53 protein-coding genes and 1 pseudogene (1 of these 54 only partly in view) are annotated in these 57,362 nt (G+C 64.2%); 37 read left to right on the plus strand and 17 right to left on the minus strand.

The features are described from left to right. Positions 1–157: 157 nt before the first annotated feature. On the plus strand, positions 158–1,360 hold the full coding sequence (locus tag B7E02_RS06560) for a cobalamin-independent methionine synthase II family protein (protein WP_080794128.1): 1,203 nt from the start codon (positions 158–160) through the stop codon (positions 1,358–1,360). 41 nt (positions 1,361–1,401) lie between these two features. Here the strand turns inward: B7E02_RS06560 and B7E02_RS06565 are convergent, their stop codons facing one another. Further along, positions 1,402–1,791, minus strand: a complete 390-nt coding sequence (locus B7E02_RS06565) for a hypothetical protein (RefSeq protein WP_080794130.1) — start codon at positions 1,789–1,791, stop codon at positions 1,402–1,404. Positions 1,792–1,962: 171 nt separating this feature from the next. Here B7E02_RS06565 and ilvA point away from each other — a divergent pair, with 171 nt between their 5' ends. After that, a complete protein-coding gene (ilvA, locus tag B7E02_RS06570; protein WP_080794132.1) occupies positions 1,963–3,273 on the plus strand; it encodes a threonine ammonia-lyase IlvA in 1,311 nt (436 codons plus the stop codon). 16 nt (positions 3,274–3,289) lie between these two features. Here ilvA and treZ read toward each other — a convergent pair whose 3' ends face one another. After that, on the minus strand, positions 3,290–5,014 hold the full coding sequence (gene treZ, locus B7E02_RS06575; RefSeq protein WP_080794133.1) for a malto-oligosyltrehalose trehalohydrolase: 1,725 nt from the start codon (positions 5,012–5,014) through the stop codon (positions 3,290–3,292). Between the two features lie 45 nt (positions 5,015–5,059). Between treZ and B7E02_RS06580 the strand changes: the two genes are divergently transcribed. The 3 genes from B7E02_RS06580 to B7E02_RS06590 are packed head-to-tail and all read left to right on the plus strand — an operon-like array spanning position 5,060 to position 6,441. Then, a complete protein-coding gene (locus B7E02_RS06580; RefSeq protein ID WP_080794135.1) occupies positions 5,060–5,749 on the plus strand; it encodes an IMPACT family protein in 690 nt (229 codons plus the stop codon). A gap of 27 nt (positions 5,750–5,776) precedes the next feature. Continuing rightward, positions 5,777–6,007, plus strand: a complete 231-nt coding sequence (locus tag B7E02_RS06585; protein ID WP_080794137.1) for a hypothetical protein — start codon at positions 5,777–5,779, stop codon at positions 6,005–6,007. Between the two features lie 53 nt (positions 6,008–6,060). Next, positions 6,061–6,441 (plus strand): RNA-binding S4 domain-containing protein, encoded by a 381-nt coding sequence (locus B7E02_RS06590; RefSeq protein ID WP_080794139.1) that lies wholly within the window; start codon positions 6,061–6,063, stop codon positions 6,439–6,441. Here the strand turns inward: B7E02_RS06590 and B7E02_RS06595 are convergent. From B7E02_RS06595 to B7E02_RS06615, 6 genes are all read right to left on the minus strand, one after another. Further along, on the minus strand, positions 6,432–7,511 hold the full coding sequence (locus B7E02_RS06595) for an LLM class flavin-dependent oxidoreductase (RefSeq protein ID WP_080794141.1): 1,080 nt from the start codon (positions 7,509–7,511) through the stop codon (positions 6,432–6,434). The genes B7E02_RS06590 and B7E02_RS06595 overlap by 10 nt on opposite strands. Before the next feature lie 252 nt (positions 7,512–7,763). Next, a complete protein-coding gene (locus tag B7E02_RS14770; RefSeq protein ID WP_281248234.1) occupies positions 7,764–7,892 on the minus strand; it encodes a hypothetical protein in 129 nt (42 codons plus the stop codon). 76 nt (positions 7,893–7,968) lie between these two features. Beyond that, a complete protein-coding gene (locus tag B7E02_RS06600; RefSeq protein ID WP_080794487.1) occupies positions 7,969–9,060 on the minus strand; it encodes a GTP pyrophosphokinase in 1,092 nt (363 codons plus the stop codon). Between the two features lie 69 nt (positions 9,061–9,129). Continuing rightward, positions 9,130–11,571, minus strand: a complete 2,442-nt coding sequence (gene treY, locus B7E02_RS06605; protein ID WP_080794143.1) for a malto-oligosyltrehalose synthase — start codon at positions 11,569–11,571, stop codon at positions 9,130–9,132. Positions 11,572–11,677: 106 nt separating this feature from the next. Further along, complete coding sequence (locus tag B7E02_RS06610) at positions 11,678–12,301, minus strand: hypothetical protein (protein ID WP_080794144.1); 624 nt, start codon at positions 12,299–12,301, stop codon at positions 11,678–11,680. A gap of 84 nt (positions 12,302–12,385) precedes the next feature. Beyond that, positions 12,386–13,807, minus strand: a complete 1,422-nt coding sequence (locus B7E02_RS06615) for a 3'-5' exonuclease (RefSeq protein ID WP_080794146.1) — start codon at positions 13,805–13,807, stop codon at positions 12,386–12,388. A 223-nt stretch (positions 13,808–14,030) separates the two neighbouring features. Between B7E02_RS06615 and B7E02_RS06620 the strand changes: the two genes are divergently transcribed. The 4 genes from B7E02_RS06620 to B7E02_RS06635 all read left to right on the plus strand — a co-directional run bounded on the left by B7E02_RS06620 (position 14,031) and on the right by B7E02_RS06635 (position 17,400). Continuing rightward, entirely contained in the window at positions 14,031–14,429 is a 399-nt protein-coding gene (locus tag B7E02_RS06620) for a winged helix-turn-helix transcriptional regulator (protein ID WP_080794147.1), read from the plus strand. Positions 14,430–14,552: 123 nt separating this feature from the next. Beyond that, positions 14,553–15,521 (plus strand): ABC transporter substrate-binding protein, encoded by a 969-nt coding sequence (locus B7E02_RS06625; protein ID WP_080794148.1) that lies wholly within the window; start codon positions 14,553–14,555, stop codon positions 15,519–15,521. Positions 15,522–15,533: 12 nt separating this feature from the next. Next, positions 15,534–16,583 carry a FecCD family ABC transporter permease gene (locus tag B7E02_RS06630; protein ID WP_080794149.1) on the plus strand — a complete coding sequence of 350 codons (1,050 nt, stop codon included), beginning with the start codon at positions 15,534–15,536 and terminating at the stop codon, positions 16,581–16,583. Then, positions 16,576–17,400 (plus strand): ABC transporter ATP-binding protein, encoded by an 825-nt coding sequence (locus B7E02_RS06635; protein ID WP_245802179.1) that lies wholly within the window; start codon positions 16,576–16,578, stop codon positions 17,398–17,400. The genes B7E02_RS06630 and B7E02_RS06635 overlap by 8 nt, the downstream gene beginning before the upstream one ends. 75 nt (positions 17,401–17,475) lie before the next feature. Here the strand turns inward: B7E02_RS06635 and glgX are convergent, their stop codons facing one another. Then, positions 17,476–20,124: a glycogen debranching protein GlgX gene (glgX, locus tag B7E02_RS06640; RefSeq protein WP_080794150.1), complete on the minus strand. Its 2,649-nt coding sequence runs from the start codon at positions 20,122–20,124 to the stop codon at positions 17,476–17,478. Between the two features lie 6 nt (positions 20,125–20,130). Further along, positions 20,131–20,679, minus strand: coding sequence for a TetR family transcriptional regulator (locus tag B7E02_RS06645; protein WP_245802180.1), 549 nt, complete (start codon positions 20,677–20,679; stop codon positions 20,131–20,133). Positions 20,680–20,805: 126 nt separating this feature from the next. On the opposite strand from B7E02_RS06645, the gene B7E02_RS06650 reads away from it, so the two are divergent. Beyond that, on the plus strand, positions 20,806–21,462 hold the full coding sequence (locus tag B7E02_RS06650) for a hypothetical protein (RefSeq protein ID WP_245802181.1): 657 nt from the start codon (positions 20,806–20,808) through the stop codon (positions 21,460–21,462). 26 nt (positions 21,463–21,488) lie between these two features. Then, positions 21,489–22,112 (plus strand): hypothetical protein, encoded by a 624-nt coding sequence (locus B7E02_RS06655; RefSeq protein WP_080794156.1) that lies wholly within the window; start codon positions 21,489–21,491, stop codon positions 22,110–22,112. A gap of 50 nt (positions 22,113–22,162) precedes the next feature. Here B7E02_RS06655 and B7E02_RS06660 read toward each other — a convergent pair whose 3' ends face one another. Next, a complete protein-coding gene (locus B7E02_RS06660; protein ID WP_080794158.1) occupies positions 22,163–23,329 on the minus strand; it encodes a YbjN domain-containing protein in 1,167 nt (388 codons plus the stop codon). 209 nt (positions 23,330–23,538) lie between these two features. On the opposite strand from B7E02_RS06660, the gene hisD reads away from it, so the two are divergent. From hisD to B7E02_RS06745, 17 genes and pseudogenes are all read left to right on the plus strand, one after another. Then, positions 23,539–24,867: a histidinol dehydrogenase gene (gene hisD, locus B7E02_RS06665; protein ID WP_080794160.1), complete on the plus strand. Its 1,329-nt coding sequence runs from the start codon at positions 23,539–23,541 to the stop codon at positions 24,865–24,867. 5 nt (positions 24,868–24,872) lie between these two features. Beyond that, on the plus strand, positions 24,873–25,991 hold the full coding sequence (locus B7E02_RS06670; protein WP_080794493.1) for a histidinol-phosphate transaminase: 1,119 nt from the start codon (positions 24,873–24,875) through the stop codon (positions 25,989–25,991). A 17-nt stretch (positions 25,992–26,008) separates the two neighbouring features. Next, positions 26,009–26,614 (plus strand): imidazoleglycerol-phosphate dehydratase HisB, encoded by a 606-nt coding sequence (gene hisB, locus B7E02_RS06675; protein WP_080794162.1) that lies wholly within the window; start codon positions 26,009–26,011, stop codon positions 26,612–26,614. A 3-nt stretch (positions 26,615–26,617) separates the two neighbouring features. Next, complete coding sequence (locus tag B7E02_RS06680; protein WP_245802182.1) at positions 26,618–26,848, plus strand: hypothetical protein; 231 nt, start codon at positions 26,618–26,620, stop codon at positions 26,846–26,848. Between the two features lie 49 nt (positions 26,849–26,897). After that, on the plus strand, positions 26,898–28,160 hold the full coding sequence (locus B7E02_RS06685; RefSeq protein WP_080794164.1) for an MFS transporter: 1,263 nt from the start codon (positions 26,898–26,900) through the stop codon (positions 28,158–28,160). A 90-nt stretch (positions 28,161–28,250) separates the two neighbouring features. After that, a complete protein-coding gene (hisH, locus tag B7E02_RS06690) occupies positions 28,251–28,886 on the plus strand; it encodes an imidazole glycerol phosphate synthase subunit HisH (RefSeq protein ID WP_080794166.1) in 636 nt (211 codons plus the stop codon). A gap of 26 nt (positions 28,887–28,912) precedes the next feature. Next, complete coding sequence (gene priA / locus B7E02_RS06695; protein ID WP_080794170.1) at positions 28,913–29,653, plus strand: bifunctional 1-(5-phosphoribosyl)-5-((5-phosphoribosylamino)methylideneamino)imidazole-4-carboxamide isomerase/phosphoribosylanthranilate isomerase PriA; 741 nt, start codon at positions 28,913–28,915, stop codon at positions 29,651–29,653. Positions 29,654–29,665: 12 nt separating this feature from the next. Further along, on the plus strand, positions 29,666–30,454 hold the full coding sequence (locus tag B7E02_RS06700) for an inositol monophosphatase family protein (RefSeq protein WP_080794172.1): 789 nt from the start codon (positions 29,666–29,668) through the stop codon (positions 30,452–30,454). Positions 30,455–30,492: 38 nt separating this feature from the next. Next, the gene (hisF, locus tag B7E02_RS06705; protein ID WP_080794174.1) at positions 30,493–31,269 is read left to right on the plus strand and encodes an imidazole glycerol phosphate synthase subunit HisF; all 777 of its coding nucleotides are present in this window, start codon (positions 30,493–30,495) and stop codon (positions 31,267–31,269) included. After that, entirely contained in the window at positions 31,266–31,625 is a 360-nt protein-coding gene (gene hisI, locus B7E02_RS06710; RefSeq protein ID WP_080794176.1) for a phosphoribosyl-AMP cyclohydrolase, read from the plus strand. The genes hisF and hisI overlap by 4 nt, the downstream gene beginning before the upstream one ends. Positions 31,626–31,649: 24 nt before the next feature. Continuing rightward, complete coding sequence (locus B7E02_RS06715; RefSeq protein ID WP_080794178.1) at positions 31,650–32,300, plus strand: TIGR02234 family membrane protein; 651 nt, start codon at positions 31,650–31,652, stop codon at positions 32,298–32,300. A gap of 111 nt (positions 32,301–32,411) precedes the next feature. Beyond that, the gene (locus tag B7E02_RS06720) at positions 32,412–33,194 is read left to right on the plus strand and encodes a beta/alpha barrel domain-containing protein (RefSeq protein ID WP_245802183.1); all 783 of its coding nucleotides are present in this window, start codon (positions 32,412–32,414) and stop codon (positions 33,192–33,194) included. 99 nt (positions 33,195–33,293) lie between these two features. After that, the gene (lgt, locus tag B7E02_RS06725; protein ID WP_143336705.1) at positions 33,294–34,229 is read left to right on the plus strand and encodes a prolipoprotein diacylglyceryl transferase; all 936 of its coding nucleotides are present in this window, start codon (positions 33,294–33,296) and stop codon (positions 34,227–34,229) included. Positions 34,230–34,434: 205 nt separating this feature from the next. Beyond that, positions 34,435–35,859, plus strand: a complete 1,425-nt coding sequence (gene pyk, locus B7E02_RS06730) for a pyruvate kinase (protein ID WP_080794184.1) — start codon at positions 34,435–34,437, stop codon at positions 35,857–35,859. 181 nt (positions 35,860–36,040) lie between these two features. Next, entirely contained in the window at positions 36,041–36,943 is a 903-nt protein-coding gene (locus B7E02_RS06735) for a VOC family protein (RefSeq protein ID WP_080794497.1), read from the plus strand. Between the two features lie 70 nt (positions 36,944–37,013). Next, positions 37,014–39,587: an alpha-glucan family phosphorylase gene (glgP, locus tag B7E02_RS06740; RefSeq protein ID WP_080794186.1), complete on the plus strand. Its 2,574-nt coding sequence runs from the start codon at positions 37,014–37,016 to the stop codon at positions 39,585–39,587. Between the two features lie 102 nt (positions 39,588–39,689). Next, positions 39,690–40,665 (plus strand): annotated as a pseudogene (locus B7E02_RS06745) (IS481 family transposase). On the opposite strand, the gene B7E02_RS06750 reads toward B7E02_RS06745, so the two are convergent. Both B7E02_RS06750 and B7E02_RS06755 read right to left on the minus strand, forming a co-directional pair. After that, a complete protein-coding gene (locus tag B7E02_RS06750) occupies positions 40,662–41,924 on the minus strand; it encodes an amidohydrolase (protein WP_080794188.1) in 1,263 nt (420 codons plus the stop codon). The pseudogene B7E02_RS06745 and the gene B7E02_RS06750 overlap by 4 nt on opposite strands. Before the next feature lie 11 nt (positions 41,925–41,935). Continuing rightward, positions 41,936–43,273 carry a DUF4921 family protein gene (locus tag B7E02_RS06755; protein WP_080794189.1) on the minus strand — a complete coding sequence of 446 codons (1,338 nt, stop codon included), beginning with the start codon at positions 43,271–43,273 and terminating at the stop codon, positions 41,936–41,938. Positions 43,274–43,303: 30 nt separating this feature from the next. On the opposite strand from B7E02_RS06755, the gene B7E02_RS06760 reads away from it, so the two are divergent. After that, on the plus strand, positions 43,304–43,702 hold the full coding sequence (locus B7E02_RS06760) for a hypothetical protein (RefSeq protein ID WP_080794191.1): 399 nt from the start codon (positions 43,304–43,306) through the stop codon (positions 43,700–43,702). Here the strand turns inward: B7E02_RS06760 and B7E02_RS06765 are convergent. Then, positions 43,672–44,778, minus strand: coding sequence for a glycerate kinase (locus tag B7E02_RS06765; protein ID WP_080794192.1), 1,107 nt, complete (start codon positions 44,776–44,778; stop codon positions 43,672–43,674). The genes B7E02_RS06760 and B7E02_RS06765 overlap by 31 nt on opposite strands. A 399-nt stretch (positions 44,779–45,177) precedes the next feature. Here B7E02_RS06765 and gdhA point away from each other — a divergent pair, with 399 nt between their 5' ends. The 5 genes from gdhA (at position 45,178) to mutM (ending at position 50,317) form a co-directional block, all read left to right on the plus strand. Beyond that, positions 45,178–46,521 (plus strand): NADP-specific glutamate dehydrogenase, encoded by a 1,344-nt coding sequence (gdhA, locus tag B7E02_RS06770; RefSeq protein ID WP_080794193.1) that lies wholly within the window; start codon positions 45,178–45,180, stop codon positions 46,519–46,521. 839 nt (positions 46,522–47,360) lie between these two features. After that, the gene (locus B7E02_RS06775; RefSeq protein WP_080794195.1) at positions 47,361–48,107 is read left to right on the plus strand and encodes an ATP synthase subunit B family protein; all 747 of its coding nucleotides are present in this window, start codon (positions 47,361–47,363) and stop codon (positions 48,105–48,107) included. 65 nt (positions 48,108–48,172) lie between these two features. After that, the gene (locus B7E02_RS06780; protein ID WP_080794196.1) at positions 48,173–48,715 is read left to right on the plus strand and encodes a YceD family protein; all 543 of its coding nucleotides are present in this window, start codon (positions 48,173–48,175) and stop codon (positions 48,713–48,715) included. Further along, positions 48,712–49,455 carry a ribonuclease III gene (rnc, locus tag B7E02_RS06785; protein WP_080794198.1) on the plus strand — a complete coding sequence of 248 codons (744 nt, stop codon included), beginning with the start codon at positions 48,712–48,714 and terminating at the stop codon, positions 49,453–49,455. Before B7E02_RS06780 ends, rnc begins: the two co-directional genes overlap by 4 nt. Beyond that, positions 49,448–50,317 (plus strand): bifunctional DNA-formamidopyrimidine glycosylase/DNA-(apurinic or apyrimidinic site) lyase, encoded by an 870-nt coding sequence (gene mutM, locus B7E02_RS06790; RefSeq protein ID WP_080794200.1) that lies wholly within the window; start codon positions 49,448–49,450, stop codon positions 50,315–50,317. Before rnc ends, mutM begins: the two co-directional genes overlap by 8 nt. Positions 50,318–50,856: 539 nt before the next feature. Here the strand turns inward: mutM and B7E02_RS06795 are convergent. The 3 genes from B7E02_RS06795 to B7E02_RS06805 all read right to left on the minus strand — a co-directional run bounded on the left by B7E02_RS06795 (position 50,857) and on the right by B7E02_RS06805 (position 52,194). Beyond that, entirely contained in the window at positions 50,857–51,123 is a 267-nt protein-coding gene (locus B7E02_RS06795; protein WP_080794201.1) for a chorismate mutase, read from the minus strand. A 157-nt stretch (positions 51,124–51,280) separates the two neighbouring features. After that, the gene (locus tag B7E02_RS06800; RefSeq protein ID WP_179129672.1) at positions 51,281–51,814 is read right to left on the minus strand and encodes an HXXEE domain-containing protein; all 534 of its coding nucleotides are present in this window, start codon (positions 51,812–51,814) and stop codon (positions 51,281–51,283) included. A gap of 65 nt (positions 51,815–51,879) precedes the next feature. Beyond that, positions 51,880–52,194 (minus strand): hypothetical protein, encoded by a 315-nt coding sequence (locus B7E02_RS06805; protein ID WP_080794206.1) that lies wholly within the window; start codon positions 52,192–52,194, stop codon positions 51,880–51,882. Positions 52,195–52,371: 177 nt separating this feature from the next. Between B7E02_RS06805 and B7E02_RS06810 the strand changes: the two genes are divergently transcribed. The 3 genes from B7E02_RS06810 to B7E02_RS06820 all read left to right on the plus strand — a co-directional run. After that, positions 52,372–52,656, plus strand: a complete 285-nt coding sequence (locus B7E02_RS06810) for an acylphosphatase (RefSeq protein ID WP_080794499.1) — start codon at positions 52,372–52,374, stop codon at positions 52,654–52,656. 14 nt (positions 52,657–52,670) lie between these two features. Then, on the plus strand, positions 52,671–56,120 hold the full coding sequence (smc, locus tag B7E02_RS06815) for a chromosome segregation protein SMC (RefSeq protein WP_080794207.1): 3,450 nt from the start codon (positions 52,671–52,673) through the stop codon (positions 56,118–56,120). 85 nt (positions 56,121–56,205) lie between these two features. Beyond that, positions 56,206–57,362, plus strand: the 5' end (the start) of a protein-coding gene (locus B7E02_RS06820) for a hypothetical protein (RefSeq protein WP_080794209.1). 2,221 nt of this gene lie beyond the right edge of the window; 1,157 of the gene's 3,378 nt are visible here — the first part of the coding sequence; it begins with the start codon at positions 56,206–56,208; the stop codon falls past the right edge of the window.

Below are 57,362 nucleotides of genomic sequence, written 5' to 3' on the forward strand. Positions count from 1 at the left end.
TCGAAGCCGATTCACCCGGCGGGATTTCCCGGGGCTGGCATTCCCACGGCGCGGGGCTGCAATAGACAGCACAGTCTAGACCGTGACGTCCGGAGCCCCGGGAACGAGAACACTCAGGCTGAAGCACAACACCGACCCGGACAAGAAGGGGAGTACTTTGACTGATCACATTCGCACCACCCATGTGGGTTCGCTTCCGCGCACCCCCGAGCTTCTCGACGCCAACCTCCGGCGCAGCGCAGGGGAGATCGATGAGGAGACGTTCCATCAGATTCTGCAGTCATCGGTTGATGAGGTGGTCAGGCGCCAGGTCGATCTGGGCATTGACATCGTCAACGAGGGCGAGTATGGACACGTCACCTCCGGGTCCGTGGACTATGGGGCGTGGTGGAACTACATCTTCACCCGCCTCGGCGGACTGACCATCACCGACGAGGACCGGTGGGCGGCACGGGACGTGGTCCGTTCCACCCCGGGCCACATCGCGCTGACCAGCTTCTCCGATCGGCGGGACCGGCAGCGGTTCGCCGACGCCTACTCCGACCCGGAGTCGGGTATCTTCACCGGTCGCGCACGGGTGGGAAACCCCAAGTTCACCGGACCGGTCACCTACATCGGGCGCAGGGAGGTCGAAACCGACGTGAAACTGCTCACCCACGCCCTTGAGGCGAACAACGCAGGCAACGGTTTCATCGCGGCGATCTCACCCGGTGCGGCGGCCCGACTCAAGGACGAATACTACGGAGATGACACCGCCGTCGTTGCAGCCTGTGCCGCGGCCCTGCATGAGGGGTACAAGGCGATCACCGACGCCGGTCTCACGGTTCAGCTCGATGCCCCGGACCTCGCCGAGGCCTGGGACCAGATCAACCCAGAGCCGAGCATCGAGGATTACCGTGCCTGGATCCGGATCCGCATCGATGCCATTAATGACTCGCTGCGCGGGATTCCTAGGCATCAGACGCGCCTGCACATCTGCTGGGGATCCTGGCATGGTCCGCACACGACCGACGTTCCATTCGTCGACATCATCGGGGAGATCCTGCGTGCAGAGGTCGGCGGCTTCTCCTTCGAGGGCGGATCCCCGAGGCACGAACACGAGTGGAGGGTGTGGCGGGACCACCAGCTTCCCGCAGGAACCGTGATCTACCCGGGTGTGGTCTCCCACGCGATGAACGCGGTGGAGCACCCCCGTCTGGTGGCAGACCGTATTGTCAGGTTCGCGGAACTGGTCGGCCCCGAGAACGTCATCGCCTCCACCGACTGCGGACTCGGTGGACGGCTCCACCCCCAGATCGCCTGGGCGAAGCTCGAATCACTGGTGGAGGGGGCGCGTATCGCCTCCGGCGAACTGTTCTGACAGGCGCGGGAACCCAGTTGCTGGTTCCCGCCTCCGCGGACTCAGGCCCCGGTATTGATTCCGACGCTGCGCAGCCAATCCCGGAGGATCCGCTGTCCGTCGGGGTGTGCTGACAGCACGATGCGCGCGAGCGTGGCGGCACCACCGGTGACCGCCATGATCAGCTGCAGGATGGACAGTGGCAGCTCGATCCATATCGGAAGGCCATCCGAGCTTCCCGAGGCGGTGTCCGCGTCCTCCGTGGTGTCCTCGTTGGAATCCCCGGAAACCGTGCCGCTCTGCGTTGACGAGGAACTCAGGCTCGGGGTGCCGGTATCGCTTCCCTGTGACAGGACAGTGGGCGATTCCACGGCGCCCGCGGGGGAGGGCAGCAGGGACATGCCGAGGGCCGCTGTGGTCAGGATGGTCAGTGAAAGTCGACGCAGGGACACGGTTGGACTCCTAGATTCATAAGGGCTGCGCAACGGAATCTTCCCGGATGCACGGATGGGCTGTCTGGACCGAGTCCAAAGTCTAGTATGGACCCGCAGCTATTGACCAGAAAACTATTTGCGGTCGGTCGACGTCGGCATCCAGCGGCGGAGGGATTAGACTAAGGCACCATGACGGAAACACAGGTGTCTGAGAAGAATCCAGGAGTGGTCGGCGGCGGGACGGAGCCGATTCACGCCGCGGACATTCAGTTGGCGCAGACCCGAATTTCCTCCGCGATTGCCCCCACCCCGTTGCAGTACTGCCCCCGGCTCTCCGAGGAGACCGGCGCAGAGGTCTACCTCAAAAGGGAGGATCTGCAGGATGTGCGCTCCTACAAGATCCGCGGCGCCTTCAATGCGGGGACCCAGCTCACCCAGGAACAGCGCGACGCGGGTATTGTGGCAGCCTCAGCTGGAAATCACGCCCAGGGCGTGGCCTATGTCTGCCGGACCCTGGGAGTCGAGGGACGCATCTACGTCCCGGTCCAGACACCGAAGCAGAAGCGGGATCGGATCAAGGTTCACGGCGGATCGAATGTGACGCTGGTGGTGACCGGAAACAACTTCGATGAGGCCTCCGCGGCGGCACACGAGGATGCCAGCCGTACCGGTGCAACCCTCATCGAGCCTTTCGACGCCCGAAACACCATCATCGGGCAGGGAACCGTTGCGGCCGAGATCGTCTCCCAACTGGCGGCTCTCGGAAAAACGCCGGATACCGTCATGGTTCCCGTCGGTGGCGGCGGCCTGCTTGCGGGTGTGGTCAGTTACATGGCGGACATGGCTCCGCGTACGGCCCTGGTCGGTATCGAACCCCTCGGTGCGGCGTCCATGCAGGCGGCGCTCAAGGCAGGTGGACCGGTGACCCTCGACCAGGTGGACCCCTTCGTCGATGGAGCCGCGGTCAAACGGGTCGGTGACCTCAACTACGAGATCGTGGAGAGAAATCAGGGCCGTGTCCACATGATGAGCGCCAGTGAGGGTGCGGTGTGCACCGAGATGCTGGAGCTTTACCAGAATGAGGGCATCATCGCGGAGCCTGCGGGGGCGCTGTCGGTGGCTGGACTCAAGGAGATGAATTTCGCCAGGGGATCGGTGGTGGTGTGCATCATCTCCGGCGGTAACAACGATGTGCTGCGCTACAACGAGGTTGTGGAGCGTTCGCTGGTGCATCGCGGTCTCAAGCACTACTTCCTGGTGAACTTCCCCCAGGAACCCGGTCAGCTGCGTTCATTCCTCCAGGACATTCTGGGGCCCGATGATGACATCACCCTCTTCGAGTACCTCAAGCGCAACAACAGGGAGACCGGGACCGCCCTCGTCGGACTCCAGCTCAGCGCCGCGAGTGATCTCGATCCGCTGCTCGAGCGGATGAAGGTCTCCGCCATCGACTGTCGGCAGCTTCAGCCGGGCACCCCCGAGTACGAGTTCATCACCTAACCCCGGGGCTTCGTGGTCAGCGTGAAAGCAGGGCGAAACCCCAGGGATCGAGGAGCGTCGAGTTGTCGCCGACCTCCGGGGAGGTGAAGGAGTAGATCAGCCTCCCGCCGTGGGGCACCTCGACCGGGGTGTCACCGAAGTTGGCCACGAGCCGGGCGTGGCCATTGGCCATGGACACCCATTGCTCGCCATGGTCGACCTCGACGGTGAGCAGATCCGACTGGGACAGTCCGTACTCTCTGCGCAGCTTCAGCAGCGTGCGGTAGGCCCCGAGGATCCGCCGCTGATCCACGCTGAAGGACCACTGCAGCCTGGAGGCGTCGAAGGTCTCCGGCGCCGCGGGCTCCGGGATGGTGTCGGCATCCCAACCGAGGCGGGCGAACTCCCTCTTCCGACCCTCTGAGGTGAGTCTGTTCAGCTCCGGATCGGTGTGCGAGGAGAAGAAGGCGAAGGGCGTCGTGGCACCGAACTCCTCACCCATGAACAGCATCGGAGTATAGGGGGAGCTGTAGATTACCGCCGCCTTGAGAACCTGCTGTTCCGGTGTCAGATTCACCGAGGGCCGGTCGCCGGTGGCCCGGTTTCCGGTCTGGTCGTGGGTGGTGGTGTAGGTGACGAAGCGGGATGCGGGGGTGACATCCCGACGAATCCACCTGCCGTGGCGGCGCCCGCGGAAACTCGAAGGATCCTGGGTGTGGTAGAACGCCTCCTCGAGTGTCTTCGCCAGTGCCCCGGTGGTGCCGAAATCTGAGTAGTACCCGTGGGTTTCGCCGGACACCAGGGCGTGCAGCGCATGGTGGATGTCATCGACCCACTGCGCGTCCAGGCCGTAGCCACCGGCCGAGCGTTCCATGATCAGTTTGGGATCATTGAGATCGGACTCCGCGATCAGGGTCCTCGGAATCCCGGTTGTGGAGGAGATCTCCTGTGCGAGGACGACCAGCAGTTCCAGAAGCGGGAAGGCGCTGGGATCATCCAGGGAGTGGACCGCGTCGAGCCGCAGGCCGTCGACGTGGAACTCGCTGAACCACTGCCTGGCCGCGTCCAGGATGTAGGCGCGGACCTCGTCGGAATCGTAGCCGGCGACGTTGACCACCTCGCCCCACCCGGTCGAACCGCCCGAGGTGTAGGGACCGAACATGCCGTTGTAGTTGCCGTCGGGGCCGAAATGGTTGTACACCACGTCGAGATAGACGGCGATTCCCGCTCGGTGCGCCGCATCGATGAGTTCCTTCAGCCCCGTCGGTCCGCCGTAGCCCTCGTGGACCGCGTGCCACAGCACGCCGTCGTAGCCCCAGTTACGATCGCCGCCGAAGGGCTGAACCGGCATGAGTTCGATCGCCGTGATGCCCAGGTCCCTGAGGTAATCGAGCTTGTCGATCACACCGCGGAAGGTCCCCGCCGGCGTGAAGGTTCCGACGTGGAGCTCGTAGAGGACGGATCCGGGGAGGATCCGGCCGGTCCAGGCGTCATCCCGCCATCCGAAGGAGGTGTCCACGGCTTCGCTGAGTCCGTGGACGCCGTCCGGCTGGGACGCCGAACGCGGGTCCGGCAGGGTTTTCGACCAGCCGTCCTCGGCGTCGTGAAGCTCGAAACCGTACCGTGCTCCCGCCTCGATGCCGATATCGGATTCCCACCACCCGCCCTCCCCGCGTCTGAGCGGGTGGGTTGTCCCGTTGAGTCGGAGACGGACATCATCCGGGAAGGGGGCCCAGACACGGTAGTTTCTCGAAGTCTGCATGCCGTCCAGGCTAGTGAAAATCCCCCGGGGTAGCATGGAGCTGATATGGCCTCCACATCCAATTCATCGATCACGGGTCCGGCCGGGCGCATGACCTACGAGCTGCCCGAGGCGGGGGGGGTCAGCGATTCCGAGCTGGAGATCAGGCGATCGAGGGTCATCACCCTTATCACCCGGGTGCAGAGTGAGGAGGAGGCCAGGGAGTTCATCACCATGGTCAGGGGACTCTACCCAGACGCCAGGCACCACTGCAGCGCCTATCTCTACCACGTCGACGGTGCGAACGCGGTGGAGCGTTCCTCCGATGACGGCGAACCCTCCGGGACTGCGGGAAAGCCGATGCTGGAGGCGCTGCGGGGCTCCGGGATGCTTGATGTCGCAGCCGTCGTCGTGCGCTACTTCGGTGGCGTCAAGCTGGGAACGGGCGGACTGGTCAACGCCTACACAAACGCGGTGACCTCCACGCTCGCACGTGTCGGGCGATCCAGGCGGTCGGTGCGCGAAATCTACACCGTCAGTTTCCCGCATTCCGATGCGGGCAGAATCGAGGCGCACCTCCGCGGAACGGGTGTGGTGATCACGGACACCGACTACGGATCGCAGGTGACCTTCACCCTCGCCGTGGAGCCGGGGGAGCGGGCACAGGTGGAATCCCTGCTGTCATCGCTTTCGGCAACGACGGTCGCGTTGCGGGAAGCGGGCCGGAAGTGGGTGGAATCCCCGATCGCCTCCTGAGTCACCCTGCCACTACACTGGTGATCTATGAGCATGGAACGGTACCCCAGGAATCCGATTGAGAAACGCAAACAGGAAGTGCGGAAGAATTCGCGGAACGCGGTGATAAGCGTTGCCGGCGGATTGGGCGGAGGAGCCCTGATGTGGTTGCTCGCCGATCCCACCTGGATGGTCATCGGTCTGATCGTCGCGGTGGTGGGTGGACTGTATTTCTACAACAAGGTGCGTAAGACCATCAATGAAAAGGACCAGTACTAGTTTTCCGGTTCGCCCCTGCCGGGGCGGACGGGGAAGGGTTGGATCGCAGCAGCATGAGTGACATCGACGGCAGGCCGGTGCGCATCGACGCCTGGGTGTGGGCGGTGCGTCTGTTCAAGACGAGGTCCGACGCCGCTGAGGCCTGCCGCGCCGGGCACGTCAAGATCAACGGCGCCTCCGTCAAACCTGCCCAGCAGGTGGTGCCCGGTGACCGGGTGCGGGTTTGGGTGAATCATCGTGAACACGATGTCGAGGTGACCCGAAGCATCAACAAGCGTGTCGGTGCCAGGATCGCGGTCGACTGCTACATCGATCACACACCGCCCCCGCCACCGATGGAGCTTTTCGCATCGGTGCCGGTCCGCGACCGTGGCGCGGGTCGGCCGACCAAGAAGGAGCGCCGGGAGATGGAGCAGTTCCGGGGTCAGCGCTGAGCGGATCTCTCCGCCAGCAGCTCGCGGACCCGCGGAATCACCCGGGTGCCGTAGAGTTCCACCGATCGCATCAGGTGCTCGTGCGGCATCGGGCCGTTGGCGTACTTAAGGCTGAACCGGTCGAGATCAAGGACTTCGATCGTCGCGGCGATCCGCTGGGCGACGGTCTCGGGGGAACCGATGTAGAGGGAACCGTGCTCTATCTCCTGTTCGAACTGCCTCGGGCTCGCCGGTGCCCAGCCACGCTCCTCACCGATCCTGCGCTGCTGCACCAGCCAGTGGTCGAGGCTGAGCTCGCGCGCCTGTTCATCGGTGTCGGCGATGAAACCGGGGGAGTGGGCACCGATGGGCAGTTGCGGGAGTCCGAACTGGTCATTGGCGCGGCGGTAGAGGTCGACGTAGGGGCGGAAGCGGGCCGCGGCCCCGCCGATGATGGCAAGCATGAGCGGGAAACGGTACTTGGCGGCGCGGACCACGGATTCGGGGGAGCCCCCGACGGCCACCCAGGTGGGGATGCCGGACTCGGTCTCCGGGTGGAGCTTCACGTTGTCCAGCGCCGCCCTGGTCTTTCCCGACCAGGTGACAGCGCTGTCCCGGGCGTCGGCGTCGAGGATGGTGCGGAAGAGATCGAGCTTCTCATCGAAGAGAACCTCATAGTCCTGGAGGTTGAAGCCGAACAGCGGGAAGGACTCGGTGAAGGATCCGCGTCCGAGCGTGATCTCGGCCCGACCCCCGGAGAGGGCGTTCATGGTGGAGTAGCGCTCGAATATGCGCACCGGGTCATCGGAGGAGAGGACCGTCACCGCCGAGGTGACCCTGAGCCGGGTGGTGGACGCCAGGATGGAGGTCATGACGATGTCGGGAGCGGAGATCGAGTAGTCGGACCTGTGGTGCTCCCCGATGCCGATGAAGTCCACGCCTACCCTGTCGGCGAGCTTTGCCTGCTCGACGACATTGCGGATCGTCTGTGCAGGGGGGACGGGCTGACCTGCGGGGTCGACGGTGTTGTCGCCGAAGGTATCGAGTCCGAAGGAGATATCGTCACTGGATGCGTGGATTTTTTCTGACATGGTGCCATCCTCTTCTGTTTGCGGGAACGGTGCTGGGTAGCCCGCAGCCGCGGGCCTGTTGTGGATATATCAACAAATATCAGAATTCGGGATATTCCGAAACGACTGAGACGGGCCCGGCTCAACGCTCGATCGGAGCGAAGGAACCGGGCCCGTCTCGGGGGGACCGTCGAGCCGGGGCGGGAGGCAGGGGGACCGACCCCCGGGGTACTGCCGACCGCTCACTGCGCGAGGGGGCCGTCGTGCCCGCTCCTACGCCCCCAGGGTCCAGTACGCCGGCGGGAAATCAACACCGAACGGACGGAAGAAATCGGCGATGGCCAGACCCCAGACGTGGAGGAAATCTGCGAGCATCGGGAAGTCCGAGATGGATGACCCCATGTTAAAAGCTCCTAGCGTTGCGACGGTTGAAGATGCCTGCCCCAGCGTACTATCCACGCTGCCCCGGTGTGCCCTTTTAGTCGTGGAGCGTGTCGGGGGCCGTGGCTGAATCGGCGGAGGTGCCGTCGACGGCGGCGGGGGAATCCCGGTGCGCCGCGAGGATGTGTGCCGCCTGCATCTGCTCCAGTTTGCGCTTGAGCTGCCTGTGGCGTTTGACATCGAGGGATTGGGAGTCCTGCCCGACGGTGGCGGAGATGTGAGCACCGCCGAACTTCTTCAGCAGCAGATCGTCGATAATCCGAATCTGCCCCGGATGGAAGCGGTAGCGCATGACCTTGAGCAGCACCTCGATATCGGCGGCATTGAGCAGGTCGCGCAGCGAGGCAACCGTGTTGATGCCGTTTGCGTGCAGAATATCCTCGAGGAAGCGGTAGTTCTCCGAGCGCGGACGGGGAAAGCGGTTGCCGATCAGCATCGCGAGAACCCCGGGGAGCGTCTCGGCGGTGAGCTCGACGGACTCGTCGGTGACCCGCTCATTGTCCTTGAGCGCCGCAATCTGGTCGAACTGCTGGTCCGCCAACTCGATGAGGCCGGCGGCGAGAGTGAATTTTCTGTCCACCTCCGGATCAATCTCGCCCTGGGGCCCCACCCCTGCACGCTTGTACCGGATGTCATGCTCGAACTCCGCCCACGCATGCTGCAGGACGGTGCGCACCTGCACCTCGAAGACCAGGCCCTGATAGTTCTGCAGCTCCTCGATGGTGTCATCGACCTCAAGGATCAGATGGTGTGATCCGTACCCGAAACCGCCGGAGATCCGCGTCTCTGCTGCCTTGTCCACAGACTTTCGAACGGCGAAGGAATCCTGCAGGACACTGAGTGCCACCGGGATCTCGGTGGAGTGGAAGGTGGTCACCCGCACGCCGATCATGTCGTGGATGTCGCTGCGTGGATCCGGATAGATCAACGTGCCCTCACCATCGCGTTTGCGCGCCTTCGCCTTGAGGCTGGACCATTCCTTCAGTCTGGTGCTCACGCGGTCGTATGTCACTCCGCCGTCGGTGAGCAGCTCCTCGATGGCTGACCGGAACTCCCGCGCAACCTGGGGGTGGTTGCGTCGGAAATCGTGGTAGTAGCTGCCGAAACGGGCGAGTGTGTTATCAGACATGTCGACCATCTATTCTAGAGGAACCGGTTGCTCTGCGCCCCGGTACCGGGGCATCCCGTCGGGAGCGGCCTAGATTTCCATGTCCGGCTCGAGCACAAGGAGTGCGGTGGGCAGCGCGGTGAAGATGTCCGTGGCGGGAACCATGCCGGTGAAGGTCTGCCCCGTCAGGCGATCCCGCCACCTTCCCGGTGGCAGCGTGATCGTGGTGTCGTCCCATCCGCCGTTGTTGCGCAGGATCAGTGGCCTCCGGGTGGCGAGTGCAACCACATTGAGGTGGTTCCTGTCCGCCCCCCGCGCGATTCCGACGACATGGGATTCTCTCCGCCCCTCACCGAAGACGGCCTGGTAGTCGCCCCCGATGAAGCTATCGGGAAACTCCGCGCGCACCGCGAGTGCCTGCCTGACCACATCGATCTTTGCCAGATCATGGAACTGACTGAGATGATCGCTTCCCTCTGCCGCCACCGCGAGCCACTCCCAGCCCTCCAGCTTCTCCAGTGCCTGGGCGCGCGCGGTGTAGTCGATGAAGCGACGGTTATCGGGATCGACCAGGGAATCCTCAAAGAACTCGGTGCCCTGGTAGGTGTCGGGAATTCCCGCACCGATCAATTGAAGCATCTTGCGGCCCAGGGACACCGAGGTCGCCCCCACCGCCAGGCGCGCGACGAAGTCGCTGATCATCGAGGTGGCCGGGCCGTCGAAAAGCGCGTCGATCCAGTCCAGGACGGACTGTTCGAAGGATTCCCTGCGATCGACCCACGAGGTCTGAACCCCGGCCTCACGGATGGCCTTGAGGGCGTAGTCCCGGAATCGGATGCGCAGTGATTCCGTGATCACTCCGTCCGCCGGCCACACCCCGAGAAGATTCTGGAAGAGGAAGTGCCCGGTTGCACCTTCCGGGGCGGGCAGGATCGAGCCGGTGCGACGAACGAGCTCGGCGAAGGAACTGGGGTCCTCGGTCAGTTCGATCAGCCGTGCGCGGACGTCTTCCCCGCGTTTGGTGTCGTGGGTGGACAGCGCGGTCATGGCGCTGGGCCACAGGACGCTGCGTTCCTCCTGGAGTAGATGGAATTCCGCAGCGGAAACACCGAAGCGGCCGGGTGCGCCGCCGACCTCCTGCAGGGCGACCAGCCGGGATGCGCGGTAGAACGTCGTATCCTCCACGCCCTTGGCCATGACGGCGCCACAGACCTGGGCGAAGCGAATCTTCGCCTCGCCGTTGGCCAGCAGGGCGGCGGCGATGAGATCCAATGCGTCTCGACGCGAGGGGAAGCGCCGCGACATGTCGGCTATGACGCTTGCGGTGGTACGGGATAGTGAGATGTAGTCCGCGCGGTACACGGGCATGGCGGCCACCAGCTCGATGATCGTCTCCCTCAGCTGGGCGTTGGACACGTTTGAACCGGCGGTGGAGAAATTGTCGCGGCGCATGGCCCTGGCGAGTCGGCGGATCTCCGCGGCCAGCTCCGACTCCGCCACCTCGCGTTTGAGCGCGTGCTCGGTTGATCCGATCGCGGCCTCGTCCCAGGTGGAACCGGTGACCTGCAGCGCCAGCATGGAGAAATGATCCTCCGCCTCGCGCGAGATGAACACACCGTCGAGTTCACGCAGTGCGTCATAGCCGGTGGTTCCGTCGACCGAGAGTCGCGGATCCAGTGGTTCCTCCACGCCGAGGATCTTCTCCACGATCAGCCAGCGATCCGGTCCGACGACCTCCCGCAGCCGTTTGAGATAGTTGAAGGGCGCGGAGAGACCATCGGGATGATCAACGCGGACCCCGTCGATGAGGTCATCGGTGACAAGCTCCCGGAGCACCCGGTGGGTGTGTTCGAACACCAGGGGGTCCTCCTGCCGAATTCCGGCGAGGGTGTTGACGGAGAAGAAGCGGCGGTAGCCGATGACACCGTCACGCCAGTATCTCAGGCTGTAGGACTGGCGACGGTAGACCTCCACCGGTGTACCGTCCCCGGTGCCCGGGGCGATCGGGAACACGTCATCGTAGTAGCGCAGCACCCGCTCGCCACCGACCTCGTCGAATTCAAGCCTGTCCTCGTCTCCCTCGGCGCCGAGGATCGGCAGGCCCAGTTTTCCTTCCGAGCCGTTGTCCCGCTGCCAATCTATGTCGAAGTAGTACTCAAAATCCGACTTCTGCCCGTTCTTGAGCACATCCCACCACCACTTGTTCAACTGTGGCTCGGCGATTCCAAGGTGATTGGGGACGATATCGACGATGATGCCCATCCCGAGCTCATGGGTGGCATCGGCGAGTTCGCGGAAGCCGTCCATCCCGCCGAGCTCCTCATTGATCCTGGTGGGATCGATGACGTCATAGCCGTGGTTGGAATCGGGCATCGAGGTCAGGATCGGTGAGAGGTAGAGGTGGCTGATGCCGAGCCGTTTCAGATAGGGAAGAATTGCCTTCGCCTCGGCGAATCCGAATGCGCGGCCGGATGGATCGGCTCTGGGACCTCTCAGCTGCAGTCGGTAGGTGGCGGTGATCGGGCGTGCCATTTGTGCTCTCCTTCCACGAAGCGATCGGTCGGCATGGCTGCTGAAGCAGCATGTCACGACCTTGATCCTAGTGAGTCTGCGGTGACGGCGTTGGAAAGCAGGGGGATCAGGCGACGAGGAAGGTGCGGCGGTGCATGACGGAGGCGGGGGAGCCCGGGAAACCGTTGAGATATACCAGGGGTTCGGCGCTGATCAGTTCCCCACCTCGGATGATCGGGTTTTCCGCGGTGTGGCGCAACCAGTCGCACAGCTTTCCCAGCCGCGGGTCCGAGACGGCGGCGGCGATAAGACAGTCGGCCGAAGGCAGCAGATAGATGATCGAATCCCCCACCTGATCCCGGAGATGACCGTCGAGGATGGTGAATGGACGGGGATGGGCCAGCCAGGCACTGATCGGCGCCCCTGGTGTGCGGACCTGGACGGCGGCGGAGGCCACCGAGGTGATGGTGCGGGCCTCCCGGAGGTAAAAACAGGTGCCCGCGGGGCCGGCGGCGAGGTTGATCAGATTGCCCGCGGCCGCGTCCCACGCCTGGCGGATGCTCAGCCCCAATTCCGCCAGACCGCGGTAGCTCACGGTGGCACCCCGGGCCCGCAGCCCCATGGTCAGCTGCGCCGATAGATTGATGCTGGCCGGGGAATCACCGAAACCGTCATCGGAGATACGGTGGCGCGCCAGCCAGGAGCGGTGGCGGAGCCGGAGTTGGAGAAACTGGGTCTGGGCACTGGACATGGGGCAACTCCCGGAGTCTGGATCGGTTGGGTACCGTCACACATGTTGGACTCCGCCACCGGCCACCGGGTTCCCGGAATCTTCCTAGAAGGGTGGCTGCTCCTCCAGACCGAGAGCGGTGAAGAGCTGCTTTTCATCCCAGATCTCCAGCTTCTGGCCCTTTTCAATCAGTTCCTCCGCCCGCTTCTGTTTGGAGGTGATTGAATCCCAGGGGCCGGCGACGAGGATGGTGGTCTTCTTGGTCACGTTCTTGCCGACGGTCGCGCCCTGATCGGCAATCCGCTGCCACAGGTTACCCTTCTCATAGGGTTCAAAGTCTCCGGTCAGCGTCACGTTCTGTCCGAAGAGGATCCCCTGCGGGTCCGCATCCGGATTCGGGTCCGGAACGGTGTCGGGGGTGGCAACCTTGGCCCAGGGTGCGGGTCCGCGACCGCCGCCGGACGTCTTCGCCTGCTCCGCGGGCTTGCTCCCGGCGTCCTGTGCGTCCCCGGAGTGCCCGGTGTCCCTCGTGGCAGGAGCGGCACCGGTATCCAGTCCGAGTGCGCGGCGCTGGGCTGCGACCCCAGCGCCGGAGCGGTCGCGCAGGACCGGAAATACCCTGGTGCCATCGGTGGATCCGAGGGTGAGACCGCAACTGTGGATGAAATCGATGAAACTGCCGGTGAAGTGGTGTTGCAGTGCCAGCGAAATGGCGATCTCCGCGCTCGCCCGCGCATCCTCGGTGGCATCGTGGTGGTTGTCCAGCGTGATTCCGAGGGCGGCGGCGACGGTGGGGAGCTTGTGATTGGCCACCTGGAGTTTTTCAACCCGGGACAGGATCAGGGAGCAGCCGAAGAGCATGTGCGGGGTGTCAATGCCCGAGGCCGCGCACGCGCGTTTGAGCGCTGTGAAGTCGAACTGCGCATTGTGCGCGATCAGCGGCAGATCGCCGACGAAGTCCACCATCTCGGGCAACCGGTCCGCGAAACTCGGTTCGTTTTCCACCTGCTTTCCGGAGATGCCGTGGATCGCGATGTTGGCGTCGAGGAACCCGCCCAGTGGTGCCGGCGGAGCGCACAGCCAGGACGCCGAATCCGTCTCCCTGCCGTCGCGGTAGCGCACCAGACCGATCTGGCAGATCGACCCCCAGTCATCATTCGCCGTCTCCACGTCGAACCCGACGACGTCGAATCCCGCCACGCTGTTCCCGCGTGTCGACGCCTCCACCGTAGGGGCCTCCGGCGCGGGTGCCTCACCGTTGAGGATGCGCTCAAGATCGGCGGCCAGGGCCGCGGCTTGTTCGCCCTGACCGGGGGAGAAGGTGATCACCGTATCCCCGGCACCGCTGAACGCTATATCACCGCAGGTCAGTGCGGTGGGACGGGTGAACTCGAAACCGGTGACCGCGGACAGCTCAATGACAACCCTCTGTTTCCCGGTCTCGGAGAGCGCGGTGAGGAGCGGGGAGTAGGAGATGGTCAGGGTGGAGTCACCCAGGGTGAGGTCTGCGCCATGTGCCGCGATCACAGGTGGTGTCCTTTCAGTGTGAATCTCAGGTGTCCACCACATTACCCGGCGGGGTGGCCGGGGCCGGGCAGGACCGGGGCACGGACTCGAACGTCAGTTCGTGGCCCCGTTGTGCGTCGTCACGCCGGTGTGTGCAGGAAAATGTAACAGGGCGGGGGCGGGGAGCGAATTCATCAGTAGAAGACATTGCAGCAAAGCCCTACGTTTGAGTGAGGTGGGAACAATGACGCAGCTGGTCAGCAGGCCCCTTCGGGGACCGGCGCGCGGGGAGGTCTGGGACCCTTTCTTCCGGCACTGCCCCAGTCGGGAACTCCTTGACACGATCGGGGACAAATGGGCGATGCTGATTCTGTTGAGCCTCGAGCACGGCCCTTTGAGAAACGGGGAGATCCGCAACCGCGTCGATGGCATTTCGCCGAAGATGCTCACCCACCGACTGGGGGTGCTCGCGGAGGACGGTCTGATCACCAGGACATCCCACGGGGAGGTCCCGCCCCGGGTGGACTATGAGCTCACTGAGCTGGGTGCTTCCGTATTGGAGCCGGCCCGCGCACTGTATCACTGGACTGTTGAGCACATGGATGACGTTGTTGCCCATCGCACAGATGAAGCGGAAACCTAGATTCCGCGCCCCCGGGGATTAGGGTTAGACATGTCCGACGTTCCCGGACGGGCCTCCTGCGACGGTGGTTGGAAACGGGGACGGCCAGCCTGAGAATGTTCACAAGGATGTGTCTTAGTTCAAATGAGTGCCAGTTCCCGCACCCTCCCCGCATTTCTGGTTTCGCTGCTGCTCACCGCGGTGGCGCTCGTCGGCTGCAGCAGCGACGGCGCCGACACCACCGCGGATTCGACAACACCGGCTGCCTCTGCCGAGGGATTTCCCGTCACCGTCGAGTTCGCCGGCTCCGAACCGGTGACACTGGATAACCAGCCAGAGCGCATCGTCAGTCTCTCGCCCACCGCAACCGAGATGCTCTTCGCCGTCGGGGCGGGCGACCAGGTGGTCGCCGTGGATGAATACTCGGATTATCCCGCGGACGCACCGACGGTGGCGGGATTGTCCGGCTACTCGCCCAGTGTGGAGGCGGTCCTGGACTACGATCCGGACCTGGTCGTGCTCATGGACAAAAGCGAATCCATCGTTGACGGATTGAAATCGGCGGGGGTGCCGGTGCTGATGATACGTTCCGCCAGGAACCTCGACGACAGCTACTCCCAGATCGATCAGCTGGCCATGGCGACCGGGCACGGTGCCACGGGCAGTGGCGTTATCGAGGAGATGAGGTCGGGGATCCAGGCCGCAATCGATTCGGTCCCGGCAAGCGTCAAGGACGCGGGGCTGACCTACTACCACGAGCTGACCAGCGATTACTACACCACCACCGATGGCACCTTCATCGGGCAGATTTACTCCGAGTTCGGTTTGCGTTCCATCGCCGAGGGGGACTCGGGTTACCCCCAGCTCACCAGTGAGGCCGTCGTGGCAGCTGATCCCGACTATGTGTTCCTGGCCAACACGAGAGCCGAGGGAACGACCCCGGAGACCGTCGCCCAGCGACCCGGTTGGGACACCATCACCGCGGTGCGTGAGGATCAGGTGATCAACCTCAACGATGACATCGCCTCCCGCTGGGGGCCGCGGATCGTCGAGTTGGTTGAACAGATCGCGCAGGCTCTTAACAGTCATGCCGCCGTTCCCGCGGCGGCCTGAGTGACCCAGCCAATGGCGGTCGCGGGCAGAGCTGCACGACATCCTGTCATCGCCACGTCGATCTCTGTTGTCATCCTGCTCATCGTCATCGGTGTGTCCGGGTTCGTCGGTGTGATCGACCTGAGCCCGGGAGCGGTGATCGCCGACATCTTCGGAGGTGACGGACTCAGCGATCGCGAACGCGCCATCTTCTTCGACATCCGCCTTCCCAGGATCGCCACCGGCATGGTCGTCGGTGCAACGCTGGCGCTGTCTGGCGCGGCCTATCAGGCGGTGTTTCGGAACCCGCTCGCCGACCCGTATCTCCTGGGAGTCTCCTCCGGAGCGGGACTGGGGGTGACCCTCGTCGTGGTCAGCGGCGGCGTGCTCGGCGCCACGCCGGGTGGGGCGGGCATCATCGTCGCCGCGTTCGTGGGCGGGGTCGCCGCGGTGGCGGCCACTGTCCTGGTGAGCCGGGGGGTCGGACAGAGCTCGTCCGCCACGGTGGTGGTGCTCGCCGGAGTCGCGGTGGCCGCGTTCGCAAGCGCCATCCAAACCTACCTCCAGCAGCGGAACATCGATACCGTGGCACGCGTGTACATCTGGATGCTGGGCAATCTCAACGTCACACGGTGGGAGACCGTCCTCACCGCTGCCGTCCCCGCGGCACTGAGCGCGATGGTCATCTTGTCCTGTGCGCGTGTCCTCGACGTGATGGCGGTCGGCGATGTCGAAGCCCGCAGCCTGGGAATCGACCCCGGGCTGGTCCGTGTGGGACTGGTGGCGGTGGCGACACTCGGCACGGCCTCGGCGGTGGCGGTGTCCGGACTGATCGGATTCGTCGGGATCATCGTGCCGCATGCCCTCCGCCTGATCGTGGGGCCGGGGCACCGCATCCTGCTTCCCATGACCCTGGTGTGGGGCGCGATCTTTCTGGTGCTCGCAGACACTCTCGGACGCACCCTGATGGCACCACAGGAGCTTCCGGTCGGGGTGGTCACCGCGGCCGTGGGTGCACCCTTCTTTCTGTTCATCCTCCGGCGTTCAACGGGCACGGGGTCCGGGGGTGGTTCAGTTGCCTGAATCCGAAGCCGCCGTTGTCTGTGAATCCATCCGTGTCCGCCATCCGGGTGCCGCCAGCGATGCCGTTCTGGACCTGAGCATGAGCGTCCGTTCCGGGGAGTGGCTGAACATCATCGGACCCAACGGATGCGGCAAGACCACGCTGCTCCACGCGCTCGCGCAGGTGCTGGAGGTGGAATCGGGGAGAATCACGATCGCCGGGCACAGCCGGGTCCATCATTCGCGGCTGGACCGCCTGACCCCGGGGGCGGCACGGCGACGCAGGCTTTTCGCCAGGACCGTTGCCCTGATGCCACAGACCCCGATGATCCCGGCCGGTCTGACTGTTGAGGACTACGTCCTTTTGGGCAGGCATCCCCATTCGCCGATCCCGGGGGCACGGGATACCCGGGTGGTGCGCGGCTGCCTCGAGGAGCTCAATCTCGGCGGATTCGCCAACCGCATGCTCAGCGGACTCTCCGGTGGTGAACGTCAACGGGTGACGCTGGCCAGGGCACTCGCCCAGGAACCGTCAATTCTCCTCCTCGACGAACCGACCTCCGCTCTCGACATCGGACACGCACAGGACACGCTTGAACTCATCGATGCCGTTCGCTCCGCCAGGGGACTGACCGTCCTGGCCGCCATGCACGATCTCACGCTCGCCGGCCAGTACGGCGACCGTGTCCTCCTGATGGCGGGAGGATCCGCGGTCGCCGAGGGGACACCCGCCCGGGTCCTGAGTGCGGCGAGGATCAACGAGGTCTACGGGGCCAGAGTCACGGTGGACCTGCATGAGGGGTACCCCGTGGTGGTTCCGATGAGGAAGCCGCGCTGAGCGGGTAACGAGGAAACCCCCGCGTTCCCTGACAGAGACTGTGCAGGAAACGCGGGGGAGGTGAACCCGGGGGAATCAGTCGTCGGTATCCACCGAATCATAGTCGTCATCGCGGGCCGCCTGCTGACGCTGGCGCTTGAGCTCCCCCGAGGCCTTGTTGTCGGCGGAAGTCTCGGCGGCACCGTCCTCCACCGGGGCCGGGTCCGCGGTGTCATCGGAATCCGCGGTGTCAGCGGCGCCCGCGGCAGCCTCCTTCGGCACCTCGGTCGGCACGGCCGGTGTTGGTTCCGCCGGTTTTTGCGCTGCCGGGTCCACCGAATCGGCCTCATTGGCCGCATCCGTGGCGTCAGCAGGGGCTGCCTCAATATCCGGGGTGGTCGCGTCCGCTGCATCGGTCGGTGCGTCGTCACGCTTCTTCTCGGTGGCGTGCAGTTCCGCGAGGCCGGTCTCGACCTTGATCGCCTCATCGGCGGAGGCGGCATCGGCGGCGCTGGCCTGGGCCGCTTCGCGCGCGGCGGCCTCCTCGGCCTCGCGTTTCTCCTCCGCCAGGCGGGCGTCCAGCTTCTCGTAGTTGGGTTCTTCGATCTGGCGCAGCAGCATGGTGGACCGGGCGGGCACGGTCAGGGTGCCACCCGCGTCGATGTTGAGTTCTTCCATCGGGTAGCCGGTTGCCTCGGTGGTATCGACCAGGAGTTTCCATTTCATACCGAAATGCTCCTCGGGGAGGGTGAAGTCGATGGGTTCGAAATGGGCGTTGAACATCAGGATGAAGGAATCATCGTGGATCTTCTGGCCCCGCTCGTCCGGTTCCTCGATGGCCTCGCCGTTCAGGAAGACCATGAGGGACTTTCCGAAGGCGAAGTCCCAGTCATCCTGGGTCATCAGACGCCCGTCCGGCACCAGCCAGGCGATGTCACGGTCGCGGACATCGGTTCCCAGTGGCCCACCCGCGAGGAATCGGCGACGCCGGAACACCGGGTGGTTGGCGCGGATGCGGAGCAATCTCCTGGTGAAGCCGACCAGCTCCGCATTGGACTCCACCTGGGTCCAGTCGATCCAGGCGAGTTCGTTGTCCTGGCAGTAGACGTTGTTGTTTCCGTTCTGGGTGCGGGCCATCTCATCGCCGTGTGCGAGCATCGGGGTGCCCAGTGACAGCAGCAGGGTGGTCAGGAAGTTGCGCCGCTGCTGATCCCGGAGCTGGAGGATCTCCGGGTCGTCGGTGGGACCCTCCACTCCGCAGTTCCACGACCGGTTGTGTGATTCGCCGTCGCGACCATCCTCACCATTGGCCATGTTGTGCTTCTCGTTGTAGCTGACCAGGTCGTTGAGGGTGAAACCGTCATGGGCCGTGACGAAGTTGATCGATGCGGTTGGACGGCGGCCGTTGTTGGCGTAGAGATCGGAGGATCCGGTCAGGCGGGATGCGAACTCGCCGAGGGTGGCCGGCTCACCGCGCCAGAAATCCCGGACTGTATCACGGTACTTGCCGTTCCACTCCGTCCACAGGGGCGGGAAGTTGCCCACCTGGTAGCCGCCCTCGCCGATGTCCCAGGGTTCCGCGATCAGCTTGACCTGGGAGACGACCGGGTCCTGCTGAACCAGGTCGAAGAAGGTTGCCAGGCGGTCGACGTCATGGAGCTCACGGGCCAGCGTGGAGGCCAGATCGAAGCGGAAGCCGTCGACGTGCATCTCCGAGACCCAGTAGCGCAGCGAATCCATGATCAGCTGGAGTGAGTGCGGGTGGCGCACGTTGAGCGAATTTCCGGTGCCCGTGTAGTCCATGTAGTGGACCTTGTCACCATCGACGAGCCGGTAGTAGGCCTCGTTGTCAATGCCGCGGAATGCGATCGTCGGACCCATGTGGTTTCCCTCGGCGGTGTGGTTGTAGACGACGTCGAGGATCACCTCGATCCCCGCCTCGTGGAAGGCACGGACCATTCCCTTGAACTCGGCCACCGCGCCACCGGGACGGCTCGACGCCGCGTAGTCGTTGTAGGGGGCGAAGAAGCCGAAGGTGTTGTAGCCCCAGTAGTTGCGCAGGCCGAGCTCCCGCAGGCGGTCATCCTGGAGGAACTGGTGCACCGGCATCAGCTCGATAGCGCTGACGCCGAGGTTCTTCAGGTAGTTGATGATGGCAGGGTGCGCGAGCCCGGCGTAGGTGCCGCGGAGATTCTCCGGGATGTCCGGATGCGTCATGGTCATGCCCTTGACATGGGCCTCGTAGATCACCGTCTCGTGGTACGGCGTCTTTGGGGCGCGGTCGTTGCCCCAGTCGAAGAAGGGGTTGACCACCACGGACTTCATCGTGTGGTCGATGCTGTCCTCGGTGTTGCGGGCGGCGGGATCCTCGGGGTTGTTGATGTCATAGCTGAACAGTGAGGGATCCCCGTCGAACTCCCCGTCGAAGGCGCGGGCATAGGGGTCAACCAGCAGCTTGCTCGGATCACAGCGCTGCCCGTTCTTCGGGTTCCAGGGACCGTGGACGCGGTAGCCGTAGCGCTGGCCGGGCTGGATCCCCGGGATGTAGCAGTGCCAGATGTGGGCGTCCACCTCCTCCAGGTTGATGCGCGTCTCATTGTTCTGGCGATCCAGGAGGCAGAGTTCGACCTGCTCAGCTACCTCGGAGAAGATGGCAAAATTGGTTCCCGCGCCGTCGTAGGTCGAACCCAGAGGGTAGGCGTCGCCAGGCCAGACGGAATACGGGGCGTCACTCGATGGTGTCATGAGAAGTCATTCTAACGTTCCTGTGGTGTTAAGGCCTGAAATGATGATATTCACCCCGTTATCGAAACGATCCTCGAACGCCGCGCGGACCTCCGGAGCGGCGGTCTCAGAGACCTCGTCGAGCCGGGTTCGGGTCTGTTCCGCGAGGACCGCACCGATGACGAAGTGGAGCAGCGTGAACGCGCCGATCTCACGCCTCTCCCCATCAGCACCGCTTATCGACGCCGCCACCGCATCCTGCAACTGTGCGTGGAGGGCCTCATCGGAGAGAGCGGCGCTGACGAGTTCGGCGCCGTCACGGTGCTCGATCATCAGCGTCCGCAGGTGCCGGCACGTCTCCGGGGCCGACCGGATGACGGACTCCCCGAACAGGGGCTGAAGGATCCGGCGGGCCGTGGCGTCGATCAACTCCTGCTTGTTCCGGAAATGCCAGTAGAGTGCCCCCGGGGCCACCTCGAGCTGCTTGGCCACGCGACGCATCGTCATATCGGCGATGCCGTAGGTGTCCAGAATATCGAGGGCGGAGGTGATGATCGCATCGCGGTTGAGTTGCACGATTGCCAGCATAATGACAGCCGTTGAAAGGCAGTAAAAAGGAGAAAAGCTGCTAATGTGTTCGGAGATTCTCGTGCGGAATCCGCCGCCGGGAGCAGTCGAGGAAAACCTCCAGGAGTAAATAACGTGTCTTTTCGTCTTTCCGCCAAGAAGCTGGCCATCGCCTCCGCGCTGGTGACTCCGTTGGTGCTCGCAGCCTGTGGCAGCGGCGACAGTGATTCCGAGGACACCAACGCAAATTCGACCTCCTCCTCCACCACGGCGGCATCGTCCGGCGCCTCTTCCTCGAAGCAGGCGACCGAATCCGGCTCCGCGACGCCGACCGAGGGTGAGACGACCGTGCATGAGCCCTCCCCGGAAGAGGCTGAGGCCGCATCGTCGGCCGTTGCGGCCGCCGCAGCCAACCCGGAGATCACCTTCGCCAACCTCACGCCCGTTGAGGCAGGACAGCCGGCCACCCCGGAGCAGGCCGCTGAGATCGAGGGGCTGGTTCGCGGACAGCTCAATGAGACCTCGCTGCGCTCCTTCATGACATACATCCCGAACAACACCTGCTCCCGGGTGCTGGCGGACCAGGGTGTCGGCCAGGCCGACTTCAATGAGATCCCGGACATCCCGCTCAGCGCCATCGGTGCCGATTCCGGAACGATCGATTCCATCTCGGAGATCCAGGTTGAGGGCGATTCCGCTTCGGCTCTGGTCACCGCCTCCGCCTCCGGCACCACCGACACCGGTGTCCAGCGCTTCCTGCATGAGGACGGCCGCTGGAAGTTCTGCAACTAAACCCGGCCGGGGTAGGCTCTAGCAGCATGAGTTCATCCCAGGTACCCGGAAGTCTGGACCCTTACGCCGGGTACATCCCCGAAACCGCTGATGTCGCGGGCGCCGGGGCGCGGGCGCAGGGGCACAGATTCCCCCGGCCCTCCCGGAAGGTCGGAACCGGCGCCGGAATCCTGGCGGTCTCCCTCAGCGTCTATTCCGTCGCCGGTGTGATCTGGGGGCTTTTTCGGCCCACCTACACCGTCGCGGTCCGGGATGGCGAATCCGCCTCCGTGGAGGCCGCACCCAATGTGGAGTTCACCAGCTTCATCTGGTTCGTGGTGTTCACCGGGCTTCTCGGCTGTGCCATGGCACTGGTTGTTTTCATCCGTTCGGTGTCCACCCGCGGCCCGCTCATGCTGCTCTGGGTGACCGTGGTGGCGTTTCTCGGCTCCCTCGTCTTCCTGCTATTCGGTGACATGTCCGCGGGGCTGCTCCACCGCACACCTGCGGATTTCTCCCGGATGGTGGGGGAGACCTTCACGGTGGTGCCCCCGATGTCACCCGGTGTGGGGCTGGCGGCGGCCCCCTTTCTCGCCGTGTGCACCTACTGGTGCGCGGCCTTTGTCACTCCATCCGCCGAGCCCGTCGCTGATGGAGATAGCGGTAAATAGCTGACCACGCTCCGCGGTGCCGGACCGTGGGAGTGCGCCGCCGGAGCGCGTCAATCACCCTGTTCCGGCCAATCCACCACGGAGGTTCCGGTGGCCTCGGTGCTCAGGGAATCGATCGCCTTGAGAATGTGGTGTATCGACAGGGCGATATTGTGTCTGAGCTGATCATCGGTGAGCCCCTGGGCCACCGGGATGGAAAACTCGACCCTGACCTGGAGGCCCTGTTCGTCCCTGTGGCAGAAGGCCTTGGTGTACAGCGACTGCTCGTTCCACCGGTTGCACACCATGAACAGCTTCACAAAATCACGTGTCGGATCCATTCCGGGGTCCCAGTGGCCCTTGACCAGGAACGTGGGACCGTTGTCCACGAAGAAGCCCACGAAGACCTCGTTGATCCAGGCGACGATGAAATCCTCCTCGCCGCTTGTGTTGACAACCCCGATGTCGCCGAGGTGGGAGCGGATTCGATTCAGTGTCACCTCAGTCGGATACTCCGGAGAATCAGGCCAGAGGGAGGGATGGATCGCCTGGCCGGGGGAGTGGGGATCAGCTGAATCATCGGCGGACCCCCAGGAATCGTCACCGTCTTCCCAGACAGCATCAAAATCCTCGTCGTCCGATTCCCCATCCGGTGGATCCGTGCTCATGGTGCCGCTTTCATTTTCGCTGTCGGTCAACGGTGGGGCGATTATCATTCCCGCGATCCGCTCGCCCAGATCGGATTCATCCTGCTCCGCGGAGAGGACACCGCTGTTCGGGCCCGCAACAGCCAACTCGGGAAAGCTCGAGAGCGTATCCTGCACGGCCATGTCAATGGTGTCCGCGGCGAGCTGGATGAAATGGAGCAGCTGCTCGGTGGACAGGCCCTCATCGACATTGACGGATGTCCGGAAACGGATCTCCACATCCCCCGCGTCATCGAGGTGGACCAGGCCCTTCGGCCCGATGCGTTCGGCATTCCAGTCGTTGAGCACCACCGATACCAGGTTGATCTCCGAGAGATCGAGACTCCGGCGCATCCGGGCCTCCACGTTGAGCGCGAGTCCGGTCTCCCCGGCGAAGTAGATGAAGACACGGTAATCGGTATGGGGAACAAGCAGCCGGTCCCTCGTGGTCAGGCTCTGAAAGCCCAGTTCATCAACCGCATCCTCGACCCTGTCCAGATCAAGGGGGCGGGGCAGGAGGGTGTCCGGGGTCCTGAAATTATGCTCCGCCATGCGCACCCATCCTCCGTCCGATTCTAGTTAGGTGGTGAAGAAACTCCGGATCCTGGAATATGAGTCTAGGGGTAAACCGCGTCCGCCGTGGCCTGAATCCGGTTGAAGCGCCGGAGGGGAATACAATGTTGAGTTGCGGGGCGCCGAGGCGGAATCCACCGGTGCCATCGATTGCAGAAGCCCTCAACTTTCAGGGAGAATTCCTCGCCATGCTCAACGTCACCGATCTTCGCGGTCAGACCCCATCCACGGGTGATATCCGACGGGCACTGCCACGTGGCGGCACGGATGTGCTGTCCGTGCTGCCCCAGGTGGCACCCCTCGTGGAGGAGGTGAGGGCCCACGGTGCACGGGCCGCACTGGACTTCGGCGAGAAATTCGATCACGTCCGGCCCGCGTCGGTACGGGTCCCGGCCGAGGTGATCGGGGCCGCGGAGGAGGCACTCGAGCCCCGGGTTCGGGAGGCCATCGAGGAATCCATCCGGCGGGTGCGCCGCGTGCACGCGGAACAGAAGCCTGTGGAGCACACCACCGAGCTCGTGCCGGGCGGGACGGTCACCGAGCGTTTCCTGCCGGTTGGCAGGGTGGGGCTTTATGTACCCGGTGGCAATGCCGTCTACCCCTCGAGTGTGATCATGAACACCGTCCCCGCCCAGGAGGCGGGGGTGGGCTCGCTCGTGGTCGCCTCACCGCCGCAGGCCGATCACGGAGGGTGGCCGCACCCGACGATTCTCGCCGCCTGCTCGATTCTCGGTGTCGATGAGGTCTGGGCAGTCGGTGGTGGACAGGCCGTGGCGCTGCTGGCCTATGGCGATGACCAGCAGGGACTGGAACCCGTCGACATGATCACGGGTCCCGGCAACATTTACGTCACCGCGGCGAAGCGGCTGGTCCGCGGGGTCGTGGGCACGGACGCGGAGGCCGGCCCGACGGAGATCGCCGTTCTGGCCGATGCGACCGCCGATCCGGTCAGGGTCGCCTACGATCTGATCAGCCAGGCCGAGCACGATGTCATGGCGGCCTCCGTCCTGATCACCGATTCGCCACTGCTGGCGGAGCAGGTTGACCGGGAGATCGAGGCCAGGTACTCCATCACCCGCAACTCCGGACGGGTCGCCGAGGCGCTGCGCGGCCGGCAGAGCGGCATCGTGCTTGTCGACGACCTGGATACCGCGATCACCGTCGCCGACCAGTACGCCGCCGAACACCTGGAGATCCACACGGCCAACCCGCGCGGGGTCGCCGAGCGGATCCGCAATGCCGGAGCCATTTTCGTCGGCGATTTCTCACCCGTGCCGCTGGGTGACTATTCGGCGGGTTCGAACCACGTGCTGCCGACCTCGGGTACCGCGCGGTTCTCCGCCGGCCTGTCCACCCACACCTTCCTGCGTCCGGTCAACCTGATCGAATACGATGAAGCCGCCCTCAAGGATGTTTCCGACGTGGTGATCAACTTCGCTGACGCCGAGGATCTGCCAGCCCACGGCGAGGCCATCCGCGCCCGCTTCGAATCCCTTCCGACCACTGATGAGGCCTGATGTCCATGAATGACGCTCCGCTCGCATCCGAGACGACGCTCGCACAGCTTCCCCTCCGCGAGGAACTGCGTGGCGAAACCGCCTATGGCGCCCCCCAGCTGGACGTCGCCGTGCGCCTGAACACCAATGAAAACCCCTACCCACCCTCCGAGGCATTGATCACGGATCTCGTGGCTACGGTGGATAAGATCGCCACCGAACTCAACCGCTATCCCGAACGCGACTCCATTGAGCTCCGTGAGGCCCTGGCCGAGTACATCAGCGGGCAGACAGGTGTCGCGGTCACCAGGGATAACCTCTGGGCGGCCAACGGCTCCAATGAGGTTCTCCAGCAGCTGCTTCAGGCCTTCGGCGGCCCCGGACGCAGTGTCATGGGGTTCCAACCCAGCTATTCCATGCACCCCATCCTGGCCAAGGCGACGCAGACGGAGTTCATCGCAGTGCCGCGCGGTGCCGATTTCCGCATCGACCCAGACGTCGCGCTCGGAGCCATCCGGGAACACCGCCCGGACATCATTTTCATCACCTCGCCCAACAACCCCACCGGGGATGTGACGGAGCTAGAGGAGATTGAGGCCATCATCGCCGCCGCTCCCGGGATCGTCATCGTCGATGAGGCCTATGCCGAGTTCTCGCCATCGCCATCGGCCACCACCCTGATTTCGAGGTACCCGAGCAAGCTCGTGGTGTCCCGGACCATGTCAAAGGCCTTTGATTTCGCCGGTGGCCGGCTGGGCTACTTCGTCGCCGCGCCGGCCTTCGTCGAGGCCGTCATGCTCGTCCGCCTCCCGTACCACCTGTCGGCGTTGAGTCAGGCCGCGGCGGTCGTGGCGCTGCGCCACAGCGCGGACACCCTCGACACCGTGGCGGCCCTGGCAAGGGAGCGGGACCGGGTCGTCGACAAGCTCGTGTCACTGGGTTTCGCCGTTGTCCCCAGTGAGTCCAATTTCGTGTTCTTCGGCTCCTTCACCGACCAGCATGCGGCCTGGCAGGCCTTTCTGGATCGCGGGGTGCTCATCCGCGACGTGGGGGTCGCGGGGCACCTGCGCGTGACCATCGGCCTTCCCGCGGAAAACGACGCCTTCCTCGAGGCCGCGGAATCGATCATCAACCTCAACCTCTGACCTAGGGAGAATTCTCAATGACCACCCCCCGCATCGGGCGAGCGTCCCGGACAACCAGTGAGTCCGACATTTCCGTTGAGATCAACCTCGACGGCTCCGGACAAGTGGACATAGACACCGGACTTCCCTTCTTCGACCACATGCTCACCGCCTTCGGCGTCCACGGCAGCTTCGATCTGAGCATCCGGGCCAAGGGGGACACCGAGATCGATGCCCACCACACGGTCGAGGACACCGCCATCGTCCTCGGCCGGGCGCTGCTGGAGGCCATCGGGGACAAGCGCGGCATCCGGCGCTTCGGTTCCTGCCAGCTGCCCATGGATGAGACGCTGTGCGAGGGTGTCGTCGACATCTCCGGCCGCCCCTACTTCGTGATCAGTGGCGAGCCCGATCACATGGTCACCTCCGTGATCGGGGGGCACTACGCCACCGTGATCAATGAGCACTTCTTCGAGACCCTCGCGCTGAATTCCAGAATCACTCTCCATGTGATCTGCCACTACGGGCGCGACCCACATCACATCACGGAAGCCGAGTACAAGGCGGTGGCCCGCGCCCTCCGTGGCGCGGTCGAGATCGACCCCAGGCAGGCGGGAATCCCGTCCACTAAGGGAGCTCTGTAAGCGGTGGGGAATCTTCCCGGTGGGACCACCTCCATTGTCGCCATGGTTGAGCAGAACCCCGCCGGTGCCGGAACCTGGATGATCTATGCGCTGTTTCTCATCGCGGGATTGTTCGTCGGCGGCGCATGGTCGGCCTATAAGAGTAAGAACGTTCCACTGACCGTCCTCGCGGGGGCCGTCGCCGTGGTGGCGGCCGCTGGCGGCGTGCTGTGGATGATGGGAGACATGGCTTAAGTTGGCAACCAGGGCTCTCTCCAGAGCTGAGATTGAAAAGCTGCCCGGCATGTGGAAGAGCCCGGGGTTCATTGAAACCCTCGTGGCGGTCGCCGCTGCATTCGGCAGCTGGTCTCTGCTGCTTCCCGTGGTCCCGCTGGCCGTCCTCGACGGTGGTGGTTCGGCCAGCCTGGCGGGCGCGACCACGGGAATCTTCATGGCCGCAACCGTGGTCACCCAGATTTTCACCCCCCGGGCACTGCGCCACTTCGGTTACAACCCGGTGATGGTCTTCGCCGCCTTCATCCTCGGTGTCCCGGCCGTTGGGTATCTCTTCGGTACCGACCCGCTGCCCGTCCTGCTTGTCTCCGCACTACGGGGCATCGGTTTCGGTGCGCTGACGGTTGCGGAATCCGCACTGGTCGCCGAACTCGTGCCGGTCCGCTTCCTGGGAAAGGCCTCGGGCATGCTCGGGGTCTTCGTCGGATTGGCGCAGATGATCTTTCTGCCGCTGGGGCTGGTGCTGGCACAGGCCTTCGGCTTCGGAACGGTTTACCTGCTCGGAGCCGCGATCGCGCTTCTGGCGGCGGTGATGTGCCTGCGCATCCCCGCTCTCAGGGCGGCCCCGCGGTCCCGGGTGAGCACGCAGGGGAACCCAGGGGAGGACGACCAGCCTACGGCGTCGACCTGGAAGCTGGTCACCGTGCCCGCACTGGCGGTGACCTCACTGTCCATGAGCTTCGGCGCGGTGTCCTCCTTCCTGCCCGCAGCGGTGCTCGAACTCGATCCCGTGCTCGGGGCGACCCTCGGTGGCATCATCTTGTCCATCACCGGAGGATCCGCCATGGTTTTCCGCTACCTCTCCGGCGTGGTCGCCGATCGCCGCGGCACGCCGGGGGCGACGATGATTCCGGCGCAGGTCACCGGTTTCGCGGGTGTCGCGCTGATCGCCGCGACCATCCTCGGAGAATGGTCCGGCTGGCTGCTGGTGGTCGGAGCAGTGCTTTTCGGAGGGGGATTCGGCATGGTGCAGAACGAGGCACTACTGTCGATGTTCTTTCGCCTCCCCCGTTCGCGGGTGTCGGAGGCGTCGGCGATCTGGAATGTCGCCTTCGACGCCGGTACCGGGCTCGGCAGTTTCATCCTAGGCGTGGTGGCGGCGCAGCTGGCCTACGGCGGTGCTTTCGCGGCCGGTGCCCTGGTGATCGCCCTCGGTCTGCTGATGACGACGGCGGACCGGATCGTGGGCCGGTACCGCATCACCGAATACAACAACACCCGCGCCAGGTTGAGGCAGCTTCCGCTGTCCGGCCGCCCGGAGCGGCGCGGGTAGGGCCCGGGGGAATCGCGTGGTGTCGTGCGGCGCCATCGGAAACATGGTCGCGGTGATGGCACGGGCTGGTGCTTGTCCTAGACTGATGGCATGACCACAACCGTCGCACTGCTCGACTACGGATCGGGAAATCTTCGATCGGCCCTACGCGCGCTGGAGCGCGCGGGCGCAACCGTCACGGTAACCTCCGACCCCCAGATCTGCGTCAACGCCGATGGCCTGCTGGTGCCGGGCGTGGGTGCCTTCGCCGCCTGCATGCAGGGTCTCAACCGGGTCTACGGTCATCGGATCATCGGCCAGCGACTCGCCGGTGGCCGACCGGTTCTGGGCATCTGCGTCGGCATGCAGATCCTCTTCGAGGAGGGCGTTGAACACGGCATCAGGGCCAGAGGATGCGGTGAATGGCCGGGCCGGGTGGAGCGGCTGCACGCCGAAATCCTGCCCCACATGGGCTGGAACACGGTTGAGGCACCGGAATCCTCCCAGCTGTTCGCCGGCATGAGTGAGAATGAGCGCTACTATTTTGTGCACTCCTACGGGGTGCGGGACTGGACTCTGCGCACCGATCATCTGACCGCGCCACCGCTTGTCAGCTGGGCGCAGCATGAAGGTGACCGCTTCGTCGCCGCGGTGGAAAACGGTGCGCTGTGGGCCACCCAGTTCCACCCCGAGAAGTCGGGTGATGCGGGGGCGCAATTGTTGCGCAACTGGATTGATACTCTTTAGGACATCTGAAAGATAGGATCAACTACATGACATTTACCATTCTTCCCGCAGTCGATGTGGTTGATGGCCGGGCGGTGCGCCTGGATCAGGGGGAGGCGGGAACGGAGAAATCCTATGGCTCGCCGCTGGAATCCGCCCTCAACTGGCAGGAACAGGGTGCGCAGTGGCTGCACTTTGTCGATCTGGATGCGGCATTCAACCGCGGGTCGAATCATGAGATGATGGCCGAGATCGTGGGCACCCTCGACATCAAGGTGGAGCTGACCGGCGGGATCCGAGATGATGAGTCGCTGGAACGCGCACTCGCCACCGGCGCCCAGCGGGTCAATATCGGTACCGCGGCCCTGGAGAAACCGGAATGGATCGGTTCGGTGCTCAAGCGATACGGCGATAAGGTCGCCGTGGACATCGCCGTCAGGCTCATTGATGGTGAGTGGCGCACCCGCGGCAACGGGTGGGTATCCGATGGAGGCGATCTCTGGGAGGTTCTCGAACGCCTGGATTCCCAGGGCTGCAGCCGCTTCGTGGTCACCGACGTCTCCAGGGACGGCACGCTGAGCGGCCCCAACGTCGAGCTGCTCCGCGATGTCGCCGCAGCCACCGACGCCCCCATCGTCGCCTCCGGCGGCATCTCGGTTCTCGAGGATGTGCTCCAGCTTGCCCGCTACCGGGATGAGGGAATCGATTCGGCGATCATCGGTAAGGCCCTTTATGAGCACCGCTTCACGTTGACCGAGGCGCTCGCGGCCGTCGAAAAGCTTGGTTAGGTCGTTTGAGACATGGAAGCGCGTGAGCTGCTTGCCGTCGCCGAGGCCGTCGTCGATGACGCGGAGACCCTGTTCCTGGAGGGGTTCGGCGCGGCGCCGTCCCAGATGAAGTCTCCGAGCGATTTCGCGACCGACGTTGATTTCGCCATCGAATCCCACATCAGGTCCATGCTGGGGGTCATGACGGGCATCCCGGTCATCGGCGAGGAATCAGGTGGGGCCACCTCGGGTACACGCTGGGTCATCGATCCCATCGACGGAACCGCCAATTTTGCGGCCCGAAATCCCATGTGCGCCATCCTTGTCTCGCTCGTGGTGGATGACACCCCGGTCGTGGGACTGACCTCGATGCCCCTGCTGGGAAAACGGCTGACTGCGTTCGAGGGTTCACCCCTGCTGGTCAACGGCCAGCCGCAGCCCCCGCTCCGGGAGAAGTCCCATCTGGTGGCACACGTCGGTTTCAGTTCCATGGCGACCCCGCGCAACGCAGAGTTCCCCTCACAGCTGCGCAGGGATCTCCTCTCCGAACTCACCGATTCCTACCTGCGTCCCAGGATCACGGGTTCGGTCGGTGTCGATCTCGCTTTCACCGCCCAGGGAATCTTCGGCGCCTGCGTATCATTTAGTCCGCATATCTGGGACAACTCGGCCGGAGTCATGCTGGTGCGCGCCGCGGGGGGTGTGGTCACGGACACCGCCGGAGATCAGTGGAAGCCGGGCAGCGGCGTGGTGGCCGGAACGGAGAAGGCCCATGAGATCCTGTTGAGTACGATTGAAAAGGTTCGCATGGAGCATGACTGAATCATGTGGTTTCAAGGTTGAAGAAGGAGAGCAGTGACATGGGCGTTGCAGTACGCGTGATCCCCTGCCTGGATGTGGACAACGGCAGGGTGGTCAAGGGGGTGAACTTTGAGAACCTCAGGGATGCGGGCGACCCGGTTGAACTGGCCAAACGCTATGACTCTGAAGGGGCGGACGAACTGACCTTCCTCGATGTCACAGCCTCCAGGGACGGCCGTGGGACCATGCTCGAGGTGGTGCGGCGGACCGCGGACCAGGTGTTCATCCCGCTCACCGTCGGCGGCGGTATCCGCAGCGAGGAGGATGTGGATCAGCTCCTGCGCGCCGGTGCGGACAAGGTCAGCGTGAACACCTCCGCGATTGCGCGTCCCGAACTGCTGTCGGAGTTGTCCAGGCGTTTCGGTGCCCAGTGCATCGTCCTGTCCGTCGACGCCCGGCGTGTCCCTGCCGGGGGCACCGCACAACCCTCTGGTTTTGAGGTGACCACGCACGGCGGCTCGGTGTCCGCGGGCCTGGATGCCGTTGAATGGGCCCGCCGCGGACAGGAGCTCGGGGTCGGGGAGATCCTGCTCAACTCCATGGACGGCGACGGCACCAAGGAGGGATTCGATCTCGAGCTTTTGGAAAAGGTCAGGGCCGCGGTCAGCATCCCCATCATTGCCTCCGGTGGTGCCGGAAAGGTGGAGGACTTCCCACCCGCCATCCGCGCCGGGGCCAATGCCGTCCTGGCGGCCACGATCTTCCACTTCCGCGAGGTCAGCATCAGGGATGTCAAGACCGCCATCGCGCAGGCAGGATTCGAGGTGCGGCTATGAGCACCGAAAACCCGGCGGGATACGAGCTCGACCCGGCCATCGCCACACGCCTCAAGCTTAACGACGCCGGCCTGATCCCCGTGGTCACCCAGGCCGCGGGGACCGGGGAGGTGCTGATGATGGCGTGGATGGATGTCCATGCACTCGCGTACACTTTGGCCACGCGCCGTGGGACCTACTATTCGCGTTCCCGGAAAGAGTACTGGATCAAGGGCCTGACCTCCGGCAACGTGCAGGAGGTGACCGGAGTCGCGCTCGATTGTGACGGGGACACCGTCCTGCTGACGGTCAATCAGACGGGTGGTGCGTGCCACACCGGCGCCAGGACCTGCTTCGACAATGACGTTCTCCTCTGAAGGGGACAGGTAAGGATACCCTCTATGAAGCCACACGTGCTGTCAGCTCTACTGATCGGTGCTGGAGCCCTCGTGGTATGGATCAGCTCCCGGATGCCGTGGATCACCGTCACGGCCTACGATGACAAGTCGGGGGAGACCACGCAATCCATCGTCGGTGCCACCTGGTCAACCGAGATCATGGCGCTGGCGCTGGTACTTGCCGCGGCCGCGGTGGCGGGACTGGTCCTGCGTCGATTCGGACGCCGGATCATCGGGGTGGTCTCCGCGATCGTTGCAGTGGGTGCCAGCCTCGCCCCGCTCGCCCTGCTCACCGCCGAACCCGACGCGGACCGGGCGCATCAGCTGCTGGCCTCGGGAATCGCTAGCCAACGCGCCAGTGACCCGACGATGCTCTCCGAATGGGCCGAGATCACCGCCATGGATACCCATCCGCTTTCGGCGGTGGTCGCCCTGATCGGGTGCGCCCTCGCGCTTTTCGGTGGGGTGCTGCTGGCCATGCGCCCGGGTATCAACACCCCGCGCAGCAATCAGTATGAACGCAAGGCGGCCAGGGCCGAGAGGATCAGGGTCGATCTCGAGGAGGCCCCCGAGTCCGGACGCGTACTGTGGGATGCTCTCGACGAGGACATTGATCCGACCGAGGGCGGCGGGGGTCCGGCTCGCCGGGGTTAGCCTGCCGGAGCTAGCTCACCGGAATTGAACAGCGGTCCGCCAGATTTCTTCCAATCCCACCCCTCGGGATATTCTAATCAGGGTATTGGGCAGGGAAGGAGGTCTGGTGTGGTGACGGTTGAGAATCGCCTCCTGGCGGATGTGGCCGCGGAGGTGGCGGGCAGGGAAGCCCTGGTGACCTTCCAGGAGGTCAAATCGGCCTCCCGTTCGCCGCATCTGGAATCCCCGAGTGATGTCCGTTCGATGCTCCTCGCCTCGGGTTGCGGGGTTATCACCGCCTTCGACCGCTTCGCCTCGGACTGGCGCGACCACAATGATCCGGGCGATTTCGCATCCCAGGTGGAGGATTCCGGTGCGCTGCTGCTCAGCTACACCATCCGCCGTGCACATTTCGCCGATGGTGTCCGGGATCTGAAGTACATAAGGGAGGTCTGCGGGCTTCCGCTGCTCCTGCATGATCTCATCATCGATCCCTACCAGATTCATGAGGCACGGGTACTCGGTGCGGACGCCCTGGTACTGGCGGTGTGGGCGATGGATCAGGCGAAACTGGAATCACTTCTGGACCGAATTGAATCATTGGGGATGACGGCCCTGGTGGAGGTACACAATCCCCAGGAGGCCAGACGTGCCGTCGATGCGGGGGCATCGGTGCTGGCCATCGACGTCACCGGCTACCGGGGTGAGATGACCCTTCCCGAAGCCTTCGGGGGAATCTGCAGGCAGCTGCCCCGGGAGGTGCTCCGGGTGGCGATGGGGGGATGCTTCACGGCGAAGGAACTGATGCGTTTCGCAGGACACGGCGCTGATGCCGTCTATCTTCCGCACACCGATGTCGCCACCACACGGACCCTGGCGACCGCCGGATCGCACCCGGCGTGCCCATCGAGGTGAGTCCGCCTCCCCTCGGGTAGGGGTTGGGGTCAAAGCTTGTTACATTTGTTCCCATTACTGTTTTCGTTTTCGGGAGGCCTTGAACAACTCGTGGACATCTTGACACTTGCAGCAATCCCGTCGCCTCCCCAGGGAGTGTGGTATCTGGGGCCGATCCCGATCAGAGCTTATGCCCTGTGCATCATCGCCGGAATCATCGTCGCGGTGTGGCTGACCCGCAGGCGCTATGCGGCCAGGGGAGGCAACCCGGAAGTCGTTCTGGACGCGGCGATCGTCGCCGTGCCCGCCGGAATCATCGGTGGGCGTCTCTATCACGTCATCACCGACAACCAGAAGTACTTCTGTTCCGGGTGTAATCCGGTGGATGCGCTGAAGATCACCAACGGTGGCCTGGGAATCTGGGGGGCGGTCATTCTGGGAGGTCTGGCCGTTGCGATTCTGTTCCGGGTGAAGAAGCTCCCGCTGGCGCCCTTCGCTGACGCTGTTGCACCCGCGATCATCCTCGCCCAGGCCATCGGGCGGTTGGGAAACTGGTTCAACCAGGAGCTCTATGGAGCCGAGACCAATGTGCCCTGGGCCCTGGAGATCTACTACCGCGTCGACGACGCCGGCCGGCTGGCACCTGTCACCGGAGTCTCCACAGGCGAGGTCATGGCCACCGTCCACCCGACCTTCCTCTATGAAATTTTGTGGAATCTGCTTGTCTTCGCGCTGCTGATCTGGGTTGATCGGCGGTACAGGATGGGCCATGGAAGGGTCTTCGCCCTCTATGTCGCCGGGTACACCCTCGGACGGTTCTGGATTGAGCAGATGCGTGTGGATGAGGCGACGATGGTCTTCGGATTGCGGATCAACACCCTGGTGTCCGCGGTCGTCTTCGCCGCAGCCGTGATTGTGTTCCTCCTTCTGAAGAAGGGGCGGGAGACACCCTCCGAGGTGGACCCGGCCCACCATGATCGGCTGGCTTCCGGGGAGCCGGCGGGGGGCGACGCCGTGGCGGAAACGGACGCCCCGAGAGGCGCCACAGAGCGTTAGGGAGGATATGTGACTGGAATCGCTTTTGTTTTTTGACATTTCTGATTCCTTTTGCTGACGTCCGTTCGCATCTGGTTTATCCACGTCAACGCCTGTTCGGTCATTGATCGTGATGGGGGTCACAGTGGTGCGGGCGTGCATGTTCATCAAAGTTTAATGGTCACACCAGCAGCCCCGGCGGTGTCGAGGCGCTAAGCTGGTCACCGTGGAAAGAAGAACCAAGATTGTATGCACCCTCGGCCCTGCCGTCGCCAGCGCGGACGGAATCCTGCGCCTCGTGGAAGACGGGATGAACGTAGCCCGACTGAATTTCTCCCACGGTGATCACCCCGATCATGAGCAGAACTACAAATGGGTCCGTGAAGCCACCGACAAGACCGGTCACGCTGTCGGCATTCTGGCCGATCTCCAGGGTCCCAAGATTCGACTGGGTCGATTCAAGGATGGAGCCACCGTCTGGGAAACCGGCGAGACCGTACGGATCACCGTCGATGATGTCCAGGGAACCCACGATCGAGTTTCCACCACCTACAAGAATCTGGCCAAGGACGCCAAGCCGGGTGACCGGCTCCTCGTCGACGATGGCAAGGTTGGTCTGGTCTGTGTCGGCGTCGAGGGAAATGACGTCATCTGCGAGGTCACCGAGGGTGGCCCCGTGTCCAACAACAAGGGCGTGTCCCTGCCCGGGATGGACATCTCGGTGCCCGCCCTGTCCGAGAAGGATATCGCCGATCTGCGGTTCGCACTCAAGCTGGGCGTCGATTTCATCGCCCTGTCCTTCGTGCGTTCCCCCGCCGATGTGGAACTGGTCCACCAGATCATGGACGAGGAGGGTCGTCGCCTGCCGGTGATCGCGAAGCTGGAGAAGCCGGAGGCGGTTGCAGCGCTCGAGTCCATCGTGCTGGCCTTCGACGCGATCATGGTCGCCCGCGGCGACCTCGGTGTGGAGGTCCCACTGGAGGAGGTTCCGCTGGTGCAGAAGCGTGCGATCCAGATCGCACGCGAAAACGCCAAGCCGGTCATCGTGGCCACCCAGATGCTTGATTCGATGATTGAGAATTCGCGCCCGACGCGCGCCGAGGCCTCGGACGTGGCAAACGCCGTCCTCGATGGCGCTGACGCCGTGATGCTCTCCGGTGAGACCTCGGTGGGCAAGGACCCGCACAACGTGGTCCGGACCATGTCCCGCATTGTGCGTTTCGCGGAGACCGATGGCCGCGTGCCGGATCTGACCCACATTCCGCGCACCAAGCGCGGCGTGATCTCCTACTCCGCCCGTGACATCGCCGAGCGGCTCAACGCCCGGGCACTGGTGGCGTTCACCACCTCCGGTGACACCGCCAAGCGCCTGGCACGTCTGCACTCACACCTGCCTCTGCTGGTGTTCACCCCGAGTCCAGCGGTGCGCTCCCAGCTCGCGCTTACCTGGGGTGCCGAGACCTTTCTCTGCCCAAAGGTTGACGACACCGACGCGATGATGCGTGAGGTTGACCGTGCGCTGCTGGCAATGGATGAGTACAACAGGGACGACATGATGGTCGTCGTGGCCGGTTCACCCCCCGGAGTCACCGGCAACACCAACATGATCCACGTCCATCTTCTCGGCGAGGACACCCGCGCACCCAGGTAGTGGGGATTCAGGGGCAATGGCACCGACAGGTTAACCTGCCGGTGCCATTTTTCGTGGGTGCGGGAGGGTAGGGACGCGGGGGCAGCGGTGCTGCCTGAGAAATTAGTTGACACGGCAATTAAAATGGACTAAACATGAATAACGTATCAACAAAAATCCCCCTGTGAACGGACAAGCCATCATGAACACTCACAACCCGAAGATCAATCCCTCCACCACCATGGATGCCGTTACCCTCCGCGTCGGTGATCTGGAGAATATGAGCACCTACTACGCCTCAATCCTCTCCCTCGAGCCTATCGAGGAGAGGGCGCGCGGGAGGCAGGTCCACCGCGTTCTGGGGCGAAACGGCGTGCCCCTTCTCCGACTCATCGGAACCCCCGACCTGCCGCCGGTTCGGCAGAACCAGGCAGGGCTCTACCACACGGCCTTCCTCTTCGAGTCGCAGGAGAGCCTCGCGGCAACCGTATACCGCACGGCACAGGATCCGCGCTCGTCCTTTGCCGGTTCCTCCGACCACCTGGTTTCGGAGGCCTTCTACTTCACTGATCCGGAGGGCAACGGCATCGAGCTCTACGTGGACCGCCCACGCGAGTCCTGGGTCTACGGACCCCAGGGCAATGTCGATATGACCACCGTCCACCTGGATCCCAACGTCTACCTCTCGCAGCACCTGCAGGAGTCTGTGCTGGAATCCACCGATGTCCTGCCCGCCTCAATCGGCCATGTCCACCTCCAGGTGGGCAGCGTCGAGCAGGCCAGGGAGTTCTACGTCGACCGACTCGGCTTCGATCTCACCAACGCCTTCCCCGGGGCGCTGTTCGCTTCAGCCGGTGGATACCACCACCATGTGGCGATGAACACATGGAACTCCGGTGGTGCCGGTCCCCGCGCGGCAACTCTCGGCCTCGCCGACGTCGCAGTGACCGTGCCGCTGCGCAGCGACCTCGACGCACTGGTTGACAGGCTCAGGGGCTGGGAGTTCGCAGACAACGGGACCTCGGTGACCACCGCCGATCCCTGGGGCACCCAGCTGAGCATCTCGCTGCCGGAGACATCCGCAGAGGAGCTCCTGGAGCGCTGAACCTTCCGACCGCAAACCTTTTTCCACCTTTAGGTAGCAGGAGCACTTGCCACCGGCTACATTGAGGAGCGTGAAATCAGTCGGCACAGTACAGTTCAGTAATCAGATCCCCACTCAGTTAGAGCCCCTGGTTCAACTGGCACACAACTTGCGCTGGTCATGGCGCGAAGAGGCGAAACAGCTGTTCCGGGATATCTCACCTGAACTCTGGCACTCCCTCGGTGAGGACCCCAAACAGACGCTCATCCAGACCCCGGCATCACGCCTGCGCGAGCTGGCCTCCGATGATGAGTTCCTCGGGCGGCTCAACGATGAGTCCCAGAATCTCAGCGAGTACCTCAGCGATGAGCTCTGGTACCAGAAAACCGCCTCCAATCCGGAGCGCGCCCATGATCCGATCGTGGCCTACTTCTCAATGGAATTCGGTATCCACCCGACCCTGCCCATCTATTCGGGTGGCCTCGGCGTCCTTGCCGGCGACCACATGAAGTCCGCCTCCGATCTCGGAGTTCCGCTGATCGGTGTCGGTCTGCTCTACACCCACGGCTACTTCACCCAGTCGCTGACCGGCGATGGTTGGCAGGAAGAGTCCTACTACTATCACAATCCCAAGGACCTCCCCATCGAGGCGGTCAGGGACGCCTCCGGCAGGCAGGTCACCGTTTCCGTCGCGTTCCCCGAGGGGCGCGACATCACCATCGCGCTCTGGGTGGCCAACGTCGGGCGGATCCCGCTGCTCCTGCTCGACACCAACATCCCGGAGAACCCCGAGGATATGCGCACGGTCACGGACCGTCTCTACGGAGGCGACGCCGAGCACCGCATCAAGCAGGAGCTCGTCCTCGGTGTCGGTGGCGTCCGCGCGGTCAATGCTTTCTGCAACGCCCGTGGGCTGGCCAATCCCTCGGTCGCACATCTCAATGAGGGACACGCGGGCTTCCTGACCCTGGAGCGCATCCGCGAACGCATCGCCGCCGGAATGGACTACGCCTCGGCGCTGGAGCAGGTCAGGGCCTCCAACATCTTCACCACCCACACCCCGGTCCCCGCCGGCATCGACCGCTTCGATATGTCACTGGTCCGCCGCTACCTGGGCGAGGGTCTTCCCGAGAACCTGCAGCTGTGCCCCGGGGTTCCGATCGCCAATGCTATCGATCTCGGCCGCGAGAGCGACCCGAACCGCTTCAACATGGCGCATATGGGCCTGCGGGCGTCGCAGCACGCGAACGGTGTGGCGAAGCTCCATGGCGAGGTGTCCCGCGAGATGTTCGCAAGCCTGTATCCCGGATACGACCCGCGTGAGGTCCCCATCGGACATGTTACCAACGGCGTGCACCTGCCGACCTGGGTCAAGCCCGAGATGATGGAACTGATCGAACGGGTCTCCGGCGGAGCCGACCTGGCCGTCGTTGATTCCTGGGACAGCCCCGACGCCGTGACCCCCGCCAAACTGTGGGAGGTACGGAACAAGCTTCGCGCGGATCTGGTCGAGGTCGCCAGGGAGGCCACTCACAAGTCCTGGGCGCACCGCGGACACACCGAGGCCCAGCTGGCGTGGACCCGCCGCGTTCTCGATCCGGAGATCCTGACCATCGGTTTCGCCCGTCGCGTGTCCACCTACAAGCGACTGACCCTGATGCTGCGCAACCCCGAGCGTCTGCGTTCGATCCTGCTCAACCCCGAGCGCCCCGTCCAGTTCGTCATCGCGGGCAAGGCCCACCCCCACGACATGGGTGGAAAGAAGCTGATGCAGGAGATCGTCCACTTCGCCGATCAGGCGGGTGTGCGTGACCGTTTCCTCTTCCTGCCCGACTACGACATCAATCTCGCCAGCTACCTGATCTCGGGCACCGACGTGTGGTTGAACAACCCCGTCCGGCCCCAGGAGGCCTCCGGTACCTCGGGAATGAAGGCCGTGATGAACGGTGGACTGACGCTGTCGATCTCCGACGGCTGGTGGGATGAGATGCCCAAGGACGAGACGGGATGGACGATCCCGACCGTCGAGTCGCAGGACTTCGAGTTCCGGGATCAGCTTGAGGCCCAGGCACTCTATGACCTGCTGGAGAACGAGATCGCGCCACTGTTCTACGACCGCGACGCGACGGGAATTCCGCACCGCTGGCTCGATCTGGTCCGCACCTCATGGACGACCCTGTCCCCGCTGGTCACCTCGACCCGCATGGTGCGCGACTACACCGACGGCTACTACCGTCCCACCAGGCATCAGGCCGCGTTGATCGAGGATCGCCAGGCCGCGACCGCTTACGCCACCTGGCTCGAGCGGATCCATCAGGGATGGCAGAACATCGCCCTCTCCGATCTGCGGATCAACGGCACCCCGGTGAATGAGGTCGCAGGTGCAGCCACCGACGCCGAGGTCGAGGTCAGCGTCAGCGTTGAGCTCGGATTGCTGTCGGACGGCGAGGTTCGGGTGCAGGCGCTGGTCGGCCCCATCGATGACTTCGGAACGATCACCGCCCCGACGGTCTATGATCTCACCGATGATGGTGAGGGCACCTACACCGGACGAATCTCCTCCGATTTGCCCGGGCGCTTCGGGTACACCGCCCGAGTCGTTCCCTCTAATGAGATGCTGGTCAATCCCGCTGAAACCGGATTGGTCACCTACTACCAGGGCTAGGACTCTAGGTGTACTGACCCGGAGCGTTGTTGACGTAGGAGAGACCTCCGTAGTCGAGTTGGAGCTGTCTAGGTTCTCAACTCGATCCCACGGAGGTCTCTCGTGTCCCACTTTAATGCCCGGCTGACTCCGGCTGGCAGGTTGATCATGGTCCAGCGCATCCAGTCGGGTCGTGCGGTCGCGCATGTCGCGGCGGAAATGGGTATCTCGCGCACGACGGCGTGGCGGTGGTGGCGCCGGTTCCGGGAACACGGCCCGGCAGGTTTGCAGGATCGTTCGAGCGTGGCCCGCTCGCACCCGCATCGCACGGGCGTGTGTGTGGAGACGCGGGTGCGGATCATGCGTCACCTCACACGTCGCGGTCCGGTGTTCATCGCGGGCAAGCTCGGCCTGCATGCCTCAACGGTGGGGCGTGTGCTGCGCCGCCACCACGTCCCGCTGCTACGGGAGCTGGACCCAGTCACCGGGGCCGTGATCCGCGCGACCCGCCGATCCGCGCGACGCTACGAGCACGACCATCCAGGCTTACTGATCCACATCGATGTGAAGAAACTCGGCCGCATCCCTGATGGCGGCGGGTGGCGTCTGCACGGCCGTGGCGAACGCCCGAAACGCAAGCGCGGCCTTGGCTACGACTACGTCCACACCGTCATCGACGACCACTCCCGTCTCGCCTACGCGGAGATCCATGACGACGAGAAAGGCACGACAGCGGCCGGGGTTCTCGAACGCGCGATCGCGTTCTACGCAGCCTTCGGGGTCACGGTCGAACGGGTGATCAGTGACAATGCGTTCGCCTACCGCCACTCGACCGCATTCCGGGACGTGATCAACGCGCACGGCATCGGGCAGAAGTTCATCAAACCCCACTGCCCCTGGACGAACGGGAAAGTCGAGAGACTAAAACCGCACCATCGCGACCGAGTGGGCCTATGCGAGACCCTGGACCTCCAACGAGGACCGAACTGCCGGCTTGACGACCTGGCTCGACTACTACAATCTAGACAGAGCCCACCTCGGCATCGGAGGCAAGACCCCCATCGACCGAATCAACAACGGTCGAGGTCAGTACATCTAGGTCCTGACCAGGTAGGTCAGCACCGCCGCCGCTGCGGCCCTGGTCGAGGCGGTGACGGTGGGGAGGTAGTCGGGGAGAAAGTTGCCCATGTGGTTGCCCGGAACATCCAGGGCCACCCGGTCAGCGGCTTCGGCCTCCTCCCACTGCTGACGTGGTGTCACCCCGACGGTCCAGAAGAGATAGGGGGCGTTGAACGCATGGGGGATCGAGGGGAAGTCCTCGGATGCCGTCCATCGCGATGCGGTGATCGAGTCCTTCCCGAAGACGGCATTGAAAGTGTGCCGCACCTTGGAAAACACCTCGGAATCATTGTCGGTGAGCTCCCCGTGCCCTGAGTAGGCGATTTCGGGCTCCTCCTCAATCCCGGAGGCCGCGCATTCGGCGCGAACCACCCTGTCGATGGCGCGGTAGACCTTGCGCTTGACGGTGTCATTGTAGAAGCGGCAATTGAGCACCAGTTTCGCCTCCCCGGGGATGGTGTTGTTGGTGTTGCCCGATTGCAGGGTTCCCACGGAGATCACCGCGAAATCCTCCGGCGAGACCTCACGGCCGACGATCCCCTGGAGACGGACCACGATCATCGCCGCCGCGTAGGTGGGATCGATGGAGTTGTGCGGCATCGACCCGTGGGCGCTGCGTCCCCTGATGGTGATGGTGATGGAATCGCATGCCGCCAGCGCGGGCCCCGGCATGCTCATGACGGCGCCTGCGGGGCCGGGAACGACGTGCTGGCCGAAGCAGACATCGGGGCGGGGTACGCGCTCGACCAGGCCATCGGAAACCATCGCCAGTGCCCCGAGCGCGTTCTCCTCGGAGGGTTGGAAGAGTGCGATGAATGTGCCCTCCCAGGCATCACGGCGGGCATCCATCAGGGCGCATGCACCGAGCAGGGCGGTGGTGTGCATGTCGTGACCGCAGGCGTGCATCACCGGGACGGCGTTGCCGTCGAGTTGGCGCATCCGGGTGGACGCCCACGGGACCCCTGTTGTCTCCCTGACCGGGAGGCCGTCGAAATCCGCGCGCATGAGGGCAACGGGTCGATCCTCCACGGCACCGTTTCGGAAGATCCCGACCACTCCGAAACCCCCGATAGGGGCGATGATCTCGCAATCGAACCCTTCGAGTTGACGCTGGATCGTGCGGGAGGTCTCCGATTCGAATCCGGACAATTCGGGGCGTTCGTGGAGATCCCGGTACAGGGCCTCCTGCCAGGACAGATCGACGCCGTGGTCATTGAGGATATCGGAGATAAGGCTCATGGCCTCCGATACTAGTTGTTGTTGAGCAGGGGATTGTACTTGAGGCTATTGCGTTCCACGGAGCATTCCGTGGCAATCCTGATGCCCCCGGCGATCATTCCGGCCTCGCGCAGTTGGTAGAGCCGTTTGACCACGCGGTCACGGATATTCTGCGGGGACAGGGTATTGAGGTAGATCTTCGTGCCCCCCTCGAACCCCGCGAGGGTGGACACCCGCCACTTGATCAGGACCCGCCAGGGCATGGGAATGTCAACGTCGATGGGTTTGTGGTGCCATTCCTCATTGCAGGCGACGTCCGCCCCCGCCGCGGCGTGGCAGGCGTGTATGAGGTCGCTCATCGCGGTGACCTCCGGGATGCTCTGCAGCCACGGTTCTGCCACGGGGGAGCGGGAATAGATTTCCAGGGTCGGGTAGCGGTGCCCGAATCCGGCGAAGGCCACGGCATGGTCATTCTCTGCGATGATCAGATTCTGGTACCCCGCATAGTCGACCGCCCATTCGTTGTACATGTTGGGGTTCTGGCGCAGGTTCGCGATCTCCAGGTTCGACTGGTTGCCGCGCTCGTCGATGGCCACCAGTTGCTTGTGCAGATGGTCGAAGGAGGCGCCGGCCGGTTTCAGCCAGTTCTGGAATGCCACCACGTAGGGTGCGTAGCGGTTGCGTTTGTAGAGATCGCGGATTCCATCCACGGTGAACCTGATGAAGGCGGCGTGCTCCTCGGGGGTGAGCGTGCCGGAGGACGCCAGTTGGCTGTCGTCGACGGCGTCGTCGGTGAAATGCCGGCGGGCGATGATCACATCGTGACCGCCCGCGAAGTACCCGGGCGCATGCTCGAGCAACTCCGCGGTTCCCAGCGTCGAGGGGTCCTCACCCGAGGCGCGCATCCGGGTGCGCACGATCGCCAGCACGTGGTCGAGTCCGGCGGGATCCTCCAGGTAGGCCAGCATCCGTTCCGCGGTCCGTGGATCCATCTCGAAGCCGAAGTTCTGGTGCCAGTAGTCGTAGGAAACGATCTCGAAGAGGTTGGGTACTCGCCTGAACTCCGGCACCGATTCCGTGACCTGCGCTGGAAGGAGTGAATCGAGTTGGACCCAGGAGCCGTCGGCAGCGCGTTCCAGGCGTGACTTCTCCGGCGGAGTGGACAGGAGGTTTCCCGCGCAGAAGGCGCAGAAGGTCTCGTGGTCGGTTTCCTCGAGGGGGCGGGGGTGGGGAGCGGGATGCGACAACGGTCGGTTGCCACGTCCGGGGACGGTCCAGACTTCGGTGCCGGTGAAGGGGTTGACCTGCTTGACTGTGCCGTCTGCCATTGTCCTGATGGGGGTGGGACGGGTGCGGAAAGGGCTGTTCATAGTGTCCACGCTATTGGCTAAGGTGTCCTCATGCCGAAGATTCAGTTTGATGTTCTTGTTCCCGACACCGAATCCATCGATATGGCGGGCCGATTCACCAGGGTCGCCGGACTGCTCACCGACAAGGGGTTGATCGGCCCGGCCGCGGTGATCCACGATCCGGTTCCGTCGTTGGCCGATGGTGTCGAGGACCAGTTGCGCCAGACCTACCGCGATGAGCATGAGGATGCGGGGATGGAGGATGCCTCCGTCAACCGGTACATCGTGGATGTGCCCGAGGTCAGAACGTCCGTCAACCAGGTGACCATGATCTTCTCCCGCCTGCTCACGCCGGCGGCCGACCTGCCCAAGGACGCGTTCCTGCTCGAGCAGGAAACGCTCTACGAGGTGCCCGCGAACTATCCCTGGAGCGTGGAGATCATCCGCTGAGCTATCTCGCGTCCGGCTGACCGCAGTTGCTTTTCGACGCCCACCCCCGGCTCCAGCTCCACCGCCAGCAGATCGTCGGGAAGCGACCCCTCAATGATGCCCGCGGCCACCGCGAGCGGTGTGCCCGCGGCCGCGGTCAGCGCGTGCAGCGTCCCCACCACCTTGCCGGTGAAGGACTGTGAGTCCAGGCGTCCCTCACCGGTAATCACCAGATCCGCGGTGGGTATCAGCTCCTCGACGCCGGTGGCGCGCGCAATCAGCGGTGCGCCGGGCAGGATGTGGATGTGCTCGGCGCTGCCGTGAATCAGGGTGGACAACCAGGTGATGCCGATGGCGACGCCTCCGGCGGCGCCCATGCCCGGCAGCGTACCGTCGACCCCGAGGACGGAGCACAGGTGCGCCAGGGAGGCGTCGAGACGCATCACCTCCGCCGGAGTCGCCCCCTTCTGCGGCCCGAACACCGCGGCGGAGCCGGTGGGGCCGGTGGCAGGGGAGCTGACGTCGGTGAGCAGGATCCACTCCACCGCGGCCGCGCGGATGTTGAGCTCGGCGATATCCACATTGTCCAGGTTGATCAGATCGGCTCCACCCTTGGGCAGCGCGTATCCGGCCCTGTCCCGCAGAACTGCGCCCAGTGCCGTGAGAATGCCGCTGCCGCCGTCCGTGGTTGCGGAACCGCCCAGTCCCAGCATGACGCGGGTCGCGTCGCGGCTGACCGCATCGGCTATGAGAACCCCGGTTCCATAGGTGTCGCCGGTGGTGGGAACCGGCTGCGACGCGACCGCGGGGAGTCCGGAGGCCGCGGCGACATCGATGTAGGCGGTCCCGCTTGCGGCATCGAAGGTGTAGCTGGCTTCAACGAGCCGTCCGGCGGCGTCGGTGGTGGGCAGGGTTATGGTCTGGCCATGAAAGATCTCGGAGCTGCCCTCTCCGCCGTCCGCCATCGGCGCCAGCGTGATATCGGCATCGGGAAGCACCTCGCGCACGCCCTCGGCCAGCAGCTCGGCGGCCTGGGTGGCGGTAGCCGTGCCCTTGAAGGAATCGGGTGCAATGACAATGGTGGGGCGGCGGTTCATTGGTCTCTGCCTTTCGCAGGTGGTCTGGCGTACCGTCCAAGTCTCCCAAATTCCACGCCGCGGGGGTGCCGCGGGGCCGCGGTATTAAGACCAGTTGTGGCGGTGGTATGGGAAAACGGGGGAGGTGGTTGAAGTTTGCGGTGCTCAGGGGCATCCACGGTGGTGCCGGGGGTGGACAGGGGCTGCACTGTGGTCTTATACACGATGGCTCACAATCCTCCTGCGTGACGATTGACAAGCTGGTACTATTCCTGTGAGTTAAGCCATCCGTCTGATGGAGTTGCTCTTTTCAGCTCCGCTGAATTAAAACTATTAACCGTTAGGTTTAATGTCACTTGCAGGTGCTCGCGCGGAAAAAGCCGGGTGCCTGTCTGTGCTGAAGATGGGAACGTCGAAATCATGAATGTTGATCAGCAGGTCTCCGACTATTACGACATGTTGCTCAGGCGCAACGCGGGCGAGCCGGAGTTTCACCAGGCCGTGGCTGAAGTTCTCGAGTCTCTGAAGATCGTTCTCGAGAAGGACCCGCACTACGCCGACTATGGCCTGATTCAGCGCCTCTGTGAGCCGGAGCGTCAGCTCATCTTCCGCGTACCGTGGGTCGATGACAATGGCCAGGTGCAGGTCAACCGTGGTTTCCGTGTCCAGTTCAACTCGGCACTAGGGCCCTACAAGGGCGGGCTGCGGTTCCATCCCTCGGTCAACCTCGGAATCGTCAAGTTCCTCGGCTTCGAGCAGATCTTCAAGAACTCCCTGACCGGACTGCCCATCGGTGGCGGCAAGGGAGGATCCGACTTCGATCCCAAGGGCAAGTCCGATCTCGAGATCATGCGCTTCTGCCAGTCCTTCATGACCGAGCTTCATCGTCACATCGGCGAGTACCGCGACGTCCCCGCTGGCGACATCGGCGTGGGTGGACGCGAGATCGGATACCTTTTCGGTCAGTACCGCAGGCTGGCCAACAGGCACGAATCCGGTGTCCTCACCGGCAAGGGTCTGACCTGGGGCGGCTCCCTTGTTCGCACCGAGGCCACCGGATACGGCGCCGTGTACTTTGTCAACGAAATGATCAAGGCACAGGGTGAGACCCTCGAGGGCAAGCGGGTCATCGTTTCGGGCTCGGGCAATGTGGCAACCTACGCGATCCAGAAGGCGCAGGAACTCGGTGCCACCGTCGTTGGATTCTCCGACTCAAGCGGTTGGGTATCCACCCCCAACGGCGTGGATGTGGAGAAGCTGCGCGACATCAAGGAGGTCCGTCGCGCGAGGGTCACCGAGTACGTCGCTGAAGTCGATGGTGCGGACTATCACACGGACGGGTCCATCTGGGACCTTGAATGTGACATCGCCCTGCCCTGCGCCACTCAGAATGAGCTCAACGGGGAACACGCCAAGAAGCTTGCGGACAACGGCTGCCGCTATGTTGCCGAGGGTGCGAACATGCCCTCCACCCCCGAGGCAGTCGAGGTCTTTCGCGAGAGGGGCGTCCGCTTCGGTCCGGGCAAGGCCGCCAATGCCGGTGGTGTGGCCACCTCCGCACTCGAGATGCAGCAGAACGCCTCCAGGGATTCATGGTCCTTCGAGTACACCGACGAGCGACTGCATCGCATCATGACCAACATCTTCCACACCTGCGCCAAGACCGCCGCAGATTATGGACACGAGCACGACTATGTCATCGGTGCCAATATCGCCGGATTCAAGAAGGTGGCGGACGCGATGCTCGCGCAGGGCGTCATTTAGCTATCTCTTGCCTCGGCCCCATCACGGCGACGTGGTGGGGCCGTTGTCGTTTCCGGCCAGGGATGTGCCGGTCGAGTCCGCTGGTGGCGCCCGCTGGTGGCGCCCGCTTAGCATGGCCGCGCTTCCGGGAGTCCGGACAGGTAGAGTACTGACAGTATTTGTTCAGTTTTCTGGCGGGGTGTGGACAGCCGGGGTGAGGTTTTGCGGGTCCTGGGGTTTGTGTCGACCGTTTTCGGTCTTTGCCCCGGTTATCTTCTTTGGGTCAGTTCCGGGGTGCGGGGTGCGGCGATGGCTCGTTCCGCGGGACTGGCCGGCCACGCTCTCCCGGGAGAATGATAGTTTTTGTTCAGCTTTCTTGCGGTGTGTGGACAGCCGGGGTGAGGTTTTGCGGGTCCTGGGGTTTGTGTCGACGGTTTTCGGACTTTGCCCCGGTTATCTTCTTTGGGTCAGTTCCGGGGTGCGGGGCGCGGCGATGGCTCGTTCCGCGGGACTGGCCGGCCACGCTCTCCCGGGAGAATGATAGTTTTTGTTCAGCTTTCTTGCGGGGTGTGGACAGCCGAGGTGAGGTTTTGCGGGTCCTGGGGTTTGTGTCGACGGTTTTCGGACTTTGCCCCGGTTTTCCTCGGTGTCCGACTCTCGGTTCCATCCGAAGTCCTTAAACCCCAATCACCTGGAGTCGCTACAGATAGCTACAGATCGCCATACATCGCTAGAGATCGCCCAAGCCCCGCCGTGTTCACTCCGCGGTCGGCCCGGCAGGCGTTGACTGCACCTTTCGCGGTGAGGGGGAGGGCGTGGTGCAATCCCCGTGCCGCGGGAACTGAGTAGGCTGGGTTCCCATGTACCGTGTATTCGAGGCCCTAGATGAACTTGTCCAGACCGTCGGACGTGCCTACGGCGTACCGATGACCTCTAATTGCGTCGTTCCGCGCCAAGAGGTCCTTACGTTGCTCGATGACCTCCGTGACGCCCTTCCCGCTGAACTCGATGATGCCCAGGACGTGCTCGATCACCGGGACAGCATCATCCGTGACGCGGAGGAGAAAGCCCGTGCGCTGGTCGATGATGCCGAAGCGGAGGCCCGCGATCTGCTCGCCCGGGCGCATGAGGAGTCCGATGCCATGGTCGAGGACGCTACAAATCATGCGAATTCCGTGGTGGCCAAGGCGAATGACACCGCTGACCGTACGGTCCACGATGCACGTCGTGAGGCGGATGCCGTCACTGAGCGCGCGCAGTCGGAGGCGGATCGACTCGTCCAGAGCGGAAACGAATCCTATCGACGGGCGGTCGAGGAGGGGCAGGCGGAGCAGGAGCGCCTGATCAGTGAGTCTGAGGTTGTGAGGCGTTCGAATGACGAGGCGCACCGCATCGTCGCCGCGGCACACGCAGATTCCAACAAGTTGCGCGGTGAATGCGACGAGTATGTCGACTCCAAACTGGCCGAGTTTGAGACCTCGTTGTCCACCACGCTGCGCAGCGTCTCAGCGGACCGGACCGCTCTCAGGCGTGGAGCCGGCGCGGCCGGGTCGGGTGCGGACCGCTCCGCTGATTACGGTGAGCGCGGCGGCCGGCGGGACTACTGATTCGAGGCCGATCAACCTGTCGATGTATATGATCGCGCGGCACTGCGGGTAGGATATGCCACGTCATGAAATCTCCTTTTGTTTTTGATGTCGCAGCTGTGCTGCGCGGTAACGGTCTCCCGGAACATCGCACGCAGTCGGGTTCGAGCCCGGCTCGGATCGGACCGGAGATGATCGCCATTCCCGAGGGTGGCGATGTCGTCGTCGACGCCGTTCTGAGTTCCCTCGGCGGCGGCATTCTCGTCGAAGCGGATGTGCGCGCCACCCTCAGCGGCCAGTGCTCGCGTTGTCTCAGGGAAATCACCCCCGAGTTCACCCTGCATGTCTCAGAGGTTTTTGCCGCCTCCGATGACTTCATCACCGGCGAGGCGGCTGAGGATGAGGATGAGCTGCCCAGGGTGGACCGGGATCAGATCGATCTGCTCCAGTCGGTCCTGGATGAGGCCGGACTCAACCTTCCCTTCAACCCGACCTGCGGGCGCTTCGGCTACCCCGGTTGTGACGAGGCCTCGGTGCCCGCTCCGGACGGCGAGTCCGATGGCGAATCGGGGATGGTCGGCGAGGAGAAGGTCGATCCCAGGTGGTCGGGCTTGGAGAAGTTCCTGTGACCCGGAGAAAGAGCCGGCTCACAGGTGAGGAGGCGCTGAACGAGGCCTTCGATTCAGTTGATCATGTGCCCCTGCTGGAAAGCCTCGGTGTCGAGCTGGATCGCGATCTGCTGATCCTCGCACTGACCCACCGTTCCTTTGCCAACGAGAACGGCACACTGCCCAACAACGAGCGCCTGGAGTTTCTCGGCGACGCTGTGCTGGGGCTCTCGGTTGCCAACAAGCTCTATGAGTTGCACCCGAGTCGCCCGGAGTCCGATATCTCCAAGATGCGGGCGTCGATTGTCAGCCGCTACGGTTTGGCCGATGTGGCCAGGGAGATCGACCTCGGAAAGTTCATTCTCCTGGGCAAGGGAGAGCTGCTCACGGAGGGGCGCGGCAAGGATTCCATTCTCGCCGATACCACTGAGGCGCTGCTGGGAGCGGTGTTTCGTCAGCACGGTTTCGAGACTGCACGCGGAGTAGTGCTCCGCCTCTTCGCCGACAAGCTAGCCCATGCCACGGCCAGAGGCATCCACCAGGATTGGAAGACCACCCTGCAGGAGGAGCTGGCGCACCGGAAGCGGCCCATGGCCGAGTACGTTGCCAGTTCCGAGGGGCCGGATCATGATCAGGTGTTTACCGCCCTCGCCACCGTCGAGGGCGAGGAGATGGGAAGGGGAGTGGGACCCAACAAGAAGCTGGCCGAACAGGAGGCCGCGCACCAGGCTTATCGCAAGCTGAGAGAGAAGCGTGCCTGAACTTCCGGAGGTCGAGGTTGTCCGGCGCGGGTTGGACGCCAACCTTGTCGGGCACCGCATCACGGCGGCCCACGTGCTGCATCCGAGGGCGGCACGCAATCAACCGGGTGGTGCCCCGGAGATCGAGACGAGCCTCGACGGCTTGACGGTCACCGCCGCGCGCCGGCGCGGCAAATTCTGCTGGCTGTTGCTTGCCGACACCACCCCCGGCAGCCACCGGGCACCACACACGGAGCTCGCGCTGCTTGTGCACCTGGGGATGAGCGGACAAATGCTGGTGAAGACCCCCGGCGCTGAAACTTCCCCCCACCTGCGGGCCTACCTCGAACTCGACGACGGCAAGCAGATCTGGTTCGTCGATCAGCGCACCTTCGGCTACTGGTGGGTGGGTCCGGTACGCGACGGGGTGCCCGAACGTGTGGCCCATATCGCCATGGATCTCCTCGACCAGAACCTTGACGTTCATGCCGCGGCCCGGCTGCTGAAATCCAGGCCGACGGAGATCAAGCGCCTTCTGCTCAACCAGGAGATCGTTTCGGGAATCGGCAACATCTACGCCGATGAAATGCTCTGGGAGGCCGGGATCCACCCCATGCAGAATGCGAGCCGTGTCTCTTTGAACCGCCTCCGCGGGCTCCTGATGTCGGGCATCGAGGTGATGAATCGCGCCCTGGCGGAGGGCGGGACATCCTTTGACTCCCTCTACATCAACGTCAACGGCAACTCGGGCTACTTCAGCAGGAGTCTGCAGGCCTACGGGCGCACGGGGAAGCCGTGCCTGCGCTGCGGCACGGCGCTTCGTCGCATCGTGATCGGCGGGCGCTCCTCGCACTTCTGCCCGCGCTGCCAGCGGCGACGCTGATGTTGAAACAATCACATGGTGGGTGCTGCGATTTCGGGTTAGGCGAGGCCTACGGAGCACCATGCTGTTGAGTCGCTCACCCACGGCAATGGTTGCTCCGCCGGGGTGACATGGGTGAAACTGAGGTTCTGGGACTGGCGCCGCCGGAGAATCCCGGCGATTCTCTTTTTGTCAGCGGTGATGAGTCACTCATCTCGCTCGATGAAGAGGTGATCGCCCCCTGATTCGATGAGCACTGTGGTCAACTCGATCAGTCATGGCCGTCAGGCTTGCTGGTCGGGGAGGCCTTTCGCGATCCACACGGTCACGCGCAGATCGAGTTCGCACCTCCCGGAGGGAGTTTCCCCGCGGCGGATGTAGCGTTCGCTCTTGAAATGGTTGCGACGCCGCCCGGCTTTCTTGAGGCTGCGAAGCGATTTCCCTGTGACGGGAGGCGATGGTGGTGATGCTGCCGTCGCAGCAACGACGTAGTCTCGCGCTTTGGACTCGTTAACGAATACGCGGTCACCGGGCGAGAAAGCCAAAGGAGGTGCTGGATGCTACTGGTTTGAGCGGTGATGAGCGAGTTCAAGCTCGATGAACGCGCCGATCATTGCACGGTGGGTGTCTTCGGTGGCGTCTGGCGATGCACCCGCCGAGCCTGCGAGCGATCGCACCGTATCAATCACTGCTTCGACTAGGGCAGGTGCACGCACGCCATCCTCATCTTTCTTGAGAGTGCCCGCGATCAGCTGCACCAGCCGTTGGTCAATCCCATCAATTGCAGATCGCACTTCGTTGAGGGTCGGTAATTTTTCCGAATCCATGACTTCCCTGTAATGGCGAGCTCCGGGAGTAATACGTGGACACGTCGAGATAAGAGATGACAGAATGAATGAAATCTGCTTTGACAGGCGGGGTACTTTCGCCGATCCTTCCAGGTTTATGATCGCGGGGGGTGAGCCTGCGATCGTTGCGGAACCCTCATCGGGTGGATCCCTTTCGCCCGGCGCTCCTCTCACTGCTGCGCGCGCCGCCAGCAGAGGTTCCGGGACCGCGTGGCTTCTCCCTGCCGGGAAGGAGCCTCGCCAGCATCTGACTGATGATCGCGCCGGGGATCAGGACGAATGCGCCCCGGACGAAGTCCAGTGTTTCCAGAGGAGGACCAGCGAGTTGGAGTTCCCTCCGCGCGGCAACGACTGCGGGGAGCATTATCGGGACCGCGGTGGCGACACCGGCCGTGTAGCGACGTAGTCCGGCTGAAGCTGCCAGATGCGTGTAGACGTGACCCTCGAGACCCGCCAGCACCGCGCGGTACATCCGGGACCGGCCACCGGTCCTGTATCCCCGCCAGCAGGCCGTGGCCACAATTGCACCCATGATCCCGACTGCCGTCCAGGACTGGTGTGCGTCGATACGCAGATGCTCGATTCCGGTACGGTTCGCCAGATCGTCACATGTCGCCGGGAATGCCAGGGCCTCCTCCACGTCGTGGATAGCCCAGGCAATGAATAGCACTTCCGGCCCGCGAACCCTCATACGAGAATCTTAGGTGCCGCAACATGGAGCCGCGCCAAGTTCGGCTAGGGACGCACCGATGACAGGATCACCACCGGGGCGACGGCGTCGAGGATGGTGCAGGGGATCGACCGTGCCAGGGGAAGTGTCGCGCAGTTGACCCATTCCTGTGTGCCGACGACGGACTCGCGGAAGCGGAAGAGCTCGGAGAGGAGGGTGGTTTCCTGACCGCGGTCGAGACCGGTCGATGTCATGGGAGGGCCGTCGACCATGGGGTTGGATGGAATGTGGCTTGATGTGTCCGCGGACGCTGCCGGGGCGGCGACAGCGATGGCAATGGCACAACCGGCCGTGGCGGTCAGGGACCTGAGTCTCGTCATGGGGGCTCCTTGGGGAATTGGGTTTGATCGGTGTTGATCAGGCTAACTGAAGAATGGGGCCACGGTGCGGGAACATGGATTCCGGAGGGTGTTCGCGTGCCCTTTCCCCGATGTTCCGCCGTGTTGTGGAATGCTTGGGGCCAGCTGATCGATGCGCGAGGGATGGGAGAACATAAGATGCCGGACGTCAGACTCACCGCATTCGTCCACGGCCGTGTCCAGGGTGTGGGCTTCCGCTGGTGGACCAGATCCCAGGCACTGGAGCTCGGGATCAGCGGCTCGGCGACGAACCTGGATGACGGCAGGGTCTGTGTCGTGGCGGAGGGAACGCGGGCGCAGTGCGAGGAACTGCTCACCCGGTTGTCCGAACACCCGAGCCGGCACAACCGGGCGGGGAGGGTCACCACGGTGGTGGAGCAGTGGGGATCCCCGCGTGGCGTCAAGGGCTTCACCGAACGCTAGACTCTGAAGCCGTTATGTATTTGAAATCGTTGACGCTCAAGGGATTCAAGTCCTTCGCATCCGCGACGACCCTGAAATTCGAGCCGGGCATCTGCGCGGTCGTCGGCCCCAACGGTTCCGGAAAGTCAAACGTCGCCGATGCCCTGGCCTGGGTGATGGGCGAGGGTTCGGCGAAGACACTGCGCGGCGGAAAGATGGAGGATGTCATCTTCGCCGGTGCGGGGGAGCGCAAACCTCTCGGTCGCGCCGAGGTGACGCTGACCATCGACAACACCGATGGGGCGCTTCCCATCGACTACACCGAGGTCTCCGTGACTCGTCGGATGTTCCGTGACGGGGCCAGCGAGTACGAGATCAATGGTTCCCGCGCGCGATTGATGGACGTCCAGGAGCTGTTGTCGGACTCCGGCATCGGCCGGGAGATGCACGTGATGGTGGGGCAGGGAAAGCTCGCGGAGATCCTGGAATCCCGCCCCGAGGAACGCCGCGCCTACATCGAGGAGGCGGCCGGGGTGCTCAAGCACCGCAGGCGGAAGGAGAAGGCGCAGCGAAAGCTCCAGGGAATGCAGATCAATCTCGATCGCCTCCAGGACCTCACCGAGGAGCTGGGCAAACAGCTCAGGCCTCTGGCACGTCAGGCGGAGGCTGCGCGGCGTGCGGCCACCGTCCAGTCGGATCTGCGGGACGCCAGATTCCAGCTCGCCGGGTTTGAGATCGTCAGGCTCGCGGAGAAGCTCGAGACCTCCACCGAGCGGGAGAAGATGATCCGTCAGCAGGTGGAGGAGGCACGGGAGCTGCTCGAGGGCACCACCACGACCCAGATGGAGCTGGAGACCGAGCTGGGCGATCTCGTTCCGCGTGCGGAGGCGGCCCAGCAACTGTGGTTCGATCTTTCCTCCCTGGCAGAAAGGGTCTCGGCGACGATGCGGATCGCGGCGGATCGCGCCTCCGCCGGTGCCGCGGAGACGGCATACACGGGGCAGGAACCCGGGGACCTGCTGCGTCGCGCGGAAGCCGCGGACCGTGAGTCCGAGGATCTCGAGATGCAGGTGGACATGGCCCGCGAGCGTCTGGAGTCCATCCGCGAGGAGTCCGAGGAGAAGGCCGCGCAGGCGCGTGAAGCAGAGCGCGAGCACCTGGCGCAGGTACGGGCGATCGCGGACAGGCGTGAGGGTGTGGTGCGCCTGCTCGCCAGCGAGGAGTCACTGCACACACAGCTCGCGGCCGCGGAGGATGACGCCCGGCGCATGGGGGAACAGCTCGAGGAGTCCATTGGGCGGATCCTCGACATTGAACGGGAGCACCGGCTGGCGACGGAGCGGAAGCTGGCCATCGCCACCGAGCGCGAACCGCTTGAGGACGCCCACGAACAGGCGCGGAATGAGGCAGAGGCGGCGGAGACGCGCCTGGAGGAGCTGCGTTCCCGGCGTGGCCTACTGGAGAGGGACGTATCCGCCCTGGAATCCCGGATTGACACACTGACCCAGAATCAGCCGAGGTCCTCCGCGGCGGAGGTCCTCGACTATCCCCGGCTGGCTGGACTGATGCGCGCCGCGGGCGGCGTGGAACGTGCCCTGGCGGCGGCACTCGGGCCGCACGCCGAGGCGCTCGCCGGTGGGGTCGGCGGTGGGGTCGTCGACAAGCTTCTCGACGCCGGTGTACCGCTCACCGTCATCGTCGATACGGCCGGCACGGATGCCGCCTGGCGACTGGACGCCGATCTGCCATCCGGCGCGACCTGGCTGCTCGACCACCTAAGCCTCGATCCGCGGATCGCCGGTCCCGTCAACCGGCTGCTCGCGGACGTGGTGCTTATCGACGCCCCCGCCGCGGGACGCGCGATCGTCACCGCGGATCCGAGGTTGCGGGCGGTCACCCGCGAGGGCGTGCTCCTCGGGCAGGGGTGGGTGCAGCTCGGCACCGGCACCTCGACCGTGGAGATCACCGCGCAGATCGACTCCGCCGGAATGGAACTGGTCCGGACCACCTCGCTGCTGGATGACATCAGTGGCACCTTCGAGGGGGCCAGGCAGGCCGCGGAGAACAGCCGGGTCGACGCCGCCGCGGCCAGGGCCGCGCTGCGCGAACTCGACATCACCCTGGACAACGTCGGGCGCGATCTCTCGCGTCTGGACAAGCAGCACCGGGCGGCGGAAGCCGAGAGGACCCGCCACATGGATCGCCACACCGCGGCGGAAACCCGGCGGGAGGAGCTCCGTGGGCGCCTGGAGGAGATACTCGACCGCCTGTCCAGGATCGACGACGATGGCGGGGAGCAGGAACCCTCGACCCGGGACCGTGACCTGGCTGGTGCCGCTCTGGCGCAGATCCGCGCCATGGAGATGGAGGCACGCCTGGCACTGCGCACCGCGGAGGAGCGCGCCGGGCAGATCCGTGGCAGGGGCGATAATCTGCGCAGGCAGGCCGAGCAGGAGAAGCAGGCGAAGATCCGGCACGAACGTGCCATGGAGGCCCGCCGGCGGCGCGCCGATCTCGCGGCGACCGTGCACCGTGGGGCCAGGGACCTCGCGGAGAGAGTCGCCGCGGCGCTCGCCGGGGCCACCGCGGAACGCGACGCCACCAACCGGGAAAAGGCCCTACTGAACGCGGGGGTCGCCCGGGCCAGGGACGCGGTCAGCGCGGCCAGGCATCAGCTCGACCGACTCAGCGACAACTCCCACGCCATGGAACTGGCGCGCAGCCAGGCTCAGGTGAGGATGGAGGAATCGGTGGCAAAGATCACCGAACAGCTCGGTGTGCCGGTGGGGGACCTGCTCCGTGACTACACCCCGGATCAGGATTTCGATGAGGCGGCCCAGCGCGCCCGTCTCAAGAGAGCGGAGAAGGATCTCGCCTCCCTGGGCAAGGTCAATCCCCTTGCACTGGAGGAGTTCAAGGCGCTGGAGGAGCGCTACGAGTTTCTGTCCACTCAACTTGCCGATGTCAAGCAGGCGCGTGCGGATCTCAGCGGCGTGATCGAGGAGGTTGACGCGAAGATCCTGCAGCTGTTCTCCGATGCCTGGCACGATGTGGAGGCGGAGTTTCCGAGGGTGTTCAACACCCTGTTTCCCGGCGGCGAGGGCCGTCTGCTGCTCACCGATCCCGATGATCTGCTGGCCACCGGTATCGAGGTCGAGGCCCGTCCGCCGGGAAAGAAGGTCAAACGCCTCTCGCTGCTGTCGGGTGGTGAAAAGTCACTGACGGCGCTGGCGATGCTCGTGGCCATCTTCCGGGCGCGTCCCAGCCCCTTCTACGTGATGGACGAGGTGGAGGCGGCGCTCGATGATGTCAACCTGCGCCGACTGATCGCGCTGTTTGAGGAACTGCGCCGGGATTCCCAACTGATCGTGATCACCCACCAGAAACCGACGATGGATGTGGCCAACGTGCTCTATGGTGTGACCATGCGTGGGGATGGCGTTACCCGGGTGATCAGCCAGCGTATGGAGCCCACCCGCAGTTGATTATGTCCCCGCGGCGGTGGGGTAGGGTGAGAGGGCATTTTGGATCCAACAAGTGGGACGCGGTGACGCGGGGGAGAGTGTATACATGCCTGGTGGCATTGCCGATTTCAATGATTCACTGCTCGGATGGGCATCACAGACCGAGCTGAAATTGTCGCAGCGCCTGGCCGCCGTGGAGTTCTTTCCGCAGGCGGGATTGCGCAGCGATGAACTTGAACGGATAGACCGCTTCTACGGCACCTTCCTATCGCGCCAGCTCGCAGCGGGTGCCGAGCTTCCGGATCTCCTTGAGATGACGCCCGCCCTGACCGTCGCAACGCTTGTATCCCGGGCGTCGAAGATCGTCGACCCCTCCGACTTCCTCAACGAGTACCTCGGGGGACTGGGACTCGGCGCTGAGCACGCCGCGACCCTGGCCGCCGGCGTGCAGGGGCTTTTCGGCAGGGTCGGACTTTTCCTCCCGACGGAGCCTGTCGAGGTGATCGACCTTGTGGCCGTGCACAGCGGGGTCACCGGTGGGGAGGTGGCGGCTGTTCTCACCGAGGTCGAGTCAGGCACCGCGGAGTACCCGTATCTCTTTGACACCGTCAGGCGACTTGCCCCGAACTGGGCGGGGGAGATTCTGGGCGGGGTGCGGACACTGTGTGACTTCGCCACCGAACACCCCACCTCCTGGTCCGACCGGCAGCGCGAGCTCGGGCTACCGGTGATGCTCGATGAGCTCTTCGTCGCCGAGCTGCGTGAACGACCAGTGGGCACCGTCGATCGGGAGAACTCGGTCGGTGTGGCGCTGCGGGAGCTGCGTCCGCGTCTGGTGCTTGACGCCGAGCGTCGAAAAGTCTGCCTCCGCCTGCCGGAACAGCGCGTTGCCGATGAGGAGGTCAGCTGGCGGGTCAGCCTCGAGGGCACCACCAGGATTTACTCCACCACGAGGGCCTGGGGAGATACCTCAGGCTACTCCGAGGCGCTGGATGTGACCCTGGAACGCCAGGTCCGTGAGACCACGGTCAGCGACACCACCAACCAGATAACCTGGGTGGTCCCCGTCGTGGACTTCACTGATCCCGTCCTGGTGTTCTCCGCACGCGGGGAGAACCTCACGGACAAGGTCTCGCTGCACCACCAGGAGATCTTCGTCCTCGCGCCGAGCGACGCCACCCTGGAGGACATGGTCACCGGTGAGACCGTGCCCGTCCTCGAGTCCTTCGGGGTGGAGGGATGGACCTCCTGGACCTGTTCCCG

It is taken from the genome of Corynebacterium pacaense (assembly GCF_900169525.1).
GTDB lineage: Bacteria > Actinomycetota > Actinomycetes > Mycobacteriales > Mycobacteriaceae > Corynebacterium > Corynebacterium pacaense.

Bases quoted from the DNA above. Each gene is read 5' to 3' on its own strand.
- B7E02_RS06700 (WP_080794172.1), top strand. From the start codon at position 29,666: ATGGAAGCGCGTGAGCTGCTTGCCGTCGCCGAGGCCGTCGTCGATGAC.
- B7E02_RS14770 (WP_281248234.1), bottom strand. From the start codon at position 7,892: ATGGGGTCATCCATCTCGGACTTCCCGATGCTCGCAGATTTCCTCCAC.
- B7E02_RS06805 (WP_080794206.1), bottom strand. From the start codon at position 52,194: ATGACGAGACTCAGGTCCCTGACCGCCACGGCCGGTTGTGCCATTGCC.
- B7E02_RS06755 (WP_080794189.1), bottom strand. From the start codon at position 43,273: ATGAACAGCCCTTTCCGCACCCGTCCCACCCCCATCAGGACAATGGCA.
- B7E02_RS06760 (WP_080794191.1), top strand. From the start codon at position 43,304: ATGCCGAAGATTCAGTTTGATGTTCTTGTTCCCGACACCGAATCCATC.
- B7E02_RS06750 (WP_080794188.1), bottom strand. From the start codon at position 41,924: ATGAGCCTTATCTCCGATATCCTCAATGACCACGGCGTCGATCTGTCC.
- hisF (WP_080794174.1), top strand. From the start codon at position 30,493: ATGGGCGTTGCAGTACGCGTGATCCCCTGCCTGGATGTGGACAACGGC.
- B7E02_RS06580 (WP_080794135.1), top strand. From the start codon at position 5,060: ATGGCCTCCACATCCAATTCATCGATCACGGGTCCGGCCGGGCGCATG.
- B7E02_RS06585 (WP_080794137.1), top strand. From the start codon at position 5,777: ATGAGCATGGAACGGTACCCCAGGAATCCGATTGAGAAACGCAAACAG.
- B7E02_RS06620 (WP_080794147.1), top strand. From the start codon at position 14,031: ATGACGCAGCTGGTCAGCAGGCCCCTTCGGGGACCGGCGCGCGGGGAG.
- ilvA (WP_080794132.1), top strand. From the start codon at position 1,963: ATGACGGAAACACAGGTGTCTGAGAAGAATCCAGGAGTGGTCGGCGGC.
- B7E02_RS06735 (WP_080794497.1), top strand. From the start codon at position 36,041: ATGAACACTCACAACCCGAAGATCAATCCCTCCACCACCATGGATGCC.
- priA (WP_080794170.1), top strand. From the start codon at position 28,913: ATGACATTTACCATTCTTCCCGCAGTCGATGTGGTTGATGGCCGGGCG.
- treZ (WP_080794133.1), bottom strand. From the start codon at position 5,014: ATGCAGACTTCGAGAAACTACCGTGTCTGGGCCCCCTTCCCGGATGAT.
- hisI (WP_080794176.1), top strand. From the start codon at position 31,266: ATGAGCACCGAAAACCCGGCGGGATACGAGCTCGACCCGGCCATCGCC.
- hisH (WP_080794166.1), top strand. From the start codon at position 28,251: ATGACCACAACCGTCGCACTGCTCGACTACGGATCGGGAAATCTTCGA.
- B7E02_RS06630 (WP_080794149.1), top strand. From the start codon at position 15,534: ATGGCGGTCGCGGGCAGAGCTGCACGACATCCTGTCATCGCCACGTCG.
- hisD (WP_080794160.1), top strand. From the start codon at position 23,539: ATGCTCAACGTCACCGATCTTCGCGGTCAGACCCCATCCACGGGTGAT.
- B7E02_RS06610 (WP_080794144.1), bottom strand. From the start codon at position 12,301: ATGTCCAGTGCCCAGACCCAGTTTCTCCAACTCCGGCTCCGCCACCGC.
- B7E02_RS06595 (WP_080794141.1), bottom strand. From the start codon at position 7,511: ATGTCAGAAAAAATCCACGCATCCAGTGACGATATCTCCTTCGGACTC.
- B7E02_RS06810 (WP_080794499.1), top strand. From the start codon at position 52,372: ATGCCGGACGTCAGACTCACCGCATTCGTCCACGGCCGTGTCCAGGGT.
- gdhA (WP_080794193.1), top strand. From the start codon at position 45,178: ATGAATGTTGATCAGCAGGTCTCCGACTATTACGACATGTTGCTCAGG.
- B7E02_RS06670 (WP_080794493.1), top strand. From the start codon at position 24,873: ATGAATGACGCTCCGCTCGCATCCGAGACGACGCTCGCACAGCTTCCC.
- B7E02_RS06660 (WP_080794158.1), bottom strand. From the start codon at position 23,329: ATGGCGGAGCATAATTTCAGGACCCCGGACACCCTCCTGCCCCGCCCC.
- B7E02_RS06625 (WP_080794148.1), top strand. From the start codon at position 14,553: ATGAGTGCCAGTTCCCGCACCCTCCCCGCATTTCTGGTTTCGCTGCTG.
- glgX (WP_080794150.1), bottom strand. From the start codon at position 20,124: ATGACACCATCGAGTGACGCCCCGTATTCCGTCTGGCCTGGCGACGCC.
- B7E02_RS06590 (WP_080794139.1), top strand. From the start codon at position 6,061: ATGAGTGACATCGACGGCAGGCCGGTGCGCATCGACGCCTGGGTGTGG.
- B7E02_RS06655 (WP_080794156.1), top strand. From the start codon at position 21,489: ATGAGTTCATCCCAGGTACCCGGAAGTCTGGACCCTTACGCCGGGTAC.
- smc (WP_080794207.1), top strand. From the start codon at position 52,671: ATGTATTTGAAATCGTTGACGCTCAAGGGATTCAAGTCCTTCGCATCC.
- B7E02_RS06715 (WP_080794178.1), top strand. From the start codon at position 31,650: ATGAAGCCACACGTGCTGTCAGCTCTACTGATCGGTGCTGGAGCCCTC.
- treY (WP_080794143.1), bottom strand. From the start codon at position 11,571: ATGGCACGCCCGATCACCGCCACCTACCGACTGCAGCTGAGAGGTCCC.
- B7E02_RS06775 (WP_080794195.1), top strand. From the start codon at position 47,361: ATGTACCGTGTATTCGAGGCCCTAGATGAACTTGTCCAGACCGTCGGA.
- B7E02_RS06765 (WP_080794192.1), bottom strand. From the start codon at position 44,778: ATGAACCGCCGCCCCACCATTGTCATTGCACCCGATTCCTTCAAGGGC.
- B7E02_RS06685 (WP_080794164.1), top strand. From the start codon at position 26,898: ATGTGGAAGAGCCCGGGGTTCATTGAAACCCTCGTGGCGGTCGCCGCT.
- hisB (WP_080794162.1), top strand. From the start codon at position 26,009: ATGACCACCCCCCGCATCGGGCGAGCGTCCCGGACAACCAGTGAGTCC.
- B7E02_RS06780 (WP_080794196.1), top strand. From the start codon at position 48,173: ATGAAATCTCCTTTTGTTTTTGATGTCGCAGCTGTGCTGCGCGGTAAC.
- B7E02_RS06600 (WP_080794487.1), bottom strand. From the start codon at position 9,060: ATGTCTGATAACACACTCGCCCGTTTCGGCAGCTACTACCACGATTTC.
- B7E02_RS06795 (WP_080794201.1), bottom strand. From the start codon at position 51,123: ATGGATTCGGAAAAATTACCGACCCTCAACGAAGTGCGATCTGCAATT.